Source organism: Streptomyces sp. NPDC107562 (genome assembly GCF_055657325.1).
This window is the reverse complement of the sequence record NZ_JBVKBE010000011.1, coordinates 1-57,671: the sequence shown is the minus strand read 5'-3', so window position 1 is coordinate 57,671 and position 57,671 is coordinate 1. Positions and strand designations below refer to the sequence as shown.

Sequence of the window (57,671 nt, the reverse complement as noted above, 5' to 3'; positions counted from 1 at the left end):
GAGGAAGGGCTTGCCGCCGCCCAGCACGGCAGGGCCGACGAACAGGTGGTACTCGTCCACCAGCCCTGCGGCGATCGCGTGGGCGGCGAGGGCGGCCCCGCCGACGGTGAGGTCGCGTTCGGAAGATGCCTTCAGCCGCCGAACCGCCTCGGGGTCGAAGTCCCGTTCGATCCGGGTCCGGGTGGTGGGGGCCGACTCCAGCGTCCTGGAGTACACGACCTTGTCGGCGGCCTGCCAGATCTCCGCGAACTCCCGCGCCCCGGGCGACTGGCCCGCGATGGACGGGTCGGTCTCCCAGACAGCCATCATGTCGTACAGTCGGCGCCCGTACAGGTAGGTCCCGACCGGCCGCAGCACGTCGTTGATGAAGGAGTAGTACTCCTCGTCCGGTACGGCCCAGTCGAAATTGCCGTCCGCGTCGGCGATGTAGCCGTCCAGGGACACATTGAACACGTAGATCAACTTGGCCATGCGAGCCTTCTCCCAGGTCGGGGCTACGCGTGTGTCCCGCAGCACACTAGCCCGCGCCGGTGACAATGCCCGACCCAACGGCACGGTCATCGCTGCGAAGGTCTGCGTCTGGCACTGCCGCGGCTCCGGCGGTTCCGCCGGGCCCGTTCGCGGACCCGGCCGCGCGGCCGGTGGTGCAGCTCTGTGACCAACTCGCCGTCGCGCCAACGGCGGAAATGGAGACCATGATTGACGCTAGGGGCGCTTTGCGCCTGCTGCCGCAGGCCGGGGCCACGGCTACGGACGGGCCCTCTGGCGCGCCGCCATGCACTGGGGCCACCAGAACGGCGCCGCCTGCCAGTTGCTCCAGACCGAAGTTGGCGGAGTCTCAGATCGGCTGTGCGCCTCCGAGGGCCTGGCGTAGCTGGGCTACGTCAATCAGAAGGCTGTATGACGTCATCGCCGGGGTGGCCGGTGTGCGTGTGTGTAGACCGCATGCGTGCCCGGAGCTCGGGCGGGTGAACCGCCTCTGGAACAGCATCCAGCGCACTGCGCGGTCGTCGAGAAGGGCGAAACGGACTTCAATTCTCTATGATCAGCGGTGAGGATTGAACCAAGAGCGGGACGACTTGGGTGCTATCAGTAGGAGGATGATGGTCACCCCATAGATGATCGGTGCGCCGCTGTACACGCCGGAGGCGTTGCTGGCGGGAATGGCCGCCACACCGATCATGATTGCCACGACCCGGGCGCCGCGGTTGCCCTGCCACAGCCCGAAGGCCGCCGCACCGGGCAGGACCGCGAGTAGGGCGAGCAGGAGACCAGCGGGATCGCCTTCTGCGAGGGAGACCACGATCGCGATCACGAGGATGGCGGCGGCCGGCAGCGCCATGAAAGCCATCACTGCCATGACTGGCGCCGGTGGTCTGCGCATCTCATCCGAAGTCACCTCACCGAGGGTATTGACGCCGTGCTGGGACGGGTCTCGAGTCGCGCCAACCATCACGGCACCTGCACAAGGGGCTTTGCGGAACGATGCAACGAACGTGATCGACCGTACGGGGATTCCTGGACGAGCTCGATCCGAAACAGTCCGCCGATTCTTCACAGTCGATCTCGGCCTGCCGACCTACGCAGACATCGCCAACCGCTCCACCACGTCGACGGTCCGGCACCGTCCCTGAAATCCGTGGTGGCCACGAAGCTGAACTGCCTACGCTCCACCCATGCGAACTGTTTTCGCGTTTCCAACAGGGCAGCGAGCTCGAACCGTTGCCTCGCTCGACAGGTATCTGCCCGAGCAGCGCCATCCGTGGACTCTGGACGGCAACCTCTACATCGACATCGATGATGAGCAGACCGGCTACCTCTTCTCCGACTGGGATCCTGAGGATGTTGCGATCCTCGCAGCGGCCATCGGGCACCACCCCACTTGGGCGGTGCAGATCGACATCTCCGGGCGGATCGACGGCACCGCACAGGTTCACCAGCTGATCGCTCTGCTGCTTGAGCATGGAGGCGTGGCAGCGGACGACTACACCACTCACCCATGGACGCTGCCGGAAATCCTGTCTGGAGCAGTGATCGACGGCCTGCGCTTCTTCGACTTCCGCGGCTACCACGAACTCAGCCGCGAACACAGGCGTTCCTGACTCGATCACCTCACCAGCGCAAGTGCAGAGGAGCAGGGAGGGCTCGCCTTGAGGTGGGCAGGCGGTGTTGAACGTGTCCGGGGCGGGAGTTGAGCGTTCGGCTCCTTGTGGGGACGTCACCGTGGATCGTGCCGGATGAGCTGTGGGACCGCCTGGAGCCGTTGCTACCGCAGCGCGAGCGACGCTTCCGACATCCCGGCCGCAAGCCGCTGCCCGACCGGGAGGTGCTCTGCGGGATCCTGTACGTGCTGCATACCGGAATCCAGTGGGAGCATCTCTCAAAAGCTCGGCTTCGGCTCCGGCATGACGTGCTGGCGCAGATTGCGGGACTGGAACGAGGCTGGTGTCTGGCAACGCTTGCATGAGGTCCTACTGGCCGAGCTCAACGCGGCCTCCCGGCTGGACTGGTCCCGCTGCGTCGTCGACTCCTCGCACGTCAGGGCGCTAAAAAGGGGGAGCCAGACGGGCCCGTCGCCGGTCGACCGTGGGCGGGCCGGCTCGAAGCACCACATCATCACTGACGGACACGGCACTCCGCTCGCCGTCCTGCTGACCGGCGGCAATCGCAACGACGTGACCCAGCTTCTTCCCCCGCTCGACGCGGTCCCGCCCGTCCGTGGCAGCGTCGGACGGCCGCGCCGCAAGCGCGACTCCTGCTCGCGGACCGCGGCAATGACCATGACGTCTACCGTGATCAGGTCCGCGCTCGTGGCATCGTCCCGGCGATCGCCCGGCGAGGAACACGGCACGGCACTGGCCTGGGCACCTACCGCTGGGTGGTCGAGAGGACGTTTGCCTGGTTGCACGGCTTTCGGCGCCTACGCATCCGCTGGGAACGCAGGGCCGACATGCACGAAGCCTTCCTCAAACTCGCCTGCTGCCTCATCACCCACCGGCAGCTCAGGACTTTGCGCTGACCTTCGGGCAGGGTTGGTGAGCGCACCATGGATGTCCGCGGGCCGTGCCATGATCCGGCCTCATGAGTGACCATTCGCTTTCGCCCACCTGGCTGGCCTCGTGGGCGAGCAGGGTCTCGGAGGCCCTGAAGACAATGACAGACGAGTTCGAGCATCGGCACGGCTTTCCCCCGGGAGCCAATGAGGTCCGGCTGGCCGAACACGCCGACCAGGCAGCGGCTCGCACGCTTGCCCAGGCCAGCATCGTCCCTGCCGACCTGGTCACCTTCTACGACAACATCGGTGACGTCACCTGGGCGGACGTCGGCAATGGCTACTTCGTCGACCCGGCAGCTGGTGTCCTTCTGCGGTTCAAGCAGTACGGCGCTGTCGACGTCAGCGCGGACAAGAAGGCCGGTGGCCTGATCATCGGCTCGAACGGCGGCGGCCTGTCCTATGTCGCTAGCCCTGGCGGAGTGGTCTACCGGACGCGAACCGCCTCGCTGGACGAACCCGAGCTCGACCGGGTAGCTGACGACCTGCGACAGTTTCTCGAGCTGCTGGAGCGATCCCTGACTCGGTTCGTCGCCAACGGCGAGCCGGGATACCTATAGCTGGATCCTCAATACTTCATTGTGTTAGCCGCGGTAAGGGCTTGCCGGGAAACAAGTCGTGGCTTCCATCTGTGGGGCTCGTTGTTCTGGTATGGGGAGACCGGAGGGGATCGAAGATGTCCTGGCTGCGAAGTTCCAGTTGTTGTTGCCGCATCTCGATGAACGTCAGCGTCGGCTGGCCATAGGGGCGGAAGCGCTGTCACTGGGGCACGGTGGGATCAGGCTGGTCGCCGCAGCGGCCGGGGTTCGGGAGGGTACGGTCTCTCGCGGAGCGGCCGAACTGGACTCTGGTCAGGTGCCGTCGGGGCGGATTCGTCGACCTGGTGGTGGCCGGAAGAGGGCGGCTGACCTCGATCCGGGGTTACGGCCGGCTCTGCTTGGGCTGGTCGAGCCCGACGAGCGGGGCGACCCGATGTCGCCGCTGCGCTGGACGACGAAGTCGACCCGGAAGCTGGCAGCGGAGCTCACCCGCCAGGGCCATCGAGTCTCCGCCGACACCGTCGCCGGCCTGCTGCGAGAAGAAGGCTTCAGCCTGCAGGCCAACGCCAAGACCATCGAAGGTGCCCAGCACCCCGACAGGGACGCCCAGTTCCGCTACCTCAATGAGCAGGCACGAGACCACAGGGACGCCGGGGACCCGGTGATCAGCGTGGACAGCAAGAAGAAGGAGCTGATCGGCGACTACAAGAACGCCGGGCACGAATGGCAGCCCGCAGGGCAGCCCGTGAGGGTCAAGACGCACGACTTCCCCGGCCAGGCCGAGAAGGCGATTCCGTACGGAATCTACGACATGACGGCGAACACCGGCTGGGTCAGCATCGGCACCGATCACGACACGGCGGCGTTCGCCGTCGCCTCCATCCGCCGCTGGTGGCAGGCGGTCGGCCAGCACGACTACCCCCGCGCCCGCCGGCTGCTGATCACCGCCGACGGTGGCGGCTCCAACGGCTACCGCACCCGCGGCTGGAAGACCCAACTCGCCGACCTCGCCGCCGAGACCGGCCTTGAGATCACGGTGTGTCACCTTCCGCCCGGCACCTCAAAGTGGAACAAGATTGAGGACCGGCTGTTCTCCCACATCACCATGAACTGGCGAGGCAGGCCCCTGACCAGCCACGAAGTCATGCTGCAGACCATCGCCGCGACCACCAGCCGCACCGGCCTCACCGTCCAGGCCGAACTCGACAGCGGTGAGTACCCCACCGGCATCCGCGTCAGCGACGACGAGATCGCTGCCTTGCCCATCACCCGCCACCGCTTCCACGGCGACTGGAACTACACCCTCCACCCCCAGCGCCCAACGGACACAGCGACCACCACCAGCACACAGGACGAGGCCCCGGCGGACAGACCGGCCCGCCTCACGCGGCATTCGCTCCAGGACCCAGAACTGACCGGGATGACCCACCGGCAGCTCAACGAACTCATCGACGTGCTGACTCCAGCGATGGAAATGCAACGCGAGCAAGTGCTCCGGACCCGCAGAGGCCACGAGCGCCTGGTGGCCCCTGGCACAGGCGCCAAACCCAAGCTCACCTCAGCAGACCGGATCCTGGCCACCGTGCTCCACCTGCGAAAACTCGCGACCATGGACCTCCTGGGCCAGCTCTTCAACACCACCGCCATGACCATCAGCCGCGCAGCGAAAGACGTCCGCCCGCTCCTGGAAGCCCACGGCATTCACATCCCTGCCTCGACCGCCCGTTTCCGCACGTCGACTGACATTGCGAAGTTCCTCAACCTCGACGAAAACAAGATCAAACCGACGTGTTGATTTCCGGCAAGCCCTAAGAAGCCCTAGCGAAATGACTGTTGTGGAACGGTAGGCTCGATGGCCATGAGTCAGAGCGGTTCGCAAGCGGCGGCATTCTTCCGAGACGTCCGCCAAAGCAAAGTGGTCTGGCTTGTCCGGGATGACGACGGGAGCCCGACTCATCTCTCCGCGGACGGCACGCGAAGTCTCCCCTTCTGGTCGACCTCGCCCCGTGCCCAGAGGGCAGCGAAGATCTGGGGGTGCGGACTTCGTGTTGAGTCCATGCCTTTGGATACCTGGTGCGATCGCGTACTGCCTGATGTCGCCCAGGATGGACTCGTGATCGGCCTCAACTGGAGTGGGCCCCGTCTGGTCGGCTGGAGCTTCGCTCCGACAGAAGTCCTCAACCGGCTGGAGGCGGCTGACTAGCCCAGGGCACCGCTCACCAGAGCGCCCAGTCGCCGCCAGCAGATGAGTGCGCATGCAAGGGTGAGGAGCGCTTCGTGGATGTCGTCGCGGATCTCCCAGCGGATCCGCAGTCGGCGGAACCAGCGCAGGTGGGCGAAGGCGCGCTCGACAACCCAGCACTGGGTTCCCAAGCCGGAGCCGTGCTCGGTGCCGCGGCGGGCGATCAGCGGCGTCACGCCCAAGTCCCGGACCAGGCGGCGGTACTTGTCGTGGTCGTAGCCGCGGTCGCCCATCACCACGTCGGGGCGGCGCCGAGGCTGGCCGCGTTTGCCCCGTACGGGCGGCACGGCCTGAAGGAGTGGGATCAGCTGGGTGACGTCGTTGCGGTTGCCGCCGGTCAGGGTGACGGCGAGCGGGATGTCGGTGGCGTCGGTGATCAGGTGGTGCTTGCTGCCCGTCCTGCCCCGATCGACAGGACTTCGTCCGGTCTTGGGGCCCCTATTAACGCGCGGACGTGGGAGTCGTCGACCGCTGCCCGGGAGAAGACCAGGCGTTCGCGCCACGCAGCTTGGCGAGGAGGGCCTCGTGCAGCCGGGACCACACCCCGGCCTCGGTCCACTCGGCTCGACGCCGCCAGCAGGTCATGCCCGACCCGAAGCCGAGTTCCTGCGGCAGGTGTTCCCAGGCGATCCCCGTGTGCAGCACGAACAGGATGCCCTGGAACACCAGCCGGTCCGGATGCCGCTTGAGTCCTGGATGCCTGGTCCGACGCTCGATCTTGGGCAACAGCGGCTCGATCACCACCCACAACTCGTCGTCGACTTCCCACGGCTTCGGCCGAGCCACCGCGCACCCCCGGATCAACAGTCCCAGAGTGATCCACCACCTCGAAGATCATTTCATTAGGAGTTCTTGCTGCTAGTGCTGGATTCCTCTTTAGCTGGGTATATGTCGTGGTGGCGGGGTAGTTGAGGGTGCTCGGGGGCGGGTGCTGGGCGATGGTTTTGTGGGCACGACCGGAGCGTGACGAGGACGAGAGGGCCGTCGTCCGCCGCCTGGCGCGGGCACGGAAGGCACCGCGGGATGCGGTGATGCGGGCCCGGATGATCGAGCTGAGCTGGTCGGGGCTGCGGGTGCCGGCGATCGCGGTGGAGCTGGACTGCAGCCAGAAGACGGTCCGCTGCTGGCTGCACCGCTTCAATCGCGTGGGCCTGCGGGGACTAGATGATCTGGGCGGGCAGGGCCGCAAACGACGGATCACCGAGCAGGAACGATCCCGGATCATTTCCCTGGTCAAGACCGTGCCGCCGGGGCGACTGCGGTGGGAGCCCGTCGGGGAACTGTGGGCCTTCGACGAGTCCGGGCCGGCCGAGTGGACGCTGGATTCCCTGGCCGCGGCGGCGCGGGCCGCGGGGATCGAGGTGGGCCGCTCGCAGGTTCGCCGTATCCTGCTTGCCGAGGGTGTGCGCTGGCGCCGCACGCGTTCCTGGATGCGGTCGAAGGACCCGGACTTCGTCCCAAAAGGACACGGATCATCGGCCTCTACACCCAGCCGCCCGACGACGCGACGGTGATATGCGCCGACGAGCTGGGGCCGGTGATCCCGCGGACTTTTCCGCCCGCACCCACCTGGTCACCCGACGGACACCGGATCAAAGCGGAGCTCGACTACAGCCGTGGACCCGAGAAGACCTGGGTCTACGGTGCCTTACGCGTCCGGGACGGCCAGCAGATCACCATGACCGCTTCCTCCCGCAACAGCGTCTCCTACCAGCGATTTCTGCAACAGGTCGAAGACGCCAACCCGACCGGGGAGATCTGGATCGTCACCGACAACCTGTCCAGCCACAACAGTCTGTCCACCCGGACCTGGCTCGAGGACCATCCTCGCATCCACCACGCTTTCATCCCCGTCGGCGCGTGCTGGCTCAACCTGCAGGAAGGCTGGTGGCGCCTCTTCCGCAAAACTGCCCTCGCCGGTCGGTCATTCGCAAACGCCGACGACATCGCCCAGGCCACGAACCTCGCAACCAACCAGCTCAACTCCCATGCCCGTCCATGGGTCTGGGGACGAACCCCGCCGCCAACGCGCTCCCTACGACGCCGATATGTGTACCTCCTTTGAGGAATCCAGCACTAGGGCCCGTCTTCAACCCTAGTGATGATCGTCTTCACGGCGGATGAGGATCAACGCCACGTCGTCGGTGCCGGCGGTGGTTCCGGGTGCCTGGCGGAGCAGTCTGTCGGCTATGGCGTCCGGTGGCGACCCGGCTGTTTGTTGCAGGTGGTCGGCGAGCCCGGCGAGGGAGACGTCGATGTCGGTCCCGGGGGTCTCGACCAGTCCGTCGGTGTAGAGCAGCAGAGCGCTGCCGGGCGGCATGGGTGTCTCCATCGGGGTGTAGAGGGCGTCCGGCTCAATGCCGAGAAGCGGTCCCGGGGGCACGTCCAGGATGGTTACCTGCCCCTCGGGATCCAGTAGCAGAGCCGGTGGATGACCTGCGGTGGCCAGCACGGCACGGTGGGTGGCGAAGTCGACGTGGGCGTAGAGGCAACTGGTGAAGAGCCCGGCGTCCAGGTCCGTGAGCAGCTTGTTGGCGCGGGTGAGCACCTCGTCGGGGCGGGTGCCCGCGGTGGCGTGCACGGCGGTGCGTACTTGCCCCATGAGGGCGGCGGCGGTCACGTTGTGCCCCTGGACGTCGCCGATCGCGGCCGCGCAGCCGGAGTCGAGCCGGATGAGGTCGTAGAAGTCGCCCCCGATCTCCGCGCCCCGGGTCGCGGACCGATAGCGCGCGGCGACCTGAAGTCCCGGGATATCAGGCAGAGCTGTGGGGAGCAGCAAATCCTGGAGTCGCCGGGCGAGTTGGTGCTGGGTGTCGAAGAGCTGGGCCCGGTCCAGCGCTTGGGCGAGCAGCCCCGACAGCGAGGTGAACAGGGTCCGGTAGCCGGATCCGAACCGATGCGGCTCACGGTAGCCGAACGCCACGCAGCCGACCGGTCGTCCCAAAGCCGTCAGGGGCATCAATGCGAATGAGGACAAGCGGCTGCGGGCCGACCAGCCGGGGAAGGCGTGGTCCATCTCCTGCGCACTCGAGAAGAACAACGCCTCCTGTTCCAGGATGCAGCGGGCGGCGGGGGTCGCGGTGTCCACCAGTCGGCCGTCGATCATCTTGGTGGCCTCCTCGGTGATTCCCCGGTGGCCCAGGAGGCGCAGCCTGGCCCCGTCCACGGTGAGCAGGGCAATGCCTTCGGCGTCGAAAGCAGACATCACGGGACTGCACACGATCTTGACGACGTCCTGCACCTCGACGGCTTGGCTGAGGACGGTGGCCAGTTGCATCAGGTGATACAGAGAGCCGACCCGGGTAGGTGCCTCGTCCGTCGCCGGTGTGAGTGCCGCCGCCTCGGCCGTGCGTGCCGGGATGCCGGAGATCGCATTCTCGGCGGAGGCCGCGGCGCGCTGGATACGGACGCTGATACCGGAGGCGCCGGGGAAGAGACGGAAGGACAGCCATACATCGGGGGGGCGCAGTGCGGTGAACGAGGTCGGCAGCCGGGTGAACAGCGCCCGTCGGTAGCTGTCCTCGTACACGAGATCGCTGAGCCAGGGGAGAGCCTCCCAGGGCAGCGCCCCGATCAAGTCGCTTGCCGAAGTGCCGAGGAGATCCGCGGCGGCGGCGGTCACGAAGGTGACCTCACCCTCCAGATTCATCGCCAGGCAGCCTCCGGGGAGCCTTTCCGCGAAGTGGGCGCCCGCACGGGCCTCGCCTGCCCTGAAGTGGTTCGCCTCTTGTCGAGGAACGACGAGCGGCCGGCGGTGGGGCCGCACCGGTCGCCCGTCCTCGGCGCACCGGTTGAGCAGTTTGCTCAGCCGGTGGGCCCCCGCGTCGACCACCCTCAGCTCCTCCGGAACGGGCTCGGGCGGGTGGGAACCGGGCCAGAGGAGGTTGAGGACGCCCCACAGGGTGTCGCCGGTGACCAAGGGTGTGTCGATGACGGCGTACGGGTACGGTGCCGCGACGGCCGACTCGGGGTAGAGCAGCGCCCGCTCGTTCGGGCCCATCCAGATCTGCCGGCGCTCGCGTGCGGACCGGGCGATGGCGAAATTCGACTGCAGCCAGATCCGCGTCCACGGGTCGGCGTACTTGGCGGGAAAACCGCTGATGAGGGTGGCGAAGAGCATGGGCTCGCCCGGCGGGAGCAGCAGGAGCAGGCCACCATGGGCGCCGCTCTCCTCGACCACCTGGTCGAACAGCGGGACGAGTACCTCGGGCCCACGGGTGGGCAAAGCCGACATAAAGTACAGTATGCAACTAGTCGCAGATGAGTAAAGCATCGCAGCCAGGCGGCAGGATCACCCCGCAGCGCGTCACATGTGCCCCCTGTCGACACACGTCGGCCGCTGTGAGCCTGCGCATCGAGGCGCGGCCCGCCCGCCCCCTTCCCCCGCCCGATGGGAGCAGCACTTGCCCCTGCCTCATCATCCGATCTATGGCAACCATCCTGGATCTCCAAGACGTACTCGTCGGCCGACTGCCATGAACGGCACCGCCCACGGCTCGTCGGAACTGGCGATGTGCTCCAGGTGACGCCGGCGCACCAGTCCGTCGCTGTGCCAGCAGTACAGACAGTGCAGAATCGTCTGCCGCAACCCCGTCAGCGCGTGCACCATGCTGACGGACGGCTCATCCTGATAGAGCCGACACGGAATGACGACGGCTTCATCGCCCACTCTCGCTGAGCTTCGCGGTCGTTGCCGGGGTCCGCTCCTGTGCTTGTTCAGCGAGTCGGAGGGCATCGTCGATCTCGCTGAGCTTCCCGGGGGACAGGACGGCCGCCCGCTCTATCAGGTCGTCCCGGGACACGGTGGTGAACCATGTGCACGGGGTGAAGCCCGGACGCGGGAACGCGAGCCGCAGCACGCCTTCGAACGGCAGCCCTTCACCGGCGCCGACCATCACTTCGATGCCCAGTCCGCTGATGTCGACACCGGCCGGAGCGACGACCTGCATCACCCGGAACCCGGACGCGTCATCTCCTGAGAGCAGTACGACCAACCTCCGCTCGTCGAACTGGACGTACCAGACTTCGCCACGTTGCACAAGCCCTCCGATACACAGGACGGCAGGCAGAAGCTGCGCGACCCTGACGCGGTGTGGAGACGGGTGCGGCCACTGTTGATCATCGGTGTGTGAAGGCAAACGATCATGCGGTGGCTGCAGTTCGCAGCATAGATCCTGTCCGCTGGTAGGAGGCGTTCGAGGGCCTGATGAGCCGGATGGCGGGACGGTTCACGCGGGTCGAATCGCGGCGCCAGGCCCGGAAGTCGGCAGTTTCGTTTCGCCAGGAAGGCACTCCTCGCGAAGACCCATATCTTGCTCGCTTCGGGCCCGCGCCCCTGACGGACGGCGTGAGTGTTTGCCACTCCCTCGTCGTCCTGCCCGAAAGGCGGCCCGCGCAGAGACGCTCACGGACCCAGTCGCGGTGTCTGTTCTGCTTGGCGGTTCGAACGGTAACTTGGGGGAGAAGGCCTCTGAGGGAGGGCGATTCGATGCCCTGGTTCGCATGGCTGCTCGCCGCCGCGGCGCTGGGTGTCGCGGAGTTCTTCACTTTGACACTGGTCTTGGGGCTGCTGGCCGGTGCTGCGCTGGTTGCTGCCGTGGTTGCCGGTGTGGGTGTTGGGCTTTTCGGACAGCTCCTTGCCCTGGCTGCTGCGGCGGCAGCGGGCCTTTTCATCGTCCGTCCGGTCGCGCTGCGGCATATGGCGCTGCAACCGCTGGTGCGCGAGGGCAGCGATGCGCTGATCGGCAAGCGGGCCGAGGTGATGCAGGAGGTCACCGCGACCCGCGGTCTGATCAAACTGTCCGGCGAGGAGTGGTCCGCCCGTGCCTTCGACGACAGCCTTGTGATCCCGGTGGGGGCCCTGGTGGATGTCATGGAGATCGAAGGCGCCACGGCCATTGTGTATCCCCGTGAACTCCTTCCGTGAACGGTTGAACCCCTAGCAACGGAGGCACCGTGGAGCCGGTTGTCATTCTTACCCTTGTGGCGGCCATTGTCGTCGTCTTCCTCGTGGCCTCCACTGTGCGGATCGTTCCGCAGGCGCGCCGCTACAACATCGAGCGGTTCGGTCGATATCGCCGGACGCTGCAGCCCGGCCTCAATTTTGTGGTGCCGGTCGCGGACCGCATCAACACCAAACTGGATGTGCGTGAGCAGGTCTATTCGTCCGACCCAAGGCCGGTGATCACTGAGGACAACCTCGTCGTGAACATCGACACCGTCCTCTACTACCAGATCACCGATCCGCGGGCGGCAGCCTATGAGGTCGCTGACTATCTGCAGGCGATCGATCAGCTCACCGTGACCACTCTGCGGAACGTCATCGGCAGCATGGACCTGGAGGAGACTCTCACCTCCCGTGAGGAGATCAACTCCCGGCTTCGTGCCGTCCTCGACGATGCCACCGGCAAGTGGGGCATCCGGGTCAACCGTGTCGAGATCAAGGCCATCGATCCACCGCACACCATCAAGGAAGCGATGGAGAAGCAGATGCGGGCTGAACGTGACAAGCGTGCGGCCATCCTGCACGCCGAAGGGGAGCGCCAGGCCAAGATCCTCACGGCGGAGGGGACGAAGCAGAAGGACATCCTGGAGGCGCAGGGCACGCAGCAGGCCATGATCCTGCGAGCGGACGGTGAGGCAAAGGCGGTGGAGCTCGTCTTCCAGGCCGTTCATCGCAACAATGCCGACCCGAAGGTTCTGGCCTACAAGTACCTAGAGACGCTGCCGCATCTGGCGGGCAGCGACAACAACACTTTCTGGGTGATCCCGGGGGAGCTGACAGAGGCTGTCCGGACCGTCACCCGTGCGTTCGGTGATCAGTCGCCGGCGAGCCCTCCCGGCACGGCGCAACCGGCGGAGGCAGCCACCGCAGGCGCGCATGACACGTCGAGCGACGGACGGCCGCCCGAGCTCACCGCAGGCCGGCCGGCTTCCCTGGATGCTGCCGCGGCAGCGGACGAGGCCGAAAGGCAGGCCGCCGCCGCAGTCAGCGACGCTAAGGCCGAGGCCGAGGCCGCGAAATCGCCCCAGACGCCTCGCCGGACGCAGACGTCCACCGACTGAGCCCGTCGGTAACCGGCTCGGACGCTGTCGGGGAGCTTCAGAAGTCCTCGGCGGGCCAGTCCAGCAACCGTGCGCCGATCACCCTGGTCTGCAGCATGTAGCGGTGGGCCGGATCGGCCGGATGGGCACCGGTGAGTTCTAGATGCGTTCCAGCCGGTAGGTCTCAAGGCCCTGCACGCTGAGGGTGAGGCGGCGAGTCGCCTCGGCGGCCACACAGCCCGGATCGAAATAGGTGGTGAGGGTGCCCAGGAGGGGCCGGGCGCCGCCGCGGGCCGTGGCGAGAGCGTCGAGGGGCGGCGCGGACGAATTCACCCATGGCCTGCCGGTCGCGGGTGCGGACGGGATACACGAGCAGGTCGGCGGCGCGCATGACGGGATCCTCTAGTTCCGTGCAAAAGAGCCCCCGCACCAGTCCGTGAACCAAGAAGCCACCGGCAGCCCGGCCTGATCAACGCGAGATCGCACCGTCCTCGGACGGTCGGCAGATGTACATCGCTGCGAGAGCCAAGGCTCGTGGAAGGGACCATGTCGCGACGGGGCCGGCGACCGCTGCCCCCAGGACGAGTCCGGTGACTTTCAAGCTGGCGCCGACCCACCAAGGGAGGCGAGGGGGCGGAGAACCCTGCGGGTGCTCCGCCCCCTCGCACCGAGCTTCCGTGTCAGCAGGTAGAAGCCGAATGGATCATGATTCCCGTGACCGTGGCGTTGCCGCCCGCCGGGTTCACGTACAACCGGGCCCCCGGTGTCAGGCAGGTCGTGAACTGATTGCCGAAGGCCACGTACCGGACCCACGCAATGTCGTCGTTACGGGTGTTGACGACGGTGATCGGCTGCCTCCGGGACGGCGGTACCTGGTAGTAGTTCGTCACCACCTGGTAGGAGGCGTAGTAATTCCCTGTGTAGGTAGTCGAGTTGTACAGACATACCTTCGGATAAGGGCAGGTGCCGATCTGGTCGGCGGCGGCTGGCTGTGCGCCGCCGAACACAAGTGCGGCCGCCGCCATCACGCCGGCAGCGGCCGCACTGGTCAGTCTCCTGCGGAGGTTCATCAACAAGTTTCCCCCTCGGTGCCGGAGGGCCTCGGCGGCCACTCCCTGGGCGAGTTCATGCCCAAGCGCGAGGCTCACCATGCGGCACGAACATGTGGGGCGGTATGCAGGACTTGAGTGCGGAGGCGTCCGTCGCTACCACCCCCCCGGCGCGCCGTTCGGGACGCGAGGGCTACGTCACCTTGATGGCCCGCGCCGGGTGGCTCGGGCCGCCGGTACTGACCTGGGTGGTCTCACGGTCGGCGTGGTATCCGACATGGATCCGATATCGGCCGCGAGATTTCAACACGCGATTTGAGAACCCGCATGTCCGGGCTATGGCTGGCCATGTCAACGAAGCGGGAGTAGTGGTCCTGGAAGGCGACAGTGACGGTCGCGTTGGGGCCGTGGCGATGCTTGGCGATGATGAATAGGCCTCGCCGGCACTGGGCGTGTCCTTCTCGTAGGCGTCCTCTCGGTGCAGGAGGATCACGACGCCGGCGTTGTCCTCAAGGCGCCAGCGGTCCCGAAGGTCGTTGATCATCGGCTCCTTGTCGGTGCGCTGCTCAGGGCTGCGGTTGAGGGTGGAGATCGAGACGATTGGTACACGGAGCTCCTTGACCAGGAGTTTCAGGCAACGGGCGATCTCGGAGATCTCTTCGTAGCGCGAGGCGAGCGGCCTGGTTCCTTAGGTGAGGAGGTGAACGGCGTCGACGACGATGAGCTGGGCATCTGCCTTGGCCCGCAGGTTGCGGCAGTGAACGCGAGGTCGTGGACATGGGAAGAGGCGCCGTCCTGGATGTAGATGGGGGCGGCGCTGACGGCGGGCATCCGCCGGGCGAGGCGGGTCCAGTCCTCACCGGCCATGATGCCGGAGCGCATGTGGTGTCGTGCGACGCGGGCTTCGGCGGCGAGCAGGCGCATGCCGATCTCGTTGCGGTCGGCTTCCAGAGAGTACACGCCGCCGGAGAGGGCGTGCTTCATGCTGGCGCAGCGGACGAAGTCATGGGCAAGGGTGGACTTGCCCATGGGGGGGGCGAGCAGCGATGACGATGAGCTGGCCAGGGTGAGTCCGCCGGTGAGGGAGTCCAGGTCGTAGCACGGTGGCTACGCCGGGCAGAGTTGCGTTGCGGCCGCTGGTCGCCTCGATCCAGTCCAGGGTTTCTTCCATGACGTCGTCGAGCGGACTGGCCGGCGGGAAAGGGGGGCGTCGGGTGGTGGCGGCGAAGATCTCTGCCTGTGCCTGGTCAGCAATGCGCTCGACAGTGTCCGAATCGGCGAAATTGCGGCCCGTTTCTATAGTTTCCGCAGGTCAGGAGGGGAACGATCGCGACGACTGTAACTCGGTTACGCGTGGGAGAATCTGCTGCAGAAATTCAGCTGGGAAGGCCTAGGTGGTCCAATGTCGCGCCGCCCGCCCAGCGCTGTAGCTGGCGACCGTCGAGGAGCTTGACCCCGCCTTGGCGGGAGGCCCAGAGCACGTCCGCGTCGCTGAAGGTGCCGAGGTGGACGACGACCCGGATCAGGCGGTCGACGCCGGGTCGCCCTGCCTCCCGTAAGGGAGCCGGGCCGCTCGCCACCTCGTCCTCGTCCGCTGTTGTGACCAGGCGGAAGGCGACGTCGAGTTCGCGGCCCCCGTGGTCCCGGGCATACAGGCGCGGCCGCCCCTCCCGCGCGCTCAGATCGACTACGTGCCAGCCGTCGCGCCGCAACATCCGCTCGATCGCGACCGCGAGGCCGGGGGTATCGAGCCGGGCCAGCTCCGCTGCGGTGTAGTGGCCGCCGCGTCGGCGGGCGATCGGTTCACGTAGACGGAAGCCCACAGTTGCAGCGGCCGCCAGGAGAACGGCGCCGAGCACCAAGCCGCTGACGCCGAGCGCGCGGTAGAGCCAGGCAAGCAGCAGGGTGGGGACGAGCACGGCCAGAACCAGGCCGAGGAAGCCGGGCAGGACGTCGCGCAGTTCGGGACCGTAGCGGCCTTGTGCCCGAAGTTCGGAGACAGCCTGCTGTCGCTGCGAGTGCCGAGACCCGGGTACGTGAGGACGTCTCCGCCACAGTTGCACCAGGGTCAACTCCCCGAAGCCATCCCGTCCCGTTGTGTGTAGTAGAGATACCCCCTCCATCCAGGCTTTCGTCAGGTGCGGCGCGTCTCAGCCATAAACTGACTGAAGGGTTGCGGTACATGACCGCGGCGCCGCGATGAGAAGGAGTGATCGTCGGCCGTCAGGCCCTGCTCGTCCTCGCCCACCTGCGGTGCGGGGACACCTACGCGCGGCTCGCCGCCGGGTTCGGCATCGGCGTCGCGACCGTGTACCGGTACATACGTGAGGTGATCGACGTCCTGGCCGCCGCCGCGCCGACCTTGACCGAGGCGATGAAGACCGTACGGGCGAACCTTCGTGATCCTGGACGGCACCCTGCTGCCGATCGACCGGATCGCCGCTGACACCCCGTACTACTCCGGAAAACACAAGGCCACGGCATGAACGTCCAGGTTCTCACCGACCCGTTCGGCCGACTGCTGTGGGCCTCACCGGCATTGCCCGGATCGACCCATGACCTGACCGCCTCCCGGCGCCACGGCATCATCGACGCACTCACCGAGGCGACGTGAAGTGCTGGGCGGACAAGGCTTACCAGGGCGCCGGGCCCCCGTCCGGGTGCCGTTCAGGGGCCGTCGGCTCAAACAACAGCACCCACGCCAAGATCCGCTGTCTCGGCGAACAGGCCATGGCCACCCTGAAGGGCCGGCGCCTTCTGCGAAAGCTCCGCTGCAGCACCAACCGGATCACCGCCCTCGTGAAGGCCGTCGTGGTCCTTCACCACGCCTCAACCTGAGGTGAGAAAGGGCTCCATGAGTTTTGACATCTTCGTGTGCCGGTTCGAGAACGGTGAGCCGGCGCCGCTGGACATGAGGGCCGCACACGAGGTCCTCGGCCCCTATGCGGTGGTGCGGGACCCCGGGACGGACTTCCTGCTGATGAGTACGGCGGAGGGGGAGGAGGCGGGTGTGTACTTCAACAACCCGACCGGCATCACCTTCAACCGTTTCGGAGGGGACGGGATCATGGATCTCCTGGCCGTTCTGCTGCAACGGCTGGATGCCGTGCTCGTCGTCCCGGGCGGGCCGACCATGATCCAGCGGGACGAGGACCGCGAGCTTCTGCCCGCCTCCCTCAGGGAGGAGTGGCCCGTCGTCATGGCCCGTACCGGCGCGGAGATCGACCGGGCGATCCGGGCTTCCTGAACAAACTGGCGAGGGGCCCGTCCCCGGTGCGTGTCACCGGAAACGGCCCGTCGTCTCCGCGCGGGCGCGGCCGCCGACCAGTACGCCTCCGCCACAGCAGCCACGCCAAGATCCGATGCATCGGCGAACAGGCCATGGCCACCTTCAGAAGCTGGCGCCTCCTGCGAAAGCTCCGCTGCAGCACCAACCGGATCACCGCCCTCGTGAAGACCGTTCTCGTCCTTCACCACGCCTCAACCTGAGGTTGGAAAAGGCTCAGCGTCTTGTTTCCACTCTCATCCCAGCGCTGGACCCCATACCTCTTGTTAGGGCCATTAGCGATGACGGTGGTGCGAGTGATTCGACCGTCACTGTCCCGGATGGTGACGTTGCTGCCATCGTTGCCTCCCGCTGCCGGTGCCGAGGCGGTTGCCTGCGCCTGTCGGCCTGGCTGCGACTGCTGCAACTGACCACTACCACCGACCGCGAACTGGGCCCCGCCAGCACGCCGGGCCCATGTCGCGGTCTGTAAGAGAACCGGCCAACACGCTGGCACCACCCGGACCGTGCAACGACCATCCCGTGCCGATGTGAGCCGATCGGCAGCCCCTGGTCGACGCCGGGGCGTCGGAGGGGCTTTGCTTCACTGCGTCAGATCGGACTGCTTCCTTCTGCGTCGCTCGTTGAACGCGACGAGTGTGAAGAGGGCGGCGAAGGCCGAGAAGATGAGCGTGATGTCGCTGGTTTCCAGGGACAGGGTGACCCAGAAAACGAGCCCCCAGAACGCACCGACGACCTGTCTTGCTGAGACTGGGTGTCGGGCGCACTGCCGGCGCTGCTCCGCGACCCACTGCCCAAGCGGGTACCCGCCCGACCGGTGTCCGTAGGGAACCCGTGTGTGCCCCTCCCGCTCGGCGTACGTCTTGAGCTTCGCCAGCTGCGTGCCCAGTCTTGCTTCTCGGTGTCGATCACGTTGAACGACACCCACTCCGCGACGGCGCAGTCCGCCTGGTCTATCGAACGGGCCCGCGTTCATCGACGATCATGGTTGGCTCCGACAGGAAGACATTTCGGTCGACGGGGCCGTAAGCGATGTTGAACGTGTCGAGCCAGTACGACCACCCCCGGATTCCCAGGGCGCTGGTGAACCGGTAGTTCAACTGCCAGCGGACCCACTGTCCGGGAAGCAGTCGAACTGACGGCGGCCTGCGCGGCCGAGGTGGCAACCCGAAGAGCGGCTCCACACGAGCGAGCACTCGGAGCCGATCACCCTCGTTCCGCAGGCTGACACCGACCTCGCGAAGGTCTTTCTGGCTCGAACGCGGCTCGAAACCATCACGCTCAGCTATCTGGACGAAGTGGGCAAACCCAGAGGGCACCTGAGGCAACGAGAACCCGACCGACGCCGCGTTCCTGCGGGCAGCGGCCTCCCCGCCCCGGGACTGCTTCGTCCACGACGTCTTGACCCACTGCACCGTGATGTCCACCGCACCTGCCCTTCGCCGAAAGCCTACGGTCAACATTTGCTCGACGTCACCAATGTTCCGACACGACTGCCTGCTGCCAGTTCTCAGCAACATTCCCAGACGGCTCACGAGCTCGTGCATGGTGAGACGTCGAGGACTTCCGACGAGCGGGGCCGCGCTGCCACAGCGTTGCTATCCCTGCCGGGGAGCGGTGATGAGCCCCGCCGGCAGTGAGGGCGATGCTGAGGATGATGACCTCCACCAAGGTGCTCGCATTGACAGCAGTGGCGAGTACGTCAGATGGTGCTGGCTCTGACGGCTTGGGGTGGGAACGGAACGTGGAACGGCAGCAGTATGTGGAGCGGTGCTCAGAGCTCTTCGCGGTGGGCGGCTATGCAGCCGTGAGAGCAGCGGCTGAGGCGGGGCTTGGGGAGGTCGGTCCGGATCCGGTTCTCTTTCGCTGGCTGGGGCAGGCACACGCCGCGGAGGACGAGGAGGACCATGACCGTGAGGCTGAGGCCGCGTATCGCGAGGGCCTCGCACTGGCACCGGACGACCTCGGACTTTTGGTGTCGTACTTGGAGCTGTGCCTTCGCTCGGACTCGTTCGAATACCCGGGACGGGCGCGCCGCGCGGTACTTCTGCGAGAGAGAATCGAAGAGCTGGCGCCGCCCGGGTCCGCTGAGCGCGAGCGAGTCGATGATGCGACGGGCTGGGCCGGGCGGGGCTATTGGGACGACCTGAAGGTAGCCGCTGCGCGAGGGCAAGCTCAGCAGGCGGCCACAGCGGAGCAGAGCGTGCTGGTCACCGACGCGCTGCGACGAGCTGCTCGTGGCGAGTCCAGCCAGGACACAGGAGAGGATCTCCGGGCTGCTGAACTTGCTGCGGCGGTTGAACTGCTGCAGGGGGCCAGGAACGCACCGCTGCGCCTGCTTCTCGCGCACCGGGTCGAAACGTATGTGCTGACCTTCGTTGCATCGTTCGGACTGAACAAGGCGCTGGTGTGGACGGGAGTGCTGGACTTCAGTCTCTGGGGCTGGTTGCTCTGGGTCCCCATGCTCGCTGCCGAAGCCAAGCTCCGCCAGGCCAAGAGGCTGGGACAGGAGCGCGTCATCGCGCGCATACAGGCACGCCACGATGAAATGGACCCACCTTCCAGCTAGGCACTGTTTCTCGGATCTCCTTCCGTGAGGGGGGTGTTGGGGGCAGGCTGACTGCATGGGACGTGGAGATCTGACGAACGTGGAGTGGGATCGGCTGGAGTCGTTCTTACCTCGCGGTGGTGCGCGTGGGGGCCGGTGGAGTGATCACCGCCGGGTGATCAACGGGGTGCTGTACCGGGTCCGTACGGGGGTGCAATGGCGGGATCTGCCGGAACGGTTTAGGCGTAGTAGGAGGAGCGGGCGACCTTCAGCACCCGGCACAGCAGGACGATCGGGTACGTCGCCTTCTCCGCATGGATCAACCGCTCGCTCACCGGTCGTTCTCCTTCACGAAGAAGGCCGTCGCTTTTTTCAGGATCTCGATCGTCTGCTGCTGTTCGCGGACCTCCTTGCGTAGCCGCTTGAGTTCCTCGCGCTCGGCACTGGTCAGCTCACCGGACTCGCCCTCGCCCCGGTCCGCCTTCGCCCGGCGGTACCAGCCGCGCAGGGACTCCGAGCTGATCTCGAGCTCCCGGGCTACAGCGGTGACCGTCTTGCCGAACCTCCGCCACTGTGAGCCCGATGCCCCCGGGTGTCTCACCTGTTCCGCCCCCTTTTCCCAGGACTGGTGTGCCGTAGCGGCCAGGAAAGCGTGAGCGAGCATGGCCAAAGTGATGTGCCGATACCAGCCCACGTAGCGGTGGACCTCGTACTGGTCCAGGCCGCACTCGTTCTTCGCAGCCTGGAAGCACTCCTCGATCGCCAAGCGTGCCCCGGCGACCCGCACCAGCTCCTGCACGGTGACCTGAAGGGGTGCGTAGGCGAGGTAGTAGGCGATCTCGTCGGGCTTGCTGATGCTGCGCCGGGCCAGTGCCCACCGCATCCGGTGAGGGACCTCGCCCTTCTAGTCGAATTCGGCGACGGCCGGCAGCCGCACCGCTGGCCAGTGGTAGACGCGGGGTCCCTTCGCGCCGTCGCCGCAAGAGATCTTCTCCCACGCTTCGTCCGGGGCCTGCGCGAACAGGCCCTCGATCCGTGAACAGCCCACGCTACACTGGGATTTGGGGACGGCCAGTACATAACCGACACCAGACTGCTCCAGCAGCCGGTGGAACCGGTTGTCCTGACCGTAGGCGGAATCTGCGGTGACCCACGCGATGGGCAGCGGCGAGGCCAGGGCTCGCAGCACCATGTGCCGGGCCAGTTCGCCTTTGGTGGCGAACTCCCGCTCGTCGGGGACCCTTGCGGTGCGGCGTTCCCGGTCCTCGGCCCAGGACTTGGGGAGGTAGAGCTCGCGGTCGACCAGAGCCCGGCCACGGGCGGAGGGTAGGCGGCGAACACGCCGATCTGGCAGTTCTCGGTGCGGCCGACGGTTCCGGAGTACTGGCGCTGGACGCCGGCGGAGGTGGTGCCCTTCTTGATGAACCCGGTGTCGTCGATGATCAGGACGCCGTCGGCCTCGCCGAGTTTGCCGGCGACGTAATCCTGCAGGTCGTCGCGGATGCCATCGGGCTCCCACTTCGATCCGGCGAGGAGGTGCTGCAGGCCGGCGGGAGTGCGGTGGCCGACCTGTTCGGCCAGCTGTTCTTGCGGGCCACCGGGGCGAGCAGCCCGCGCACGTAGTCCCGCATGCGGCGGCGGAGCTCGACTCGGCCGAAGCGGTGCCCAATGGTCAGGAAGAGATCGTCCAGTTCGAGGTCCCACTGCGCGGCGGCAGACGCGGTGATCACCCTCGGAGGCTGCCCCGTCGCTGTCACTACCTGCGACGTTGTCGCACGATCGAGGGGCGGTCTCCATGAGACCGCCCCCGCACGATCGAAGTCCCGCTACATTCCCGCCACCCGGCGAAAAGACCAGGTCAGACAGCGAAATCCTGCTTGAGTACTAAGGGTTGAACTGCATGTAGCCTCCGATCCCTGCGTCTCCGCTTTGGCTCCGGCGGATGCACTCGAGTTGGACCACCGGTTCGGGCCCTGTGTTACCCATCCATGTCCATAGGTTGTATGAGGCGTCTACATACCTTGCGTCGAAGCGACCTCCGTTGACGATGATGCGACAGGCTTCCCCTCCGGCTGCGTGGTTGTTGACCAGAAGGTGAGCACTCGGTGAGCCTCCGGGGAGCCAAACCTTTTCGGCGGGGAAATCGCTTGCAGTCCAGCTGCAGACCGTCCATGTGTCTGCCGACCCACAGTAGAAAGTCGTTCTCAACGACTCCGGGGCACCTGTGGGCTGGATGGGAACCGGTCCTCCGGGCGCCGCCTGCACTCCAGGAGCTGTCGCGAACACTGTGGTGGCGACAGCCGCGAAGAACAGGCTGCCCAAGCACTTCCTCATTCTTTCCTCCTTCAACTTTTTGCTGGACACATCATCTCCTGGCCGCAACGAAGTTGTCCTCATAGGACGGCAACATCCGTTCCCACCCCGTGCGGCCGGTAGTGGCCACCGTCTGGACCGACACCTCGGGTGCATGTCGTCGTCCTCGTCGTGCGCGGTCTTGGGCGGAGGTTGCCTGGCAGTGGTGCGACTTCACGCTCAGGAGTGAACCCGTCTGCCACAGCCTGCTGTGGCGCATGCTGTCCCGCTTGGAAGATCACGTTTAGTTCGGACCTTCCTGGAGGGACCACCTGTGCGCATCCCTAGCACCCTCGTGGCCGCGGCGGCCGCTGTTGCCACTCTCGTCAGGCCCGTTCATGCGGCCAGCCCGCTGGGGGAACTGGGCGCGACATTGGCCATGCCAGCGGCACGATGCCGTCCAGGTGCCCCGCCATAGAGGAAAAAAGCCGTGTCCGTTCTCCGCTAGAAAAGACTTACCGAGAGGCAGCCACCACCGCCGTCGATCAGGCATGCCGCATGCTGCGACTGCCCACCATCCGGTTCCAGTTCCCCGAAGTGGCCGATAAGGCCGAACGCGAGCAGATCTCCTACCTAGGTTCCTCGCCAAGCTCTCGTTGGCCAAGTGCCACGACCGCGCCTACCGCCGCTTAAAGCGCCGCATCAAGGCCGCCGGCTTCCCCCGCGACAAGTCGCTTCGCAAGTTCGACTTCGAGGGGAACCCGAATATCGACGCGGCCATGATCTCCATCGTCGCCGAGTGTGAATAGATCAAGGGGCTGTCCCTCTGCCCGCTCGGTGACTCGGACACCTGCTACTGACCTTTTCGGGTTGCCTTCGGGTGGTGACGTTGGGTGATCCCTGCGGTGTGCCGGTGTTATGCGGTACGCGGATGGTGGGGGCCTGACTGCTGAGCGGCGGGCTGCGCGTGAGGTGATCCGGTTGGAGGCCGGGCGTAGGTTCGCTCGAGGAGACAGGAATTCGGTCATCGCCAAGGACCTGCGGGTGAGCGAGCGTTCGGTGGAGCAATGGCGCCGCAACTGGCGTGAAGGCGGCATTGAGGGTCTTAAGTCGAAGGGACCCACGAAACTGCCGAAGCTGTCGGACGAGCGGTTCGCCGTGCTGGAAATGGAGCGGGCCAAAGGTCCGGCCGCGCATGGCTGGGAAGATCAGCGGTGGACGCTGGAGCGTGTCAGAACGCTGATCGGACGCCAGTTCCAGGTCAGTTGCTCCATCGCGGGGGTCTGGCGGCTCCTGCGCAGCCACGGCTGGTCCTGGCAGAGCCCGGCCCGACGCGCGCTCGAACGCGACGAACACACCGTCGGGCTATGGAAGAAGGACGTGTGGCCGCAGGTGGGCACCGCGGCGGCGCTCGGGGCCTGGATCGTCTTCGAGGACGAGGCCGGGTTCGCGATGACGCCGCCACGCGCCCGCACCTGGGGCCCGCGCGGGCAGACTCCCGTGGTCCGGGGGCGGGGACGCTCCCGGCGCTGGATCTCGGTCGCCGCGATGTGTTGCTACCGGCCCGGCGAGAGGTCTCGGATCATCTACCGGCCCCGTTTCCACTCCTTGCTGAAGGGTGCACGCAAGAGCTTCGCCTGGTAGGACTACCGCGACCTCCTGGTTCACGCGCACCTGCAGCTCGGCGCTCCGATCATCGTCGTCTGGGACAATCTCAACACGCACCGCACCGCAGGCCTGCGTGACTACGCCGCAGGCCACGACTGGCTCACGATCGTCCAGCTCCCCTCCTAAAGCCCGGACTTGAACCCGGTGGATGGGGTCTGGTCCCTGATACGGCGAGGCCCGATGGCCAACACCGCATTCACCGACTCTGACCACCTCACCCGCACCCTCCGCCGCGGCCTCGCCCACATCCAGCGCCACCCGGAACTCATCGACGGCTGCCTCACCGAAACCGGCCTGACCCTCAACCCCGGCACCCCGAAGCTAATCCGACAAGGTCAGCAGAGGACCCGACCCCGGTGGTGATGGACACCCAGAGGGTCCACGTGGCCGCCGGGGTCCCTGCCTCCACGAGTGGCCACGATCCGGCCAAGCGGGTACCCGGCCGCCAGCGCGGCCTGGCCGTGGATGTCCTCGGCCTGGTCATCGCAGTCGTCGTCCTCGCCGCGAACACCCACGACAACGCCGCGGGCATCGTCATGCTTGACCAGGTCGCCGAGCACGCCGACGGAACCGTCCGCAAAGCACTGGTCGACCAGGGCTTCAAGAACCAGGTCGTCATGCACGGCGCCGGCCTGGGCATCGACGTCGAGATCGTCGCACGCAACCCGCAGGTCAAGGGGTTCGTGCCGCAGCCGAAACGGTGGAGGGTCGAGCAGACCTACGGGATCCTGATACTGCACCGGCGCCTGGTCCGCGACTACGAGCACCGCCCCTCCTCCTCCGCCTCCCGCGTCTACTGGGCGATGACCCCCGTCATGACCCGACGCCTCACCGGCGCGAACGCCCCCACCTGGCGCGAGACGCAGGCGGTGGCTGCGTGGGCTGTGTCGCTGACTGATGGCGTGGATGCGACTAGGGTCTTCTGGTCAGCAGCCGGTGGCCTGTCGGGGCCGGGGGGGTGAGCAGGCGAAGCCTTGCTCGGATCTAAGACCAAGGAGGCCATGGCCTTGCGGTTCGAACATCGCGACTCCGAGATGGACACGAGCGTCGTCGACCGCGTGTGGCGCACCCGCAGTGACGCCGAGAGCACGATGACGTCCGCCGCGCGCACCTGCTGGAATCTGATCCTCTCGCGGACGCAGGGGCGCCTGGTCGCCGGCCTGCGCGGGCCAGAGACGAGGGCGACCACCGCGCCGGTTCCGGCGGACACGGAGTTTCTCGGGATCCGGTTTGCACTCGGCACGGTTCTTCGGCCGTATCCCGCAGCCTCGGTCATCGACGGGTACGTGCCGTTCCCGGTGACGGACTCGGGCAGGATCGTCATCGGCGGCGGGGACTGGGAGGCGCCGACCTACGAGAACGTTGAGCACTTCGTCCGGCGACTGCTGGACGCGAACCTGCTCGTTCGACCTCTCCTCGGGGACGAGGAAACTGTCGCCGACCATCCCGAGGCCGGCCGGAGCGAACGTACCCTTCAGCGTCGCTACCGCGCGCACACCGGACTGTCGCGAACCGCCATAACGCAGATCGACCGCGCAAACGCCGCAGCCACGATGCTGCGCGCCGACCACGACTGGCACACGGTCGTCGGGGCTCTCGGGTACTTCGACCAGGCCCACCTCGCACATGCGCTACGCCGCTACGTCGGGCGCACCGCACGCGAGCTGCAGGCGGGCGACCATGCCGCGATGTCGTTCCTGTACAAGACCCACCCTGAGCCCGGTAGTTAGCGTCGGCCTGCCGGCCTGCCCTGGCCGGCTGTCCGCGACCCGAACCCCGGAGAAGAACAGTGCTGCTCAGCGTCAACACCTTCATCAGTCTCGACGGCGTCATGCAAGGGCCCGGAGCCCCCGACGAGGACCGCTCCGACGGCTTCGACCGCGGAGGGTGGCTCGTCCCGCACGCCTCGGCGCACACCAACGAGGTCGTCGAGGGCTGGTTCCGCGAGGCCGGTGCGTTCCTCTTCGGCCGCACGAGCTTCGGTATGCTCGGCGGGTACTGGTCGAAGGTCACCGAGCCCGGCGACCTGATCGCCACCAAGCTCAACACGCTGCCGAAGTATGTCGTCAGCTCGACGCTGAGCGACGAGGAAGCCGACTGGAGCCCGACGACGGTCGTGCGTGGTGACCTGGTCGACGAGGTGCGCCGCCTTAAGGAGCTTCCGGGCCAGGAGCTCCAGGTCCACGGGAGCTGGAATCTCGTGCAGGCGCTGCACCGCACGGGGCTCGTCGACGTCTACCGGCTGCTCCAGTTCCCCGTCGTCGTCGGGAAGGGCAAGCGCCTGTTCCCGGATGGAGCGACGCCCGCGACGTTCGCAACTGCCGGAAACGGCTCACGCGTACTGCCCGGCGGCGTCGTGTCGCTGGCCCTCAGCCCCATGGGCTTCGGCGCGATCTCCGCAGGCGCCTACACTGTGGACGAAGGGCGCTCAGTGACGGTCCTCGACTGATGCGGCAGAAGGACCGGGGCCTCCGCTTCCCCCGTGACGCTTTCGGGACTTCGGGCGGACACCAGGAGTCACCGCGCACCAGGAGTCATCGCGCCCCAGGCCCCGGATGGAGCGGAGGTCCCCGCTGTCCGGGTGCGATGGGGCGCAGATCGTGGGGTGGCAGTATGAGCTGCTGCTCTCTGCTCACGGCTGGCCGGTGCAGCACGGGGGAGTGAGGAGACTGCGCGACGACAAGTTCCGGCGGTGGGCCGGAAAGTACGGCAGCATGCCCGACGCCCGCGTCACTCTCGCCGACGACACCGGCCGCGTGCTGGTCTCCTGGCCATGACGTGTGATTCCCCCAGACCCGCGGCCCGAAGGACTCCCTGAGGGGCTGGACTCTTAACCCCGCTGCAACGCGAGTAGCCCCCACCGTGACGTCCTCGCCTCGACCCGGACCCGGGCGCTGGAGGCGATGTGGGAGCAGGCCCTGATTCTCCTGGCTGGGGCGGGAATGTGCCCCGCCTCGCGACCCCAGCCGGATGCCGCTGTACCTGGCTGGCTTCGCCTGGGACCGGCTGCCGTTCCTGAACCGCATGGACGCGTTCTTTTTTCAGCCGTCGAAGATGCGCGGAACATGCCCGCTCACGCGTGGTGCCGGGACTTGGGCCGCTGTCCGGTCGTACGGCAGGAGGGGGGCAGCCTACGGCTTGCGGCCGGTACGGACGGCGGTGGTGACTGCGGCGATGGTGCCGGCCGAGAGCACGGCGGCGAAGCCGATCATGGTGGTCCTCAGCGGGGTGTGCTGGATCAACAGGCTGAAGGTCACCGAGGGCAGGCCCATGCCGATGTAGGCGATGATGAAGAAGACGGCCAGGACGCCCGCACGAGAGGCGGGAGCGGCGGCGATGGCGCTCTGGGTGACCGAGCCCTTGAACAGCAGGCCCGCGCCCGCACCGGACAGGCCGGCGGCCACCAGCACGAGCCAGAGGACCGGCTGGTAGAGCGACAGCGCGGTCAGCGCGAGGCCCACCGGGAACAGGATGGTGCCCACTGCCAGCTGTCGGGGCAGCGTGAGCCTGCCGAGCGCCAGCTGCGCGGCGGCGGACGCGGCGAACGCGGTGAACGGGACGAGCCCGATGGTGAACTGCGAGGTGATGCCCAGTTCACCGCGCACGATGATCGCGCCGAGGGAGGAGAACAGGCCCATGAGGCCGAAGGCGAAAAAGCCGACGGCGGAGGCGGCGCCGAACGCGGCGTGGTGGCCGGGGCGCAGCGCGAAGCGGACCGGGCGCGTCTTCTGGGTGGGGTGGGCCGTCACGGTCTCCGGGGTCGACACGACCAGCAGGCCCGCGGCGGCCATGACGACGGCGAAGACGATGTAGGGGGTGACCAGCGGGGAGGGGAACCATTGGGCGAGGGCACCGGCCACTAGGGGACCGAGCGCGAGACCGCCCAGGTTGGCGGCGGTGGATATCAGCCCGGGGACGGGTGAGTCTGCCCTGTCCGGGTGAGCGGCGCGGTAGAGGTCGGCGACGTAGGCGGTGGCGGTGGCGGCCATCAGCCCGACGCTGACGCCGGTGAGGAAGCGGCCGGCGAGCAGCCCGGCCAGGCTCGGCCACACCGACATGACGACGGCGGCCACGACGCCGAGCAGCAGCGAGGGCACGACGACTCTGCGGCGGCCCACGCGGTCGGACAGGTGTCCCAGGGTGGGGAAGGTGACGGCCGCGCCGACGACCATCGCGGCGAAGGCGAGGGTGACGCTGGTCGGGCCGAAGTGGTTGCGTACCTGGTAAAGGGGCCAGAGCGGGGTGGGGACTGTACCGAACGCCATCAGCGCGGTGAAGGCGGTGGTCACGGCCCACAGCCCGGCGCGCGGGGACAGGACAGCCCGGCGTCCGGCGGCGTGGTGAGCGGGCGAGGGGGTGTCCGCGGTGCTGGTGGCGGGCGGATGCGTGGTCATGGGTCATGCCTTTCTGCCTGCCCGCCGTAGGGGCCGTGCCGGCGGTGCCGGCCCCTGACGGCGGGCAGGGTCGCGATGGGGGGCCTGTCCACGGCTCGTCGCCGCGCGGTCGACACGGCCGCACGGGGGCCGGGACGTCAGGGGGTCAGCGGCGTGCGGGGAACGGGCCGCGGCGGACGCCCCCAGGGTGCCCGGGGTCGCGGGGGACGACCGGGAGGAGCAGGTAGGACGGCTCGTCGCCGCCGGAGACGAGGGTCGTGATGCCACCGAAGACGTCGGAGGGACGGTCGTCGGGGTCGTCGTGCAGGAAGATGGCGTGTCCCTTCATTTCCACGCCGTACGAGGTCGGCCAGGGGCCGTCACCGGAGAACTCGAAGTCGCGGCCCTGGACGGTCACGGCGAGGCGGTAGCCGGCCGGGACGACCACCGACGTCGGCCAGATCTCGATGTCCAGGGGGACGGCCCCACCCGGGGTCAGCGGGTCCAGGTGGTCGTGCGGGTGCCAGGGGCGGTACGGCAGGGACCGCTCGGCGTCGAGGGCGCGGTGCGAGGCGCGCAGCCAGCCGTGGGCGACGACGCCGGCCGGGTCCAGTGCGCTGACGAAGCGGACGTCGCGGCCCCCCGGGTCAAGGACGCGCAGAGTGAGGAAGAGGTCGGCGTCGGTGGTGCTGGAGGCGGCCACGAGTCGCGCCGCGGCCGGGCCGGTGATCTCGGTCTGCTCGCTGAAGGGCTCGGTGGTGAAGGTCAGTCCCTCGCCCAGGGCCTCGAAGGCGGCGGTGTTCCGGCCGGTGGGGGCCTCGGTGGACAGCGAGCCGTCAGCGAGGTGCAGGTAGAACTTCGTCCACTCGGTGCGTGGTAGCGGCCATTCCCGCTCGGCGCGCAGTTCGAAGCTGCCGTCGACGTGCCGGACGTTGAGTTCGACCGGCGGCTGCCGGTCCCAGCCGGTGTCCTCGCCCTTCAGGAAGTGGCCGAAGAAGCGCTTCTGTAGATCCAGGCCGTGCGCGGTGTAGAACTCGGTGACGTGGCCGAGGCCGTGCACCTCCAGCCACTTCTGCTCCGACGACGCCTGCGCCCAGCCCTCGAAGCCGCCACGGCTGTGCAGGCCGTGCGCCCAGTTGGCGGCCGACAGCAGCGGCACAGTGATCTTCGTCAGGTCAGCCGAACGCTCGGCGTAGAACTCGTCGGCGAGCGGGTGGGCCAGCAGGTCGGCGGCGGAGTCCCGGCGGTTGGCGGCCAGTTCCTCCTCGGTCAGGGTCTCGGGGCCGGCGATCGTCTCGCCGGTGTGCGGATTGCGCAGGCCGCGGTCGCCGAGGCCGTGCTGGGCGACCCGCACCTGGCCCGGGTACCACTTGGAGACGAACGTGTTGAGCAGACCCCCGTGGTGGGTGAACTCACGGTAGGAGTCGTTCGCACCCTCCCAGGGGATGATCGCAGCGAGGTGCGGCGGCTGCTGAGCCGCGACGAGCCACTGGCTGATCGCGTAGTAGGAGACGCCGAGCAGTCCGACCTTGCCGTTGCTCCATGACTGCGTGCCCGCCCACTCGATGCAGGCGGCGTAGTCGCGGGTCTCGCGCGGCGAGAAGATGTCCAGGAACCCGGGCGAGCGGCCCGCACCGCGCGAGTCCACCCGAACCACCACGTAGCCGTCGGGCACCCAGCGCTCGGGGTCGACGGTCTCCCAGTTCTGGTACGCGTTCGTGGAGCCCTCCAGGATCTCCGGGTACTCCTCGACGAGCGGCTCCCACATCATCGAGAAGCCCTCCTGGAACGCCATGCCCTTGGCGTACGGGCCGTGGTTCATGATCACCGGGTAGTGCCCCCCGGCCACGGGGCGGAAGACGTCGGCACGCAGGACCACGCCGTCCTCCATCGGGATGGGCACGTCCCACTCGACGCGCATGCCGTCCCGTATCTCGGTCTTGTGCTGGGCCATGCAGGTCACCTTCGTTTCGGCGCGTGGCCCAGTCCATGGGCCCCTCATGTGATGCGATCTCCCGATGGTGGCCACTAAAAAATAGAATTACAACTACAGAAGCCGGGGCGTCCACGCCGGACGGCCTCCGAAAAGGCCACTCAACCTCCCCGACCAGTACTTCGTACATGCTCCCGGAGGTGGCGGCGACATGCTCGAAGGCGTCCGCGGAAGGGAGGAACGAGACGCGCCTCACGAACTGGTGGTACTGCCCAGGATGGCGACTCGGGTGGCCCCACCCCACCACCCTCACCACACAAGGAAGGAACACAGGTCGAAAGTGATCCCAGCGGCCGGCACGACATGAGGGCGGACGATCCCGGAGCCTCCCGGCCGACGACGGAATACTTTGCAGTGATCACTGCAAAATGACTAGTCTGTCCTCATGGCAACAGCATCCGTCGAGAAACACGCAAGCGGCCAGCGCCTCACGCGCAAGGGGCAGGAGACGCGCCGGCGCATTGTCTCCGAAGCCGCCGCCCTGATGTACGAACACGGCGTCGCCAGCACCAGGATCGAGGACGTGCAGGCTGCCGCCGCGGTGAGCGCCTCGCAGATCTACTACTACTTCGGGGACAAGCACGGCCTCGTCCGCGCCGTCATCGACCACCAGTGCGACAGCGTGCTCGGGGTGCAGAGGCCACTGCTCGCCAACCTCGACAGCATGGAGGCCCTGGAGGCGTGGCGCGACGTGGTCGTGAGCATCCACCGGGACGGGCGCAACCAGCAGGGCTGCCCGATGGGCAGCCTGACCAGCGAGCTGTCCCGGTCCGCTCCGGAGGTACGGGCGGACCTCATGGCAGGCTTCGACCGTTGGACGCACGCGCTGCGGGAGGGCCTGCGCGCGATGCGGAGACGCGGCGAACTGCCCGACTGGGTGGAGCCCGAACGCTTCGCCCACGCACTGCTCGCAACGGTCCAGGGCGGCCTGCTGCTGACTCAGGCCCGCCGCGACACCGTCGTGCTTGAAGCGTCACTCGACACCCTCATCGACTGCCTGCGCGGTCACACCGGCCACTGACATCGGTTGCCGAGGCCCGCTGTGCGCTTGCGGCCACGAGGTCATGACACCGCTGTCACCGGCTCAGTGGTCCTCCACCTACGACGGCAAAAGCGTCACCTTGGCACCTTCGTCGGCAACTGGGCGCTTCCATGCCAGGCGCCCTACTGGATCCGCAGGGGAGAGGTCCACTGGAGCCGCCGACACTCCCCGGCAGAAATCGCCGACAACCGGGAGCGCGACCGCCGCCATCTCATCGAAGCTGTGGGCGGTTCGCCGACCACGCCGTCTTGGTCGCGCAGCGCGTTGTCCACCTGGTGACCGGCGAGCACGCGGATGACCTGGCGACTAACCGGTCAGCCTGACCATTCACAGGCTTAGCGAGGTTCGACTGGCCGACTGGAGACTTCGTATCGTTTCGCTGCGGACGGCGGTGATTCGGCCATTCGGCAGGCGTGGCGTTGGCAGACCGTGCCCGGACGATGAGCATGGGCGGCATGGTGGAGCACGCTACGGTCCTGCATGGCGTTACCCGGAACAAGACCCATCGGGGTGGATGGGTCGAGTACGAGCCGACTGGATGCGCTGTGGTTCGGTGCACCTGCGGCTTGGACAGTGGCGTTGTGCCGGAGTTGCAGGCGGCACAGATCGCCGATGATCACCGCCGGAAGGCTGCGGAAGCCCGCACCTGAACAACCGGCCGGCGATGGGGTCCCAGGCGTTCCCCAAGTACGGTCATCATGCAGCTCGTTCCGCTGCCGCATACTCCAGACCGACAGGCCAGCCAGCACCCGGAATTTCTCACCTTTTCCGGGTGAAGGCTCAGAAAGCCAGACGACGCCATAGTGGCAAGGGTCAGGGCAGGCGGCGTACGCGGGAGCCGTGAGAACAGGCAAGCGATGCGATGTGAGATACGTATCGACGGTGAAATATCGCAGACTCTCGCGGAGGCTTTCCCCGAGCTGGATCATGTGGTCGTAGGCGGGCAGACCGTTCTGTTCGGCTCGGTGGGCGAGCCGTCCGAGCTGTACAGGTTGTTGCTGCGCTGCCAGTCGCTCGGGCTGCACGTGATCGAGATGCGGCAGCTGCCGGAGGAGTGATCCCGGCACGCGCAGGAGCGACTTGTCGCGGGGAACCCGGCGGCCTTGATCCTGCGCTCGGAGCGGCGCCGAGCCCTGTCGTCGCACTCGGCCCGCAGCAGTTGGGAGAGGAAGCCGAGGTGGGACATCTGCTCGCGGCCGGCGGTCTCGGCGAGTTCGGGGGACTGGGACCGGATGGTCGGCAGCCGCTCATCCGGCACGTCTGGTCGACCGAGGTGGCAGCCTGCTCGGTCACAACTTGCCGATAAGTCTGGTCATACCTGCGGATCAATGGCCTCGCCAAAGCCGGTCATCGTGCGATCAGGCCTACCGGGTTAAGACCGTCTTCTACGGACGCGTCCGGCGTCCGGATCGATCGACTCGGCGGGCATGGCCAAAACAGACGCAGCGGGAAAGTTGACCATCGTTGAAGACGGGCAGTACATCAAGTCCAGACGGCACGGCAGGCTCATCCAGGCGCATACAGCGGTTGGCCGTCCGGGCAGTGGTAGTAATGATCATTGCAGCACTGTTGCCCTGCACTTGGCTTCACTTGTGCACTGGCGGTCGCTTGCACTCCGTGGCGGATGCGCGTGCCACTCCGGTCGCCATAGTCTTTGGTGCTGGCCTGCACGACCAAAAGCCTATGTCCTTCTTGGCACACCGTCTTGAAGCGGCCGTTGAGCTGTGGAATCAGGGGAAGGTACAGGCATTCCTGGTGTCTGGTGCGGACAGTCCGGAGGGCAGTGAACCCGACGTCATGATGGAGTTCCTGGCCGAACGTGGTGTGCCACGCTCGAGGATTGTACGTGACCATGCTGGATTCGATACATGGGACTCCTGCACTCGTGCCATGCGAATCTATGGCGTCACCGAGGCTCTTCTGATCAGCCAGGACTTTCACATTCGGCGCGCTTTGGCCCTATGCAGGGCGGCTGGTATGGGGGCGTATGGGATCGGAGTCAGTGAGCCGCGCGGACCACGGTGGTACAGCGGAAGCGTGCGCGAGCTTGGGGCTGCCTTCAAGGCCGCGTACGAAGCGGCGGTCACCCCGGATCCGGCAGTCCTTGAACCTGAGAGCGACGGAGTGCGTCGAGCGCTGGAGATAGAAGTCGCCTCGTAGTTGGTTGGATGGAGTGCTCTTGGCCAGGGTCGCCGACCTCACCCGCCATCACTGGCAAGGGCGGTGGCTTCCCGGGGGCGGTTACCACTCCTACGACCGCTGCATCCCGATCGTGGCGACCACGCTGGAGGAGCTGCGCGAGCACGACCCGGCCGGGCCCGCATTCTGGCGCTTCGGCCGCGACCACCGTGAGCCACTGCTGGCGGCGATCGGCAATGCCCGCCGGGATGCCGACCTCGCCCGCCGCCGCCAGGCCGCCCGGGAAGAACAGCGGCGCCGTGCAGAGCGGGAGGCCGCGGAGCGGGAAGCGCGGCGGCGGGTGTGCGCGGACTGCGGTCAGAAGTTCACCGACGAGAGGTGGAAGGTGGTCGGCTACAACCGGGACTGGGGTAAGCGGCAGTCGCACCCGAACCTGTGCGAGGAGGGCCAGGACCGGAAGAAAAGGCCGCCGCGCAGAAGGCCGGCGGCTGGCTTCTGCTTCTCCTCGTCGAAGCTGACGCTTCCGCCGCCGCTGAAACTTGCACACCACTGACCTGGTCTCATCGGGCTGCCGTCGCACTCGACGGCGTTGCCGTTCAAAACCGCCTCGGCGTTGATGAAGAACATGACCAGGCCGACGGTGAACAGAACATAGGCCAGGACCTGGAGCCATCGACGAGTCGCCATCCCTCACCCTTCAGGCACGAAAGCCTGCCGCGAATCGCATGGCTGACGATCGTCGTGCATCCGAGGTTCAGAAACAAGCGTCGTGCGCAGCAGGGGCCCGGGGGCGCTACCAGCGGGCCGAGGCGTTGATAGCGCGATCGGGCGCGAGCGACGTTATGGAGAGGGGTTCGCCTTGAGTGAAAACGGTCCGGCCTCGGCCACACCGTGCCGTGAGACGACGGTGGCTCCGGAAGGGGTTGACTCCGATGTTCGAGGAGTGCGGGTATTCGCTGTGCATTATCTAGCAGCGCTAGATGCGCAAAGCGGCGCAAATTGCTGCTCTGGAACGGACTCCCGCCAGGCCAGGAGGCGCTGGCTTTCTCCGATGCCCACGCCGGGGACGTCCTGCGACAGGCCGCCAAGGCCGGGCTCAAGCCCCGCAGCGATGCCGAACTGCTGCCGGTGCTCATCGGCTTGGTGGCCTCCAAGACGGCGGTGGGCGCCTAGCCGACTCAGATGATCCGGCAGCGGAAGGAGGGCCCCTACCAGCATGTGCTGACGGACCTGATCGGCTGCCTGGGCACCGCCGTGGCCGGCGCGGTGATGCTCACCACCGGCTTCACCCGGGCGGATGCGCTGGCGTCTCGGCTGGTGGCTGCGGTCATGCTGCGTGCCGGGACAGTACTGCTGCGTCGTTCGGAGTGGATCCTCTTGGAAGCTACTCCCGCGGGCGTGGACCCGGATGCCGTGGCTGCGATGCTGGCTTCCCGGCGCGGCGTGGTGGAGGTCCGGGATCTGCATTGTGTGGCGATGATGACGTCGGTGAAGGGGCGCCGGTTGCCATGGCGGGCGGGGAGGGGGCCGCAGGTGATGAGGGTGGCGCGGCCGGGTTCACCAGCCGTCGCCGATGTCGAAGTTGGCAGCGATCGGCATCCCGTCGTCCGCGAGCACCACCACGAGGTAGCCGTCGGCCCCGGTCAGCCCAGTGTAGAGCCGTTCGGCCAGCTCCGAACTCGCGACGTTCTCTGACCGTGAGATCACGGTGAGTATCGCGGGCACCTGGTCCAGCGCTCCCGAGCCTGGTTCGCGCGGGCCGGAGTACAGGGAAGCGCTCAGGTCGTTGTTGTCGAACCAGTAGGTGTATCCGTCGTGGTCGTCGGGTGTGATCGTGCCACCGTCGAACGGTGTTCCCAGGATGCGGGAGACGTCCGCCCACAGGCGGTCGCCGAATTCTCCGCTCCGGAAGCCGTCCGGCTGCGCGGGCCCGACATAGAAGTCGAAGTCCTTCTTGTAACCGTCGTACTGCGCGAAATCTGTCATCGGAATCTCTCTCCAGGTTGCCATGGACGGCGGGGAGCCGCCGCCCGCCGAGGCGGGCGGCGGCTCCCCGTTCCGGAGGACCGGCCTAGAAGTCCTCGTTGATTATGAAGTCTCTGCCGATGATCACGGCACGCTCCAGATGCCCCTTGTGGGAGAACTGCCTGAGGCCGTCCTTGGCGGCGTCTTCACTCATTCCGCCGGGCCGCAGGTCCACGTAGGCGACGTTCACCTGCTGATGTCTGTCCGCCTTCTCCAGGTGCTTCTTGAGTCCGTCACTGCGATGGCTCGTCATCGACTTGAAGTCGGCCCGCTTGTCGTCGACCCAGGCGTCACCCGCGTGCGGCGCCTTCTGGTCGTCGTTCCGGGACATCACCTTATGCCCCATGATCGCCAGCGTCAGGGCCAGCTGGAATTCGTCCGGCTTGTCGAATCCGAATTCGCTGGCGCCCTTCTTGGTGTTCTTGCGCTTCCAGGACTCGTCGATCCGCTCCATGACCTCTTCGGCTTCGTCGCGGTCCATGCCGCCCGTCAGCCAGTCCTTCAGGTCGTCACCGAGGTTGAACGCTCCGCAGCCGTCCCGCGCGCCACGGCGGCACATGTCCTCGTTCATCTCCTCGACCATCTCGTCGATGGGGTTGGAGAGGTCCCACTTCCCGTCGAGGATCTGATTCACCCGTTCCTTGCGGAGCATCGCCGCGATCTCGTGGTTGGTGAAGAGGATCTCCTCGATGCTCCGCGAGTACCGCGACGCGCCCGGCGGGGCGCTGCCGGAGCGGCCGTCCTTGTAGACGTACGAGGTGCCCGCGGCGCTGCTGTTTTTCCTGGGCTTCCAGCCCTTGGCGTTGCGCTCCGCCTCGGTGTCCGGGATGCCGCCCGTGCAGGAGATCTCACCGGTGTGGCACTCGGGCACGCCGAGTCCGGACGGGTCGGCGACGGTCGTCGGGTTGTTGTTGGCGTAGCTGTAGCCGTTGAGCGACTGGTGCTGGTCCGGCATCAGCAGCGGGTCGATGCTGATGAACTGACCCGTGGAGGTGTCGTACGCGCGAGCGCCGACCTGGGTGAGGCCGGTGGAGCTGTCGGCGCTCTTGCCGAGGAAGCCCTTGTCGTCCGGCCAGGTACCGACCGCGCTGCCGCGGACCGCGCCGAAGGGCGTGGTGTACCGCTTGCTCAGCGCCTGAGTGCTGTCGCTGCTGACGGAGACGGTGCTGGTGCCGTGGTGGTCACCCGAGAGATAGTGCACCTTCTCGGTGCCGGAGGCGTTGCTGCGCACCGCGATGTTGGCCCCGCCCACCGCGTAGGAGCGGTTGGCCCACTTCTTGCCGCTCTTTAGGTGCACCTCGGTGGCTCCGGGGTACAGCACGGTCTCGCCGTCCGTCGCGGTGCTGCGGCGGATGAGGAGGGTGCCGTCGGCGTCGTACAGGTAGTCGGTGGCCGCGGTGCCCTCGGTGAGCCTGCTCAGGCTCCCCTCGGGGTTCCAGAGCAGGGACTGCTTGGTGGCGGATCCCGCGGACTCCACACGGTTCTCGGTGTTGCCGGCCGCGTCGTAGGTGTACTGGGCGGTTGTCGCCGGGTCGCACGTCGCCGCGGTCGTGGTCGACTTCAGGGCGTGCTTGCGGGCGGGGTCGTAGCAGTAGGTGGTGGTGATGGGGGTCGGGACCGCCGTGTTGCGGGTCTCGGTCTGGCGCTGGCCGGACGCTGTGTAGGTGTAGCTGGTCCAGTACGGGGCCGCGCCGCCGAGGTTGGCCACGGTGCGGCCGGTCGTGGAGCAGTCGGCCGTCTTCGGCGTCCAGGCCTCACTCACTGGCCCTAACAAAGCCTCTGGACGTGCCGGTGGGTGATCAGGCAGACGGCGAGGCCGAGGAACGCTTCGTGGATGTCGTCGCGTCGTTCCCAGCGGAGGTTCTGGTCCAACTTCTGTGGTGTGCCTACTCCCTGTGACCGTGGACCTTGCTGGTAGGTCCCGCGAGATGTGACCGAGCACCGTACCTGCCCCGGTGGACAACTTCGATGCACAAACGGCGCCGAGGCCGGGCGCTCAAAGCGAGGAGGCCCAGGGGTCGTCCGACGGTTCGGGCTCTTCGGGGTGGAGCATGCAGCGAATACAGCGCCGGAGTCCCGGTTCACCGAATCCGGCGGCGGCGTTCATCCACGGCAGGACGTCCATGGCATGCGCGCGTTCGTCTGTGGCGAAAGTGTTGATGGTCTGGTGGAGGTCCTCGGGGACGGGTTCGTCCGTGAGGCAGAGCCAGCCGATCGCCGCAGCCAGGCGGACTTCGGGGGCCTCTGTCCAGTCTTGCCACCGCTCACGGAGCCACCGGACGGTCGGCGGATGTGCGTGGGCCCGGCTGGTCTCCGCGGCGGCGAGGAGCAAGGCGGCACGGACTATGGCGTCATGCTCCGTGACGAACCTGGCAGCGAGGTCGCTTCGGACCGTGTGGTCGGGGTCGGCGGCGGTGGCCAGAACGTAGGCGGCGTCGATGCGGATGGTGGGGTCGGAGTCGTTGAGAAGGGGCAGGAGCACGGGTGCTTTGGCGGTGATCGCGGCTCGGGCGGCGCTCACCGACCAGCCTGCCGGGTAGCCGGTCACCTCGACGCCGTAGTCGTCGTAGTCGTCGGGGGCGTGGTGCCGAGGATCGGTGCGGTGGAGAAGGAGTTCATCGCGGGAGGCGACGCCGAAGTGCCGGGCGCGGGCCGGGCTGGAGAGTACGCCGAGGGCGGCGGCACGGTGTGGGTGGTGGGCATCGGTGGCGATGGGGATCAGGAACGGTACGGCAAGGGCAACGGCGGCCCGGCTGTCGTTGGCACACAGGCCCCCCAGCACGTCCGTCGCGTGGCTTGCGGGATCCTCGCCGGTGTGCAGCAGCAGGTGAACGGCCTTCCGGGCATCGTCCCCGTAGGAATAGTTCCCCCACGGAACGGCGTCGAGAAGCAACCCGCTGTGGGCCCCGGACTGAATGCCGGCCACCACCGCCCGCACATCGAACGCGCCTCCCGCAAACGAGGCCAGATCCGCCCCGTCCACCAGCACCCCGCTCATCTCGAACGCCGGATCGGTCCGCCAATCCCTCACACCACACCCCCACCATCGAATCCCCAGAGCTCGATCCTGCCTTGCCCGCCCGCCCGCCCGTCCGCCCCCGCCGGTCGGCTGCCGGACATCCAGGGGCACATCCCGACACACTACGAAGCGCCGAGAACCCGGAAGGCACCTTTCTCAGGGCGAAATGCGGTCGGGCCAACCGGAATGCTCAGGGGCCACCTATCGCGTTCAGTCACACGAGATCGTCTGGAAACCGCCGGTGCCGGCCGCGTTTGGGCTGATGGTGCTGGGCTGTGGGCGAGGTATTGCTCCGGCTGGAAGAGCTGCTCTTCCTCGCGGATCCGGGGATCAGGGTGGAGTCGGTGCAGGATGACGGCGAGGTAATCCGAGTCGGTGTCAGATGCCGGACAGGCCGGGGCTCGGTGCCCAGGCTGCGCAAGCTGGTCCGGGCGGGTGCACGGCTCATACCTGCGGTTTCCCGCTGACCTTCCCGTGGCGGGACGGCGGGTGGTGCTGCGGCTTCGTGTCCGCCGCTTCACATGCGAAGACGTCTCCTGCGGGCGGCGGACGTTCGTTGAGCAGGTCGCGGGCCTGAGCCGGCGGCACAGCCAGCGGACCGAACGAATGCGGTCAGTCCTTGCCGAGGTCGGCCTCGCCCTGGCCGGTCGCGCCGGTGCCCGACTGGCCGATGTCTTCGGGGCGAGGGCCAGCCGGAACACGATCCTGCGGCTGATCGACGCCCTCCCGGAGCCCCAGTCACAGGTCCCGCGTGTGGTCGGCGTCGACGAGTACGCCATGCGCAAGGGCCGTGTCTACGGGACCGTGCTGGTCGACGTCGAGACCCGCAGGCCGGTGGACCTGCTGCCGGATCGCGGGGTGGGCACTGTCGCGGCCTGGCTGATCGAACATCCGGGGATCGAGGTCGTCTGCCGCGACCGCGCCCCGTTCTTCGCCGAGGGCGCCAGCATCGGGGCGCCCACGGCTGTTCAGGTCGCCGACCGGTTCCACCTCTGGCGCAACCTTGGCGAGGCAGCCGAGCGGTGCGTCTCCCGCCACCGCCCGTGCCTCCGCGCGACCTTCGCCGAGTCTGTGCCGGAGAAGGCTCCGACACCGGAACCGGCCGAGAGCGGGTCGCCATGGCCCACAGGGCACCGGTTCGCCGACCGCACCCGCGCCAAGCACGCCACTGTCCACGCGCTGCTGGCCGCTGGCCACAGTCGGCGCTCGATCCAGCGTCAGCTCGGCATGACCTATCGCACCGTCCAACGGCTGGCCGACGCCGCGAGGCCGGAAGACCTGTTCCAGGGGCAGTGGCAGAACCGCAGGACCAATCTCGACGACTTCAAGCCGTACCTGCACGAGCGATAGGCCCAGGGTTGCACGAACGCCTGGGCCCTCTGGGAAGAGATCAAGGCTCACGGCTACACGGGCGGCTACGGCGCCATCCGCGCCTACCTCCAGCCGTTCCGCACATCGCCGACCGCACCTGCAGCCCGTCCGCCGTCCCCACGCACGGTCACCGGCTGGATCCTGTCCCACCCCGACACCCTGCCGGAGAGCGAGCGCCTGAGGCTCAAAGCTGTCCTTGCCGGCTGCCCCGAACTGGATGCCCTCACCGGGCACGTCCGCGCGTTCGGGAAGATGCTCACCCAGCTCCAGGGCGACCAGCTCCCAGATCAAGGCGGTCCGCGCTGACGACCTGCCCAGCCTCCACACCTTCGTCAACGGCCTCGAACGCGATCTCGCCGCCGTGACTGCCGGTCTGACCCTGCCGTGGAGCTCGGGCGTCGTCGAAGGACACGTCAACCGGATCAAGATGTTCAAGCGACAGATGTACGGCCGGGCCGGCTTCGGTCTCCTGCGGAAACGAGTCCTGCTCGCCGCATGACGAGCGTCTGAACGCCCGATCCGAGCCACGCTTGACCATGACCTGCTCCGGGACGGTTGAATACCCAATGATCGATTGGATGCAGGTACTCGACCCCCTCGGGACTGCCGGCCGAGTGCCCGCCCTTCTGGACCAAGTGGAACATGATGAAGGCGCCGAGGCATGGGATCACCTTTGGGACGCACTGTGCCTCGAAGGAGAGACCGTGGTTCCGGCGAGCTTTGCCGCACTTCCACGGCTCGTGGCGCTTGGTCAGAGAAGTCCTGAAGCGCTGAGCCTGGCCGGGTCGATCATGCGCGGAGCCCTCCAGGAGCACGGTGCTGACGACCTGCTGCTGAAATGTACCGACGTGGTGGCCCTACTACGGAAGCTACTGGACCAACGACTGAAGTCGCGGCCGACCGGCTACCTCCATGCCTTCCGCGACCTGCTGGCAGCCAATGGCCAGTACCACTGGAGTGCCGTACTGAGTGACTTCACGGACGACTTCTACCACCTGCGCTGCCCATGCTGCGACGTAAAGGTGACCGTCGCCATCGGCGACTACGGTCGGTATTCGGCCATCCGGGACTGGCATGCCGGAGATACGGAAAAGCGCGAACTGAAGCCCGCTTCGCCCGAAGATCTCGTCGGCACCGGACGCTGGATGTACGACACGGCCGTCCGTGACGGCCAGGACTGGCTCGCCAAAGGGCTCACCTGCCTCTTCGGGCGAGCCGAGTGTCCTCGCTGTGCCAGCACATTCGACATCGCGGCGGAGTACACGGCTGCGAACCTCCCGTCTCCGGGAGAGTGATCACGGCAAACCCTCGCGGTGCAGGCTTACGACGGCACGCAGCGTTACCGCTCCACAGAAGTTGGACCAGACCCAGGTTTCACCAACGCAGCCATGCGGTGGACTGACCATGAAGATCCACCTTGCGGCCGACGACCGCTGCCGGCCACTGGCGTTCTACCTCACCGCCGGACAGGCCGGCGACGAACCCGCCTTCATGGAGGTGATGGCCCGCCTACGCGTGCCACGACGTCGTGGACGACCCCACACCAGGCCAGACGTGGTCCTGGCCGACAAGGCGTACTCCTCCCGCGCGATCCGGTCCACCTGCGCAGACGCGGTATTCGCGCGGTGATCCCGGAACGGGCTGACCAGCAAGCTAACCGGCGACGGCATGGACAGGCTGGCGGCAGACCGCCCGCCTTCGACCTGGAGATGTACAAGTAGCGCAACACCGTCAAGCGGTGCATCAACCGTCTCAAGCAGTGGCGCGGTATCGCCACCCGCTACGAAAAGACCGCGACCATCTACCTGGCTGGACTCTACATCGCGGGCATCTTCCTCTGGTCGGCTCGCTGGACCAGGTCAGCCGGCGGCCGTGTGATCATAGCAGGGCTTGGATGGCGTTGCGCTGCTCTGGCAGTCCGACTTCCCTGAGCCAGCGGAATTTGTTGCCAATGTTCCCCCAGCAGTTTTCATTGGCGGTGACGGCTTGCAGAAGTTCTCGTTGCGCGGCCGACAGTGGCAGGCCGGGGCTGTAGCCGGCGGGGAAGGCTTTGACGAGCAGCGGACCCCAGTCGCGGTCGACGGTGTAGTCGCTGGCGAGAGGTATCAGGGCCATGGCTGCCGGAGCCAGGTCCTCGAAGGCGTCGACGCGGTCAAGGACGGACTTCAGGATGGTGAAGCGGAGCCAGCCGTCGAATTGAGGGAGTGGGTCGGGGAACCAGTGGTCTGCCTCCACCGGGTTTTGCAGGGCTTCGAGCAGGACTGTGGTGGCGTGTGGCATGTGCGCGCATCCGGTTCCCAGAGCGGCACAGGTGCGCACGGCTGGATCAGGATCGTTGAGGAGGCCGGTGGTGTCTTGGCCCCAGGCGCCCAGGGCCAGAGCTGCGGAGGAGCGTTCTCGGCGGCTGCTGTCCGCTGCGAGAAGGCTCCGCAGGCGGTGGGCAGCGCGGGGGACGAGCTCCGTGAGGCCGGGAGCTTTGAGAAGCAGGGTGACCGCTCCGAGGGCTGCCTCCCGGGTGTCCGGATGAGGATCGTCGATGAACGGTTCGACCGCGTCGTAGAGCTCGCGTCGGATACTCCGGCATGCGTGGATCGCTTCGAGCTCGTCTTCGTCCTCGCCGCCGTGCTCATCCCCGTATTCGTCCTCGCTGCCGGGGTCCTCGCCGTAGGAGGCTGAGTTGACGATCTGGCCGAGCCAGTCGAGCAGCGCGGCCCGTAGGGGTCGGGTCCGGTCGTCCCAGGGAAAGAAGCTCTCGTGCTCGGCCAAGGTCCGGGGGTGGGTCAGGATCGCTGCGACGAACAGTGCGGCCGGCGCGGTAGAGCTGTACAGGGATCCTTGATGCAGCACGGACATGTCGAGCATTCCCAGTGCCTCAGCCTGCACCTCGGGATCCTCGTTCAGGAGTTGACACAGGTACGGCGGGGTGTCCTCGGCGCTCCCGTATGCGTGTTGCAGGGCGCCCCATTCGGTTTCCATGAGCAGCTCTCTGGCCGTCGAAGGCAGTCCAGACGAGATGGGTGCGCCACGTTCCTCGTGTTGATTTGTCACATGCACACCCTGCCGAACAGCACTGACAACAGCTCGCGCCGGGGTCCCCGCAGGCATGTCTCACCTGCTGCCGCCTTTGGGGGGTCTGTGAACCACTCTCCCCGAAAGTGCCAGGGTGACGGCTCGCTATCTGACAGATACTGGGCGCCGCAGTCGATGACAACCGCGATGCGCGGCGAGCAGCTGCTGACAGATGCCGCGCTTCTTTGGTGACAACCCGCGTGCTTCGCCCGGCTGAAGGCGCAGCTCAGCGGATGCCGACGGTGACAACTATCGTGCTTCGGCTCAACTGTGACTTAGCACTTCAGTTGGCCACTCCCGTCTACGGGGCGGCGCCTGGACGCCCGGACGCCATGACCTTCCGCGTCGCCGAAGCGGTCAGCCGCGGGCCGCTACGACGACGGGTGGTTCTCCGGGAGCAACTCGGCCACGACCCGCTCCGCCAGATCGCGTCGGCGAGCATCTCGGCCGTGCAGCCTTCCGAGGGCCGCCCGTTCGGTGATGACGGAGGCGCGTTCGCGGTGATGGCGTGCGCGTTGCTGGTTGGTGGTCAAGTGATATTTCGGCTGGTCAGGCCATACTGGGACAAGTCTTTGTGATCTAAGTCGCACGTGATTGACGTGCTCTCGTAACCGGGCCTTAACTCTCTGCATCCTGTGTGTTTTCTGTTTCTTGAGGGTGGATCTGTGAAGTTCCGGCGGGGTGGGGTGTCCGTGCTGCGGGCTCGAAGAACAAGAGCTGCGGTACTGGGGGCGTTGCCGCCTCTTTGGTGCTAACGGTGTTGCCCGTGCTGCCGGCACCGGGGGTCTCAGTCGGCAGGGCAGTTGCCGCAGACGCGGCCACCGGTGAGGTGGATGAAGCTGCCGCCCTGGCCCAGGCGAAGGCCTCCGGTGAGCAGGTCGAGGTGACGACGGCACGCAGCGAATACACCACGACGCATGCCAATCCCGATGGCACGCTGACGCTCACGCAGTCCACCACTCCGCAGAGGGTGAGGCAGCCCGACGGGATCTGGGGTGCGGTTGATCCCACGCTGGAGCGGCGTCCTGACGGGCGGGTGGCTCCCAAGGGTGCTGTGGTTGACGTGTCGTTCTCCGGCGGCGGCTCCGGCGCGGACATGCTCCGCCTGGGCAGGGACGGCCGCTCGGTCACCCTGGGCTGGACCGACAGCCTGCCGGAGCCTGTCCTGGACGGCGCCACGGCCACCTATCCAGATGTCTTCGATGGTGTGGACCTGCAGTTGACCGCCACGGCTGAGGGCTATCGCGAGGTCCTGGTCGTCAAGACGCCCGAGGCTGCGCACAACCCTGCGCTGGAACACCTCGTCATCACCGCTGACGGTGATGGGCTGAGGCTGGTTCCGGGCGCGGGTGGTGGTTTGCGGGCGCTCGACGAGGATGGCAACGCAATATTCCGCGGCCCGGCGGGACTGATGTGGGACTCCGCGGGGGACAGTCAGTCAGCCCCCCAGCCCCAGCTGATGACCGCCGCCACCTCTGACGCTGCTGCACTGGACGAGGCCGGTGACCCGGCGCAGCCCGGGGAAGGGGACGCGAGTGCGGTCCTGCCGGTGACGGTGGCGGACGGGTCCATTGCTGTTCGCCCCGACCTTCAGCTCCTGCGCGGCGCCGAGACGGTCTACCCCGTGTTCATCGACCCGCCGATGGGATTGGGTGCGCAGGAGCGCACCAAGATTTCATCTGACGGGGACAAGTTCTGGATGTTCGAAGGCGACAAGGGTGTCGGCAAGTGCGGCACCGCAGACGGCTACACCTGTGGTGGCGGCTACATCGACCGGATGTACTTCGAGTTCGCGCCGACTGCGCTGGCCGGCAAACACGTGCTGGACGCCACCTTCCGTGCGCGGGAGACGTGGTCGTTCAACTGCACCCCCTACACCGTGGACCTGAAACGCACCAACAACATCTCCGAGGCCACCAGCTGGCCGGGACCGGCCCAACTGGACCACTTGGGCGACCGCGCTGTGTCCGCCGGCCGCGCCGACCTGTGCTCACCGGACCAGCCCGATGCCTGGATCGAGTTCAATGACAACACCAGCGAGACCGACGAGAACCTCACCAGCACCGTCCGCTCCTTCGCGAACGGCTCCTTCAGCCGGCTGACGCTGATGCTGCGCGCCAACAACGAGAGTGAGCCGCGGGCCTGGAAGCGGTTCGACGACAACGCCGAACTGCAGGTCATTTACGCCTACAAGCCCGGCGTTCCGACCAACGTCGGAATCATCCCGGGCCTTGGCACGACCGCCTACTGCAATCCGTCTGCCGATCCAAGCATCGTCACCTTGGATGTCCCGACCATCCAGGCCCGGCTCCAGACGCAGGTCGGCTCGACTTCCGGTGCACTGTTGCGGGCTGAGTTTCTCTTGCAGCGCGGGGACGACGCACCCTGGCGCCAAGTCTGGTCTGGAAGTTCGCCCAGCACCGGGTGGCATGGGGACAACGACATCGAGCGGATGGAAACTCCCAAACTCGTCGACGGCGGTTTCTATCGCCTGAAGGCGCGTACCCGGTCGCACTGGACCCTCAACACAGTGCCTGACGACCTGTGGTCCCCCTACAACAGCTCTTGGTGCTACTTCAAGCTGGACTCCGCGGCGCCGAAGGAGCCCCGTATAGCGACTCTTTCGCCCTACACCCTGTGCTCCGCGGATGTCTGCGAGGGCAAGGGCGGTCCGGGTGTGCCTGGCTCCTTCACCTTTGAGCCGAACACCGCCGACATCAAGGACGGCAAGACCGACGTCACCGCGTACGAGTGGAACCTGCTGTACGCCAAGCCCAAGCAGGTCTCCTCAAACGGGGCTTTGAAGACGACGGTGAGCGATGTCGTCCCTCCGCTGGCCGGCACGACCGTACTGTCGGTGCGGGCGAAGGATGTCCACAACCGGTGGGGAGCGTACAAGGAGTTCGCCTTCAAAGTGGCGCCCGCGCAGGGCACGGTGGGCCGGTGGCACCTCAACGGCAGCGGGACTGACACTCCCGACACGGGTGCCCCGCATACGGCGACGCCGGCCGGAACCAGAATCGAATGGTCGGATAAGGCACGCCGTGGTGAAGGTGACAAGTCGCTGGGCCTGAATGCAGGTACGACGGATCCCGCACAACAGACCAGCTACGCGGCGACGGCCGCCCCCGTGTTCAACACCCAGGAGTCCTTCACTATCTCCACCTGGGTGCAGCTGAGCGACGCCTCCACCAACCGGGTCATGCTGTCCGCACCCGGTACGAACGGCAGCGCCTTTGCCCTTTACTACTCCAGCGCTCTGAAAAAGTGGGTGTTCAACCGCACCGACAAGGACGTGGCCAGCCCGGTCCACATCCGCTCGGTCGCCGATACCGACAGGCCGCCGCTGAACGTATGGACTCACCTGGCGGGCGTGTTCAAGACCGAGGGTGGCGACAACCTCCCCGACACCGACCCGTCCAACGACACCATCCAGCTGTTCATCAACGGCCGCCCTCAGGGCCAGCCGGTCGTCCTGTCCCAGGCCGCCCCCACCTACACCCCGTGGACGGCGACCGGCGGCCTGCAGTTCGGCCGCTTCAAGGCCGCAGGCACCTACAGCTCCTACCACGTCGGCCTGCTGGACGAAGTTGCTGCGTGGCAGCGAGCGCTGACCGAGCCGGAACTCGCCAAAGAGACACGAGTGCTTGAAGACGAGGTGCCCGCCAACGAACTGGTCGCTGACTGGAACGCCACCACCTCTCAGGGCACCCAGATCACCAATGACACGCCGTACCCCGTACCGGCCATGACAGTGTCCGGAACAACGATCGGCGAGGAAGACGACGCGCTGCTCCTGGACGGTACGGCCCATGCCGCAGCGACGGGACCGGTGGTCGACGAGACAGGTTCCTTCACCGTCTCCGCCGACGTCCGCCTGAATACCGACCAGCTCGCGAGCAAGCCGCTCGGATACCGGGCCCAGGTGGCAGGGCAGACCATGGGCGGCGAATCTTCCTGGGGGTTGTCGGTAGTCAAGCGTGAGGGCGACGCGGGACCCATCTACCTGTGGGAGTTCGCCCGCACCGCGGTGGGCCCGGACGGAACAGTCACCCAGAGCACCGTCGTACCGGCCAGTTACGAGGCAGAGGTCGGCACCAGGGTGACCCTCACCGGAGTCTTCGACGCACAGGCCCACCCCGACACCGGCGACGGCGATCTGGACCTGTACGTCGGCGAAGAGCCTCAGCCCCAAGAAGCGGGCACCTTCACCGCCCCGCAGCAGGGCAGCGGTGAGCTGAGCTGGGGCCGCGGAACCGCCGCCAACAGCACCGCCCACTACTTCACCGGCGCCTTGGAGCGTCTGCGTGTCTGGACCGGCGCCATGACAGCCGACCAGATCGGATCGCAGGTCATGGCACCCGGCATCACCGGCTAACCGCCTCTTCTCTTACCGCTTGCTGGGCGGTCGGCAGGCATGACGCCCGAGCCCGCCCAGCAGGCCCACTTCCTCCGTGCGCTCCATGTACGGCGCTTTCACCCCTGTTGTCCACGGCCCGGCATGACGCTGCCTGGCCCTACTCAGGAAGACATCACGTGAAACACTTCGGCACCCCATGGCCCGGTCCGGGCCGCGGAGGCGGAAGCACAGGCCGCTGGACCAGACGCCTCGCCACCCTCACCGGGCTGGCGATGCTCCCGGGCCTGCTCACCCCCGTCGCCTTCGGCGCCACGCCCGATCCACTCGGGGCTCCCACGCTGGAGACGCCTCGTTCGGCGAAGGTCCGCCCGTTCACCGCCAAAGGGAACGACAAGCCCTCGCAGGCGGACCGTAAGGCGGCCCAACGCGCCCGCCACGACCAGCAGCACCCGACCACATGGCCCACGGCAGGCACCGCCATCTTGCCTGTCGGCCGAGGCGCGACGTCCGAGAAGAAGGCGGGCAGCCTGCCCGTCACAGCCACCGCAACTGGCAAGGACCGGTCGGCGAAGTCCCTCACCCTTGAGGTCCTGGACCGCAAGGAGGCGACCCGACTCGGCGTCAAGGGCGTCGTGCTGAAGGTCGCCGCCCCCGCCGGTGGCACAGCCCGCCTGAGTGTCGACTACTCCGCCTTCGCCTCCGCCTACGGCGGTGACTGGGCCGGACGACTGCAGTTGTTCCGTCTGCCCGACTGCGCCGACGGCACCCCAGACAAGCACGGGTGCCGCACCCGCACTGAGCTCGATTCCCGAAACCACCGCACCCAGCAGAACGTATCCGCCCCGCTGAGCCTGCCAGCCAGCGGCGCGCCGATGATGCTGGCGCTCGCCGCGGGTACGCAGTCGGGTGCCGGCGACTACAAGGCGACACCGCTGTCTTCCTCTTCCACCTGGGAAGCAGGCGGCGCCTCGGGCACCTTCACCTGGTCCTACCCCCTGAGGGTCCCGCCGGCCGCAGCCGGCCCGAAGCCAGACCTGGCCCTGTCCTACAATTCGGGCAGCATCGACGGGCGCACCGCCAGTACCAACAACCAGGGCAGCCAGGTCGGTGAGGGCTTCGATCTGACCTCCTCCTACATCGAGCGTAAGTACGGCTCCTGCGACGACGACGGTCAGAGCGACAAGTTCGACTTGTGCTGGAAGTATGACAACGCTTCCCTCGTTCTCAACGGCAAGGCCACCGAACTCGTCAAGGACGACACCAGCGGAAAGTGGCGGCTGCAGAACGACGACGCCTCCACCGTCACACGCTCCTCCGGCGCGGACAACGGTGACGACAACGGCGAGCACTGGACCGTCACCACTGGAGACGGCACCAAGTACGTCTTCGGCCTGAACAAACTCGACGGCGCCAGTGCGGAGGACCGCACGAACTCCGTGTGGACGGTTCCGGTCTTCGGCGACGACGAAGGCGAACCCGGATACGACGACGGAACCACCTTCTCCGGCCGGGCCAAGACCCAGGCCTGGCGGTGGAACCTCGACTACGTCGAAGACACCCACGCCAACGCCAGCACCTACTGGTACACCGCAGAGACCAACCACTACGACAAGCTCGGCGACGACACGACCGGCACCGAGTACGTACGCGGCGGCTACCTGAAGGAGATCCGCTACGGTCAGCGCGCCAGCACCCTCTTCACCGCCAGCCCGGCCGCCTCGAACAAGGTCGTCTTCGGCCACGAGGAGCGCTGCCTGGCCACCGGCACCGGCTGCGACACACTTACCGAAGACACCCGCGACAATTGGCCCGACGTACCCTTCGATGCGGTGTGCAAGGCCGACATCAAGTGCACCGGCAACACCGGGCCCACCTTCTTCACCCGCAAGCGCCTGACCGGCATCACCACCTATGCCTGGAACGCTGCCGCCGCGACCCCGGCCTACGAGCCGGTGGACGCCTGGACGCTCAAGCATCTCTACCTCGATCCCGGCGACACGGGCGACTCCAGCGACCAGTCGCTGTGGCTGGACGAGATCCGGCACATCGGCAAGCGCGGCACCGACCTCTCCCTGAACGCGGTGCAGTTCGGGCACGAGATGCTGGCCAACCGCGCGGACGGCCCCGACAACATCCTGCCGCTGCACAAGCCCCGCCTGAAGACCGTCACCTCGGAAGCAGGCGCCAAGACGACCGTCACCTACCTGCCCGCCGACTGCGCGTACGGGCAGACCATGCCCACGGTCGACACCAACACCAAGCGCTGCTACCCGGTGTACTGGTCACCCAATGGTGAGAAGGAACCCCTTCTGGACTGGTTCCAGAAGTACCCGGTCAGCGCCGTGTCCGTCAGCGACCCCACGGGCGGCGGCCTGGCCGTTGCGCACTCCTACCAGTACTCCTCGACCGGTGGTGCTTGGCACTACAACGAGGACCCGCTGACCCCGGCCAAGGAACGCACCTGGTCCATCTGGCGTGGCTACGAGCGTGTCACCCATCTCACCGGCGTCTCCACCGGAACCCAGAGCAAGACCGTCACCGTTTTCATGCGGGGAATGCACGGCGACCGCGTCCTCGGCCCCGACGGGAAAACCCCTGATCCGACCGCCCGCAAGAGCGTCACGGTCACCGGCGTCCGGGCGGCCGCGATCAATGACCTGGACCAGTACGCCGGATTCACCCGCGAAACCGTCACCTACAACGGCAGCAGCGAAGTCTCCGGCACCATCAACAATCCCTGGTCCAAGCTCACGGCCACCCAGCACAAGTCGTACGCGGACATCGAGTCCTATTACGTGCGGACCTCAGCCACCCACGCCCGCACCAAGATCACCAGCGGTATCAGCCCGCTCGATCGCGTCCGCACCGTCAGAACGACCTACGACGACTACGGCATGGCTGCCACCGTCGATGACGAAGGCGACCGAGCCGTCACCGGCGACGAGAAGTGCACCCGCACCTGGTACGCCCGCAACGATGACGCAGGCATCAACAACCTCGTCTCCCGAAGCCGCACCGTCGCCAAGCCATGCGCGACCGCCGATACGAGCCTGGACCTGCCTGCGGATTCCAGCCGCCCCGGCGACGTCATATCCGACACCGCCATCGTCTACGACAACCCCACCGCCACCACCTGGTCCGCCACCCAGACGCCCACCAAGCGCGACGCGACCTGGACCGGGCGCGCCAAGGCCTACGACACCACCGACGCACCACTGTGGCAGAAGGTCGCCACCACCACCTACGACACCCTCGGCCGCACCTCGATCGTCAAGGACACCAACGACAACCTGGTCTCCAAGACCACCTACACCCCTGCGGCCGCAGGACCACTGACCGCCACAGACGTAGAGAACGTCAAGCTGCACAAGACGACCACCCAGGTCGACTTCGCCACAGGCGCAGCCACGAAGGTCATCGACCCGAACAACATGGTCACCCAGTCCGAATACGACAGCCTCGGACGCCTGACCAAGGTCTGGCTGCCCAACCGCTCCAAGTCCCTTGGCGCAACTCCCAACTACGTCTACGCCTACAACATCAGCAACACAGACATGTCCTGGGTGTCCACCGGCACCCTCAACAACAACGCATCCGGCTACAACACCAGCTACGCCTTCTACGACTCCCAGCTCAGGCCCCGCCAGACCCAGTCGCCCACACCTGCGGCCGAGGGCGGCCGCATCATCACCGTGACCCGCTACGACACGCGGGGAATGGCCTACAGCCAGCACGGCGACATCTACGACAGCACCTCGCCGCCCACTGCGACCCCCGTCGAAGTCTCCGGCGGACAGGCCCCCATCCAGACGGACACCACCTTCGACGGCGCTGGCCGGCCCACCGAGACCGTGACCAAGGCGCACGGCGTCACCCGCTGGACGACCACCACCACCTACACCGGCGACACGGTCACCAGCAGCGCCCCCGACGGCGGACAGGCCACCGCAGTGGTCACCAACGCCCTAGGCCAGACAGCCGAGCGCCGCGAATACGCAGGCCCGCAGCCGACCGGCACCGACTACACCACCACCCGCTTCACCTACCACCCGGCCGGCCAGCAGGACACCATCACCGGGCCCGACCAGACCGAATGGACCTACGCATACGACCTGTTCGGCCGCCAGGTCGAATCCATCGACCCGGACAAGGGCAAGAGCACCACCAATTACAACGAACTCGACCAGACCGTCAGCACCACCGCCAACGACGACAGCACCAAGAAACTGCTGTACGGCTACGACGAGCTCGGCCGCAAGACAGGCATGTGGCAGACCGACAAAACGGAGGCTAACAAGCTCGCCGCCTGGACCTTCGACACCGCCACCCGGGGTAAGGGCAAGCCCTACGAAAGCGTCCGCTACGACGGGGGCGCGATCACCACAGGCAAGGCCTACACCAAGCGCACCACCACCTACGACCAACTCGGCAACGCCACCGCCAGCCAACTCGCCCTGCCCGAAGGCGACGCGTTCCGCAGCGCTGGAGTACCCTCAACGCTCTCGCTGAGCGCCGCGTACCGGCCCGACGGCACAGTCGCCCAGACGGGGTCCCCCGCTGTCGGCGGCCTCCCGTCCGAAATCGTCTCCTACACCTACAACGCCACCGGACAGCAGCTCACCTCCACGGGAACCACCGGCTACCTGCACGGCGCCGCCTTCTCACCACAAGGTGACCTGCGACAGCTCCAACTCGGCACCAGCTCCACCAAGAAGGCCTACCTCAACTGGGAATACGAGCCCGGCACCAGGCGCCTGACCCGCGCCTACGTCACCGACGACGTCAACACCTACATGGCGCAGGAGCTCAAGTACACCCAGGACGACGCTGGCAATGTCAACTCCGTCTTCGACGCCACCACCCAAGGTGGTAACACGAAGGCTGACTACCAGTGCTTCACCTACGACGGCTACAGCCGCCTCACCGAAGCCTGGACCCCCAAGACCGCGGACTGCGCAACCGCCGGTCGCTCGATAGCCAACATCGACGGCGCAGCCCCCTACTGGACGACCTACGCCTACACCCAGGCCGGCCAGCGCCAGAGCGAAACGCAGCACACAACCGCAGGCGTCCAAACCACCACCTACACCTACAACGACACGACAGACAACAAACCCCACACCCTCGACAAGACCACCGGCTCCCGCAGCGGCACCTACCGCTACGACAACGCCGGTAACACCACTTCCCGCCCGGGCGCAACGGGCCAGCAGACGCTCGCCTGGAACACCGAAGGCAGACTCACCACGCTCACCGAGGGCGCTAAGGAGACCGGCTACCTCTACGACGCGGACGGTGAACTACTCATCCGCCGCGCCAAGGGTGACGGCGACGCCATCCTCTATCTCGGAGGCGGCAACGAAGTACGCCTCACCACCAAGGGCGCCACAAAGACACTCAGCGGCACCCGCTACTACACCGCGAACGGCCAGAACATCGCCGTCCGCACAGCGACCAGCGGAGTAGCAGGCACGAAGCTGAGCTTCCTCGCCGGCGACCACCACGGAACGTCGAGCATCGCTCTGGAGGCCAGCACCTACGCGGTCACCAAGCGCTACACGTCGCCCTTCGGCAGCACTCGAGGAACCAGGGCGACCGGCTGGCCCGACGACAAGGCCTTCCTTGGCGCACCTGCCGACGAATCGACCGGCCTCACGCACATAGGTGCCCGCGAGTACGACCCGCAGATCGGCCAGTTCGTCAGCGTCGACCCTCTTCTGCAACTCACAATCCCGCAGACCCTCAACGGCTACTCGTACGCTGCCCAGAACCCCGTCACCGATTCCGATGCCAGCGGACTGGGTATCCCAGAATGCCATTCAGGAGTCTTCGATCACTGCAACAACGGAGTGCCGACTTCAGACTCCAATTACCATCCCGAGCGTGGTGAAGACTCAGCACCCGTCACCTGGGAAACAGAGGGCAGCACCGGGGTCGACTTCGACCAGGATGGTGCCGTATCCCTACTTCCGGGCGTAGTCATCGTTGATGACATGTCAGCCGAGCGGCAGTTCATCCAAGCCTTCTATCAGCACCTAAACGGCCTCACCGAGTACGGGATCGAATTCTGGGCCGAAAACCAGGATATACCGTACGTTGATGCGGAAATCAAAAATGCGCTGCTCAGGGCTTGCGATAAAACGGGTTGCCCCTCGGAGCGCAGCTATTGGTTTTCTTGGGGGGTCGCGAACCTCGGGGCGGCATTGTCCGAAGGTGCGCGGGGGCCGGGCATCCGAGGCGGCCGCGGAAAGAGCCCTAGCGGCTGCAAGTGTTTCCTCGCAGGAACCGACGTCCTGATGGCCGACGGAACCACCAAGGACATCGAGGACGTCGAACTCGGAGACAAGGTCTTGGCCGCCGACCCAGAGACCGGGGAAGCCGGCTCACGCGAGGTCACCCGGCTCATTGTCACCGAGGATGACAAGCACTCAACGAGCTGTCCATCGCGACAGACACCGGCATCGAGAAGCTGACAGCGACACACGAGCACCCCTTCTGGTCACCGTCCGAGAACGAGTGGGTCGAAACGGGCGATCTCCAACCCGGCATGCTCCTACTCACCGACGACGGTGACACCGTCGTGGTCACGGGCAACCGCAGCTACACGCAGCATGCGATCACCTATAACCTCACCGTCGATGACCTGCACACGTACTATGTGCTGGCAGGCGAGACGCCGGTACTCGTTCACAACAGCGACTGCCCTCTGTACACGGTGGGCGGGCCGAGGGTTCGCCCGGGGAAAGATATCGATGTGGATGCGGATGGCTTCGTCAATGGGCCCACTGCTGAGCAACTGAAAGCTCTGGACGTGCAGGGGCTCTCGACGTTCGATTCGGTGGAGAACGCCAGCCGTATCGGACTGAAGGGGCAGGTTCGTACCCCTACGGGCCCACTTCCCGACGGGTTGGGTGTTATCGCCGACGGTAGAGGGGTCGGAGGTCCCCGCGCACTTGGTCACCACACCATCTACCCAACGCGTCGCATGTCGTTCGACGAGTATGTAGGGCTTATCCAAGGGATGAACTGGCAGAACATAGGAAAGAAGCTATGAGTCCAGAAATAGATGCCCTGGGTATGGAGGAATGGCGTGCCTTGGTGGCAGCCGAACAAGAGGTCGCTCGATGTCGCGCCGAGGTGAACCAGTTGCCCTCGCGCGTGGGTTTGCTGGCGAAGGCACTTTCAAGCAGTTCGGCGTGGGATCGGTCTGCCGCTCTGGATTTCCTCCATCTCTTCCCTGAGGACGTTCCGAAGCTGCTCGATCTGCTGGTTGACCTTTCCTTGTCGACTGGTTGGGTGCTGCCCGCCCGTGAGGCGATCCGGGCAGCTCGGAAAGAAATTGATCCATCGAAATTCGCGCGGGTAGCCCTGGAGCGCCTATCTGGTGGTGAAGTCGAAGACTATCTCGGGCTGGCTGACGTACTGGCCGAGGTTGAAGCGTGGGAAGCTCTGAGTGCCGTGATTGGCGAAGCTGCCAAGAGTGGCGACCCTGAAATCCAGGAAGTTTCTCGCAGTTTCACTGAAAGCCACGGCGGCATGTTGCCTTGATTGGCGAGTAGCCTTCGTTGGTGAAAATAGGCCGAGCCCCCTGTCCCCCGAATTTTTGCCCTGGTGAAATTTGGGTATACGACGGGTGTAGGTCTGCAAACCCGAAGCCCCGTCAGGTGTCCTGGCGGGGCTTCGGCACGGGGTGACGGCAGTAGTTACGGCAACGTCAGCGGACGAGGGTGGCGGTTCGTCGCCGTCGGAGCGCGCCGTCTTGGTGTTCTCCGGGCTGCCGAGTGCGGTGATGAGGGTGGCGCGTCCTGCGAGTTGGGCGCCGCGGGTGCCGGTGAAGAGGGGGGTGTCGGTGACGTTGATGCCGGCGTAGACGAAGGTGGCCCGGAGGCGTTCGGTGAGGTCTTTGAGCAGGTCGGCGGCTTGGGCGCCGGTGGTGGTGCGGGGGCTGAGGCGGTGGATTTCGTCGATGAGGACGAGTTGGACGTGAACAGCGCGATCGATCGCATCCGGACGGGCGGTGTCGTGGGGCGGGCGGTCGTCACCTACTGATGTCGGGGACGGGTTCCGGTATGGGCGCCGCAGTACAGCATGTGCCCTGGGTCGGCTGGTCCTCCTTGGAGGGCCAGCCGACAGGTCAGGTATTCTCCTCCGCGTACCGGTACGTCATGTGCCGCCGCCACTCGGGCAGCCCGTGGATGTCGTCGAACCACTCCTCGTCCGCGACGGCCGAGTCGATCGCAGCCCGCAGCCCGAGCGCGCTCGGCGGCAGCGGGAACCACAGCCGCACGGGCCGGACCGTCGACGCGGTGACCGTGAGAGCGAACGAACCGTCAAGCGGGTCCAAGGTGCCGATGACGAGCACGCCGGAGCGGCCCAGTCCGTAAAGCTACGCCTGCCGGAACGCAGTACGGCAGGCCAGGGCGCGAGCGGGCAGCGTGACCGACCGCAACAGCTCGCCCTCCGCCAGGTCCTTGCGCCCCGCGCCGGTCACGAAATCGACCACGCGCGTGCGACGACGCACGCCCTCCTGGGCAGACAGCAGACACTCGCCGTCGAGCGCAGCGGTGAGGGAGATCATCGGCCCGGCCGGCAGGCCGTTGCAGAGATTGCCGCCCACGGTGGCCATGTTCCAGATTTTGAACGAAGCCAGGAACGCCCGGCAGCACTGTTCGAACAGGGGCGCCGCCTCCGCCGTAAGACCTCTAGCGAACCGGGACAGCTGCGCGATGGTGCACGTGGCTGCGATCTCCAGCGAGCCGTCCCGGCCCAGGGCTACGGGCGCCCAGCCGGTCCGGCTCAGGTCCACCAGGCGCCGCAGGTGAGGCTGCGGCTCGGAGAACAGATATGTCCCGCCGCCCAGCCAGGCGTCGCCGGGCCGCCAGGGCGCGGGCACCCGGGCATCGCGGATCTCCACCACCGTGTTCAGGTCCATGACCCTCAGTGAAGCAACGTGGACCGGCCCCGGACGACTGGTTCACGACACGGAAACACCGACTTTCCCGACGCGGATACTGGAGCATCAACCAAGAGGCATATCGCTCCCTTGATCTGGCACTTACCATGCAGAAACCCGTAGTCACCTGGTTAATGCGGGAACTCCGGACGGCATGCGATGGAAGGCCGGAACCGGTGGTCGCACAAGGAGCCGAGACACATGCACGTCGAACATCTCCTCAGGGACGAGACCCTCGGTCTGCGCCCGCTGTGGGCCGAAGACGGCCTGCTGCGGCGGGAGATCAGCGGCGTGACGGTCACCGACCTGGAAGACCCTGCCCGCTTCGTACGGCCCGGCGAGGTCGTCCTCAGTGGTCTGGTGTGGTGGACGCCCCAAGGCGGGAGAGACAAGGCGGAACGCTTCGTCTCCGCCCTGCGGGCCGCGGACGCCGCAGTCCTGCTCGCCGGCGAGGAGACCCATGGCTCGGTCCCGGACGACCTGATCAAGGCCTGCGCCCGGCATCACATCCCGGTGGCCGCCGTTCCGGCCCACGTCATGTTCCGGGCCATCACCGACAAGGTGTACCTCCAGCAGTGGGGGGACCTGAGCCGCCACCACGCCCTGCCCGAGAACGCCCGCGCACGCCTGAGCCGCCTCGCCGGGCAGGACGCGGGCCCGCAGGCGATTGCCGACGCCGCCTTCGCCCACCTGGGACGGTCGGCCGCCGTCTACGTCCTCACCGCAACCGGCCGCAGGGTCGCCGCCACGCACGCCGCGCCCCTCGTCCCCGCACCCGCGGCAGCCGCCCTGCTCATCGACGGCACCGGCACGACAGCCCCGGTCGACGCCGACGACGCCACCACACCCTACGAACGCTGGCACCTCTATCTGCCCGACCCGGACATCGCGCCGCCCCGCATGCTGCACGAGGTCGCCGCGGTCCTGGGCCGCTGCCAGAAGGCACAGGTCCGGCGCCGGGCCGCCGCCCGCCAGGCAGCGGACGAACTCGGAGCACTACTCGCCCAGGCGGGGACGGAGAGTACCGCCTTGGCGGCCGCACTGCGGGCATGCGGACTGCATCCGGCCGAAGGCCCGTACCGCGTGATCACCGCAGGTACGGGCGCCGGGCAAGACGGACTCACCGAGGGCGCGCTGGCCGAGGCCGTGGCGCATGTAGAGGGCGAGGGGTCAGCCTTGGGGCGGCTTCCGGACGGAACAGCCTTCGCCGTCGTCGGCGGCGCCGCTGACGACCTGCGCGACGTCTGGACCCTCGTCGCCGGATGCGAGCCGTCCCTGCCGCTCCACGGAGGTGCCGGATCACCGGCCGTCGACCCCGAAGGGCTGGTCGGAGCCTTGGCCGAGGCCCGTTACGCCCTCGCTTCAGCACGGAGCACGGCTCCTGACACCTCACTTCTCACCGACGCCACCACCTTCACAAGCCTCGACGCCCTGCTGAGCGGCTTGCCCACCGGAGTCCGCACCGCCTACAGCCGATCCGTCCTCGGACTTCTCTTCGACACCACGAACCCCTCAGCCGCGCCCCTGCTGCACACTCTGCGGACCTTCCTCGCTTGCGACGGCTCATGGGCCCGCACCGCCGAGGCGCTGCACGTGCACGTCAACAC

Annotated in this window: 42 protein-coding genes and 16 pseudogenes (1 of these 58 running past the window's edge); 34 read left to right on the top strand and 24 right to left on the bottom strand. The window is 66.9% G+C overall.

Translation table 11 applies throughout. The features are described 5' to 3' along the window. Window positions 1-471: the 5' portion of a dihydrofolate reductase family protein gene (locus ACZ7LV_RS27045; protein WP_471942920.1), read on the bottom strand. It extends 90 nt beyond the left edge of the window; 471 of the gene's 561 nt are visible here — the first part of the coding sequence; its start codon is at window positions 469-471; the stop codon falls past the left edge of the window. Between the two features lie 265 nt (window positions 472-736). Here ACZ7LV_RS27045 and ACZ7LV_RS27040 point away from each other — a divergent pair. Continuing rightward, a pseudogene (locus ACZ7LV_RS27040) lies at window positions 737-874 on the top strand (GNAT family N-acetyltransferase); the annotation flags it as partial. A gap of 171 nt (window positions 875-1,045) precedes the next feature. Here ACZ7LV_RS27040 and ACZ7LV_RS27035 read toward each other — a convergent pair. After that, entirely contained in the window at window positions 1,046-1,399 is a 354-nt protein-coding gene (locus ACZ7LV_RS27035) for a hypothetical protein (RefSeq protein WP_471942918.1), read from the bottom strand. A gap of 277 nt (window positions 1,400-1,676) precedes the next feature. Between ACZ7LV_RS27035 and ACZ7LV_RS27030 the strand changes: the two genes are divergently transcribed. The 5 genes and pseudogenes from ACZ7LV_RS27030 to ACZ7LV_RS27010 all read left to right on the top strand — a co-directional run bounded on the left by ACZ7LV_RS27030 (window position 1,677) and on the right by ACZ7LV_RS27010 (window position 5,794). Continuing rightward, entirely contained in the window at window positions 1,677-2,102 is a 426-nt protein-coding gene (locus ACZ7LV_RS27030; protein ID WP_471942916.1) for a hypothetical protein, read from the top strand. Window positions 2,103-2,209: 107 nt separating this feature from the next. Beyond that, window positions 2,210-3,019 (top strand): annotated as a pseudogene (locus ACZ7LV_RS27025) (IS5 family transposase). A gap of 134 nt (window positions 3,020-3,153) precedes the next feature. Beyond that, window positions 3,154-3,612, top strand: coding sequence for an SMI1/KNR4 family protein (locus ACZ7LV_RS27020; RefSeq protein WP_471943213.1), 459 nt, complete (start codon window positions 3,154-3,156; stop codon window positions 3,610-3,612). A 91-nt stretch (window positions 3,613-3,703) separates the two neighbouring features. Next, on the top strand, window positions 3,704-5,386 hold the full coding sequence (locus ACZ7LV_RS27015) for an ISAzo13 family transposase (protein ID WP_471942914.1): 1,683 nt from the start codon (window positions 3,704-3,706) through the stop codon (window positions 5,384-5,386). A 57-nt stretch (window positions 5,387-5,443) separates the two neighbouring features. Then, the gene (locus tag ACZ7LV_RS27010; protein ID WP_471942912.1) at window positions 5,444-5,794 is read left to right on the top strand and encodes a DUF2750 domain-containing protein; all 351 of its coding nucleotides are present in this window, start codon (window positions 5,444-5,446) and stop codon (window positions 5,792-5,794) included. Here ACZ7LV_RS27010 and ACZ7LV_RS27005 read toward each other — a convergent pair. Beyond that, window positions 5,791-6,619: pseudogene (locus ACZ7LV_RS27005) on the bottom strand (IS5 family transposase). The gene ACZ7LV_RS27010 and the pseudogene ACZ7LV_RS27005 sit on opposite strands and share 4 nt — an antisense overlap. Window positions 6,620-6,771: 152 nt before the next feature. Between ACZ7LV_RS27005 and ACZ7LV_RS27000 the strand changes: the two are divergent. Both ACZ7LV_RS27000 and ACZ7LV_RS26995 read left to right on the top strand, forming a co-directional pair. Beyond that, on the top strand, window positions 6,772-7,347 hold the full coding sequence (locus ACZ7LV_RS27000) for a helix-turn-helix domain-containing protein (protein ID WP_471942910.1): 576 nt from the start codon (window positions 6,772-6,774) through the stop codon (window positions 7,345-7,347). After that, entirely contained in the window at window positions 7,344-7,898 is a 555-nt protein-coding gene (locus ACZ7LV_RS26995; RefSeq protein ID WP_471942908.1) for a transposase, read from the top strand. Before ACZ7LV_RS27000 ends, ACZ7LV_RS26995 begins: the two co-directional genes overlap by 4 nt. 30 nt (window positions 7,899-7,928) lie before the next feature. Here ACZ7LV_RS26995 and ACZ7LV_RS26990 read toward each other — a convergent pair whose 3' ends face one another. Together ACZ7LV_RS26990 and ACZ7LV_RS26985 are read right to left on the bottom strand one after the other, a co-directional pair. Continuing rightward, on the bottom strand, window positions 7,929-10,067 hold the full coding sequence (locus ACZ7LV_RS26990) for a SpoIIE family protein phosphatase (RefSeq protein WP_471942906.1): 2,139 nt from the start codon (window positions 10,065-10,067) through the stop codon (window positions 7,929-7,931). A gap of 424 nt (window positions 10,068-10,491) precedes the next feature. Continuing rightward, window positions 10,492-10,872, bottom strand: coding sequence for a type II toxin-antitoxin system PemK/MazF family toxin (locus ACZ7LV_RS26985; RefSeq protein ID WP_471942904.1), 381 nt, complete (start codon window positions 10,870-10,872; stop codon window positions 10,492-10,494). Window positions 10,873-11,321: 449 nt separating this feature from the next. Here ACZ7LV_RS26985 and ACZ7LV_RS26980 point away from each other — a divergent pair, with 449 nt between their 5' ends. Beyond that, window positions 11,322-11,759: an NfeD family protein gene (locus tag ACZ7LV_RS26980; RefSeq protein ID WP_471943211.1), complete on the top strand. Its 438-nt coding sequence runs from the start codon at window positions 11,322-11,324 to the stop codon at window positions 11,757-11,759. Between the two features lie 29 nt (window positions 11,760-11,788). Then, window positions 11,789-12,898, top strand: a complete 1,110-nt coding sequence (locus tag ACZ7LV_RS26975; protein WP_471942902.1) for an SPFH domain-containing protein — start codon at window positions 11,789-11,791, stop codon at window positions 12,896-12,898. Window positions 12,899-12,935: 37 nt separating this feature from the next. On the opposite strand, the pseudogene ACZ7LV_RS26970 reads toward ACZ7LV_RS26975, so the two are convergent. From ACZ7LV_RS26970 to ACZ7LV_RS26950, 5 genes and pseudogenes are all read right to left on the bottom strand, one after another. Next, a pseudogene (locus ACZ7LV_RS26970) lies at window positions 12,936-13,286 on the bottom strand (helix-turn-helix domain-containing protein); the annotation flags it as partial. Between the two features lie 271 nt (window positions 13,287-13,557). Beyond that, window positions 13,558-14,028, bottom strand: coding sequence for a hypothetical protein (locus ACZ7LV_RS26965; protein WP_471942900.1), 471 nt, complete (start codon window positions 14,026-14,028; stop codon window positions 13,558-13,560). A 91-nt stretch (window positions 14,029-14,119) separates the two neighbouring features. Continuing rightward, window positions 14,120-14,551, bottom strand: coding sequence for a DnaB-like helicase C-terminal domain-containing protein (locus ACZ7LV_RS26960; protein ID WP_471943210.1), 432 nt, complete (start codon window positions 14,549-14,551; stop codon window positions 14,120-14,122). 5 nt (window positions 14,552-14,556) lie between these two features. Next, on the bottom strand, window positions 14,557-14,970 hold the full coding sequence (locus ACZ7LV_RS26955; protein ID WP_471943208.1) for a DnaB-like helicase C-terminal domain-containing protein: 414 nt from the start codon (window positions 14,968-14,970) through the stop codon (window positions 14,557-14,559). 332 nt (window positions 14,971-15,302) lie between these two features. Further along, a complete protein-coding gene (locus tag ACZ7LV_RS26950) occupies window positions 15,303-15,989 on the bottom strand; it encodes a hypothetical protein (RefSeq protein ID WP_471943206.1) in 687 nt (228 codons plus the stop codon). Between the two features lie 155 nt (window positions 15,990-16,144). Between ACZ7LV_RS26950 and ACZ7LV_RS26945 the strand changes: the two are divergent. After that, a pseudogene (locus tag ACZ7LV_RS26945) lies at window positions 16,145-16,764 on the top strand (transposase family protein); the annotation flags it as partial. Window positions 16,765-16,780: 16 nt separating this feature from the next. Then, window positions 16,781-17,173 (top strand): hypothetical protein, encoded by a 393-nt coding sequence (locus ACZ7LV_RS26940; protein ID WP_471942898.1) that lies wholly within the window; start codon window positions 16,781-16,783, stop codon window positions 17,171-17,173. Between the two features lie 622 nt (window positions 17,174-17,795). Here the strand turns inward: ACZ7LV_RS26940 and ACZ7LV_RS26935 are convergent. Together ACZ7LV_RS26935 and ACZ7LV_RS26930 are read right to left on the bottom strand one after the other, a co-directional pair. Next, window positions 17,796-18,188, bottom strand: coding sequence for a helicase associated domain-containing protein (locus ACZ7LV_RS26935; protein WP_471942896.1), 393 nt, complete (start codon window positions 18,186-18,188; stop codon window positions 17,796-17,798). Then, window positions 18,166-18,639, bottom strand: coding sequence for a hypothetical protein (locus ACZ7LV_RS26930; protein WP_471942894.1), 474 nt, complete (start codon window positions 18,637-18,639; stop codon window positions 18,166-18,168). Before ACZ7LV_RS26930 ends, ACZ7LV_RS26935 begins: the two co-directional genes overlap by 23 nt. A gap of 230 nt (window positions 18,640-18,869) precedes the next feature. Between ACZ7LV_RS26930 and ACZ7LV_RS26925 the strand changes: the two genes are divergently transcribed. Both ACZ7LV_RS26925 and ACZ7LV_RS26920 read left to right on the top strand, forming a co-directional pair. Next, window positions 18,870-19,781: a hypothetical protein gene (locus tag ACZ7LV_RS26925; protein WP_471942892.1), complete on the top strand. Its 912-nt coding sequence runs from the start codon at window positions 18,870-18,872 to the stop codon at window positions 19,779-19,781. A 55-nt stretch (window positions 19,782-19,836) separates the two neighbouring features. After that, window positions 19,837-20,043, top strand: a pseudogene (locus tag ACZ7LV_RS26920) (transposase); the annotation flags it as partial. 48 nt (window positions 20,044-20,091) lie between these two features. Here ACZ7LV_RS26920 and ACZ7LV_RS26915 read toward each other — a convergent pair. Continuing rightward, complete coding sequence (locus ACZ7LV_RS26915) at window positions 20,092-20,361, bottom strand: transposase (protein ID WP_471943204.1); 270 nt, start codon at window positions 20,359-20,361, stop codon at window positions 20,092-20,094. 33 nt (window positions 20,362-20,394) lie between these two features. Continuing rightward, window positions 20,395-21,490: pseudogene (locus tag ACZ7LV_RS26910) on the bottom strand (IS701 family transposase); the annotation flags it as partial. A 1,036-nt stretch (window positions 21,491-22,526) separates the two neighbouring features. Between ACZ7LV_RS26910 and ACZ7LV_RS26905 the strand changes: the two are divergent. The 6 genes and pseudogenes from ACZ7LV_RS26905 to ACZ7LV_RS26880 form a co-directional block, all read left to right on the top strand. After that, window positions 22,527-22,858, top strand: a pseudogene (locus ACZ7LV_RS26905) (ATP-binding protein); the annotation flags it as partial. 112 nt (window positions 22,859-22,970) lie between these two features. Next, window positions 22,971-24,083: pseudogene (locus ACZ7LV_RS26900) on the top strand (IS630 family transposase). Beyond that, a pseudogene (locus ACZ7LV_RS26895) lies at window positions 24,053-24,598 on the top strand (transposase); the annotation flags it as partial. The pseudogenes ACZ7LV_RS26900 and ACZ7LV_RS26895, both read left to right, overlap by 31 nt. 129 nt (window positions 24,599-24,727) lie before the next feature. Continuing rightward, complete coding sequence (locus ACZ7LV_RS26890) at window positions 24,728-25,450, top strand: helix-turn-helix domain-containing protein (protein WP_471942890.1); 723 nt, start codon at window positions 24,728-24,730, stop codon at window positions 25,448-25,450. Window positions 25,451-25,509: 59 nt separating this feature from the next. Continuing rightward, window positions 25,510-26,169 (top strand): dihydrofolate reductase family protein, encoded by a 660-nt coding sequence (locus ACZ7LV_RS26885; RefSeq protein WP_471942888.1) that lies wholly within the window; start codon window positions 25,510-25,512, stop codon window positions 26,167-26,169. 151 nt (window positions 26,170-26,320) lie between these two features. Further along, entirely contained in the window at window positions 26,321-26,497 is a 177-nt protein-coding gene (locus ACZ7LV_RS26880) for a hypothetical protein (protein WP_471942886.1), read from the top strand. Window positions 26,498-26,851: 354 nt separating this feature from the next. On the opposite strand, the gene ACZ7LV_RS26875 is transcribed toward ACZ7LV_RS26880, so the two are convergent. After that, a complete protein-coding gene (locus ACZ7LV_RS26875) occupies window positions 26,852-28,114 on the bottom strand; it encodes an MFS transporter (RefSeq protein ID WP_471942884.1) in 1,263 nt (420 codons plus the stop codon). A gap of 145 nt (window positions 28,115-28,259) precedes the next feature. Next, window positions 28,260-30,047, bottom strand: coding sequence for a CocE/NonD family hydrolase (locus tag ACZ7LV_RS26870; RefSeq protein ID WP_471942882.1), 1,788 nt, complete (start codon window positions 30,045-30,047; stop codon window positions 28,260-28,262). A gap of 424 nt (window positions 30,048-30,471) precedes the next feature. Here ACZ7LV_RS26870 and ACZ7LV_RS26865 point away from each other — a divergent pair, with 424 nt between their 5' ends. Then, window positions 30,472-31,107: a TetR/AcrR family transcriptional regulator gene (locus ACZ7LV_RS26865; RefSeq protein WP_471942880.1), complete on the top strand. Its 636-nt coding sequence runs from the start codon at window positions 30,472-30,474 to the stop codon at window positions 31,105-31,107. Window positions 31,108-31,985: 878 nt separating this feature from the next. Then, on the top strand, window positions 31,986-32,186 hold the full coding sequence (locus tag ACZ7LV_RS26860) for a hypothetical protein (RefSeq protein WP_471943202.1): 201 nt from the start codon (window positions 31,986-31,988) through the stop codon (window positions 32,184-32,186). 29 nt (window positions 32,187-32,215) lie between these two features. Here ACZ7LV_RS26860 and ACZ7LV_RS26855 read toward each other — a convergent pair. After that, a pseudogene (locus ACZ7LV_RS26855) lies at window positions 32,216-32,421 on the bottom strand (IS21-like element helper ATPase IstB); the annotation flags it as partial. Between the two features lie 258 nt (window positions 32,422-32,679). Between ACZ7LV_RS26855 and ACZ7LV_RS26850 the strand changes: the two are divergent. The 3 genes from ACZ7LV_RS26850 (at window position 32,680) to ACZ7LV_RS26840 (ending at window position 34,440) form a co-directional block, all read left to right on the top strand. Continuing rightward, window positions 32,680-33,288, top strand: a complete 609-nt coding sequence (locus tag ACZ7LV_RS26850; protein WP_471942878.1) for a SanA/YdcF family protein — start codon at window positions 32,680-32,682, stop codon at window positions 33,286-33,288. A 19-nt stretch (window positions 33,289-33,307) separates the two neighbouring features. Next, a complete protein-coding gene (locus ACZ7LV_RS26845; protein ID WP_471942876.1) occupies window positions 33,308-33,820 on the top strand; it encodes a hypothetical protein in 513 nt (170 codons plus the stop codon). A 446-nt stretch (window positions 33,821-34,266) separates the two neighbouring features. Continuing rightward, window positions 34,267-34,440, top strand: coding sequence for a hypothetical protein (locus tag ACZ7LV_RS26840; protein WP_471942874.1), 174 nt, complete (start codon window positions 34,267-34,269; stop codon window positions 34,438-34,440). 384 nt (window positions 34,441-34,824) lie between these two features. Here the strand turns inward: ACZ7LV_RS26840 and ACZ7LV_RS26835 are convergent, their stop codons facing one another. From ACZ7LV_RS26835 to ACZ7LV_RS26820, 4 genes and pseudogenes are all read right to left on the bottom strand, one after another. Beyond that, the gene (locus ACZ7LV_RS26835; protein WP_471942872.1) at window positions 34,825-35,253 is read right to left on the bottom strand and encodes a hypothetical protein; all 429 of its coding nucleotides are present in this window, start codon (window positions 35,251-35,253) and stop codon (window positions 34,825-34,827) included. Between the two features lie 85 nt (window positions 35,254-35,338). Next, window positions 35,339-37,054, bottom strand: coding sequence for an RHS repeat-associated core domain-containing protein (locus tag ACZ7LV_RS26830; RefSeq protein WP_471942870.1), 1,716 nt, complete (start codon window positions 37,052-37,054; stop codon window positions 35,339-35,341). Between the two features lie 5 nt (window positions 37,055-37,059). After that, window positions 37,060-37,152, bottom strand: a pseudogene (locus ACZ7LV_RS26825) (IS5/IS1182 family transposase); the annotation flags it as partial. Window positions 37,153-37,288: 136 nt separating this feature from the next. Next, window positions 37,289-38,422 carry a hypothetical protein gene (locus tag ACZ7LV_RS26820; protein WP_471942869.1) on the bottom strand — a complete coding sequence of 378 codons (1,134 nt, stop codon included), beginning with the start codon at window positions 38,420-38,422 and terminating at the stop codon, window positions 37,289-37,291. Window positions 38,423-38,686: 264 nt separating this feature from the next. Between ACZ7LV_RS26820 and ACZ7LV_RS26815 the strand changes: the two are divergent. The 3 genes and pseudogenes from ACZ7LV_RS26815 to ACZ7LV_RS26805 all read left to right on the top strand — a co-directional run. After that, window positions 38,687-40,169 (top strand): annotated as a pseudogene (locus ACZ7LV_RS26815) (hypothetical protein); the annotation flags it as partial. A 91-nt stretch (window positions 40,170-40,260) separates the two neighbouring features. Then, a complete protein-coding gene (locus tag ACZ7LV_RS26810; protein ID WP_471942867.1) occupies window positions 40,261-40,977 on the top strand; it encodes a hypothetical protein in 717 nt (238 codons plus the stop codon). Between the two features lie 97 nt (window positions 40,978-41,074). Further along, window positions 41,075-41,613, top strand: a pseudogene (locus ACZ7LV_RS26805) (IS5 family transposase); the annotation flags it as partial. Here the strand turns inward: ACZ7LV_RS26805 and ACZ7LV_RS26800 are convergent. Then, window positions 41,561-42,658 (bottom strand): HEAT repeat domain-containing protein, encoded by a 1,098-nt coding sequence (locus tag ACZ7LV_RS26800; protein WP_471942865.1) that lies wholly within the window; start codon window positions 42,656-42,658, stop codon window positions 41,561-41,563. The pseudogene ACZ7LV_RS26805 and the gene ACZ7LV_RS26800 sit on opposite strands and share 53 nt — an antisense overlap. 425 nt (window positions 42,659-43,083) lie before the next feature. On the opposite strand from ACZ7LV_RS26800, the gene ACZ7LV_RS26795 reads away from it, so the two are divergent. From ACZ7LV_RS26795 to ACZ7LV_RS26775, 5 genes are all read left to right on the top strand, one after another. After that, window positions 43,084-43,329: a hypothetical protein gene (locus ACZ7LV_RS26795; protein ID WP_471942863.1), complete on the top strand. Its 246-nt coding sequence runs from the start codon at window positions 43,084-43,086 to the stop codon at window positions 43,327-43,329. Between the two features lie 188 nt (window positions 43,330-43,517). Further along, window positions 43,518-47,129, top strand: a complete 3,612-nt coding sequence (locus ACZ7LV_RS26790) for a laminin G domain-containing protein (protein WP_471942861.1) — start codon at window positions 43,518-43,520, stop codon at window positions 47,127-47,129. A gap of 158 nt (window positions 47,130-47,287) precedes the next feature. Then, the gene (locus ACZ7LV_RS26785) at window positions 47,288-53,584 is read left to right on the top strand and encodes an RHS repeat-associated core domain-containing protein (protein ID WP_471942859.1); all 6,297 of its coding nucleotides are present in this window, start codon (window positions 47,288-47,290) and stop codon (window positions 53,582-53,584) included. After that, window positions 53,548-54,165, top strand: coding sequence for a polymorphic toxin-type HINT domain-containing protein (locus ACZ7LV_RS26780; protein WP_471943200.1), 618 nt, complete (start codon window positions 53,548-53,550; stop codon window positions 54,163-54,165). Before ACZ7LV_RS26785 ends, ACZ7LV_RS26780 begins: the two co-directional genes overlap by 37 nt. Continuing rightward, window positions 54,162-54,659 (top strand): hypothetical protein, encoded by a 498-nt coding sequence (locus ACZ7LV_RS26775; protein WP_471942858.1) that lies wholly within the window; start codon window positions 54,162-54,164, stop codon window positions 54,657-54,659. Before ACZ7LV_RS26780 ends, ACZ7LV_RS26775 begins: the two co-directional genes overlap by 4 nt. A gap of 189 nt (window positions 54,660-54,848) precedes the next feature. On the opposite strand, the pseudogene ACZ7LV_RS26770 reads toward ACZ7LV_RS26775, so the two are convergent. Next, window positions 54,849-55,100, bottom strand: a pseudogene (locus ACZ7LV_RS26770) (TniB family NTP-binding protein); the annotation flags it as partial. A 145-nt stretch (window positions 55,101-55,245) separates the two neighbouring features. Beyond that, a pseudogene (locus ACZ7LV_RS26765) lies at window positions 55,246-56,043 on the bottom strand (FAD binding domain-containing protein). Window positions 56,044-56,265: 222 nt separating this feature from the next. Between ACZ7LV_RS26765 and ACZ7LV_RS26760 the strand changes: the two are divergent. Then, window positions 56,266-57,671 (top strand): PucR family transcriptional regulator (locus ACZ7LV_RS26760; protein WP_471942856.1); only part of this gene is annotated, 1,406 nt, incomplete at its 3' end.

What these genes read in the sequence shown, in the direction of transcription:
- ACZ7LV_RS27030 (WP_471942916.1), top strand. Translation starts at nt 1,677, where the DNA reads ATGCGAACTGTTTTCGCGTTTCCAACAGGGCAGCGAGCTCGAACCGTT.
- ACZ7LV_RS27020 (WP_471943213.1), top strand. Translation starts at nt 3,154, where the DNA reads ATGACAGACGAGTTCGAGCATCGGCACGGCTTTCCCCCGGGAGCCAAT.
- ACZ7LV_RS27015 (WP_471942914.1), top strand. Translation starts at nt 3,704, where the DNA reads ATGGGGAGACCGGAGGGGATCGAAGATGTCCTGGCTGCGAAGTTCCAG.
- ACZ7LV_RS27010 (WP_471942912.1), top strand. Translation starts at nt 5,444, where the DNA reads ATGGCCATGAGTCAGAGCGGTTCGCAAGCGGCGGCATTCTTCCGAGAC.
- ACZ7LV_RS27000 (WP_471942910.1), top strand. Translation starts at nt 6,772, where the DNA reads ATGGTTTTGTGGGCACGACCGGAGCGTGACGAGGACGAGAGGGCCGTC.
- ACZ7LV_RS26990 (WP_471942906.1), bottom strand. Translation starts at nt 10,067, where the DNA reads ATGTCGGCTTTGCCCACCCGTGGGCCCGAGGTACTCGTCCCGCTGTTC.
- ACZ7LV_RS26980 (WP_471943211.1), top strand. Translation starts at nt 11,322, where the DNA reads ATGCCCTGGTTCGCATGGCTGCTCGCCGCCGCGGCGCTGGGTGTCGCG.
- ACZ7LV_RS26965 (WP_471942900.1), bottom strand. Translation starts at nt 14,028, where the DNA reads ATGGTGAGCCTCGCGCTTGGGCATGAACTCGCCCAGGGAGTGGCCGCC.
- ACZ7LV_RS26940 (WP_471942898.1), top strand. Translation starts at nt 16,781, where the DNA reads ATGAGTTTTGACATCTTCGTGTGCCGGTTCGAGAACGGTGAGCCGGCG.
- ACZ7LV_RS26935 (WP_471942896.1), bottom strand. Translation starts at nt 18,188, where the DNA reads ATGAACGCGGGCCCGTTCGATAGACCAGGCGGACTGCGCCGTCGCGGA.
- ACZ7LV_RS26925 (WP_471942892.1), top strand. Translation starts at nt 18,870, where the DNA reads ATGACCTCCACCAAGGTGCTCGCATTGACAGCAGTGGCGAGTACGTCA.
- ACZ7LV_RS26875 (WP_471942884.1), bottom strand. Translation starts at nt 28,114, where the DNA reads ATGACCACGCATCCGCCCGCCACCAGCACCGCGGACACCCCCTCGCCC.
- ACZ7LV_RS26870 (WP_471942882.1), bottom strand. Translation starts at nt 30,047, where the DNA reads ATGGCCCAGCACAAGACCGAGATACGGGACGGCATGCGCGTCGAGTGG.
- ACZ7LV_RS26865 (WP_471942880.1), top strand. Translation starts at nt 30,472, where the DNA reads ATGGCAACAGCATCCGTCGAGAAACACGCAAGCGGCCAGCGCCTCACG.
- ACZ7LV_RS26860 (WP_471943202.1), top strand. Translation starts at nt 31,986, where the DNA reads ATGCGATGTGAGATACGTATCGACGGTGAAATATCGCAGACTCTCGCG.
- ACZ7LV_RS26850 (WP_471942878.1), top strand. Translation starts at nt 32,680, where the DNA reads ATGATCATTGCAGCACTGTTGCCCTGCACTTGGCTTCACTTGTGCACT.
- ACZ7LV_RS26835 (WP_471942872.1), bottom strand. Translation starts at nt 35,253, where the DNA reads ATGACAGATTTCGCGCAGTACGACGGTTACAAGAAGGACTTCGACTTC.
- ACZ7LV_RS26810 (WP_471942867.1), top strand. Translation starts at nt 40,261, where the DNA reads ATGCAGGTACTCGACCCCCTCGGGACTGCCGGCCGAGTGCCCGCCCTT.
- ACZ7LV_RS26800 (WP_471942865.1), bottom strand. Translation starts at nt 42,658, where the DNA reads ATGGAAACCGAATGGGGCGCCCTGCAACACGCATACGGGAGCGCCGAG.
- ACZ7LV_RS26795 (WP_471942863.1), top strand. Translation starts at nt 43,084, where the DNA reads ATGACCTTCCGCGTCGCCGAAGCGGTCAGCCGCGGGCCGCTACGACGA.
- ACZ7LV_RS26775 (WP_471942858.1), top strand. Translation starts at nt 54,162, where the DNA reads ATGAGTCCAGAAATAGATGCCCTGGGTATGGAGGAATGGCGTGCCTTG.